Raw genomic sequence first — 57,177 nt, 5'->3', positions numbered from 1 at the left:
GTGATCGGCGTGCAGCTGCAGCTCGAACTCAAGCTGGACGCGGAGATCGCCCAGCGCGAGGCCGAGACGCAGCGCCGCCAGACGCTCGAGCAGGCGCTGGCCGCCCCACTCGCAGCCGGTCGCATCACACTGGTCAACGGCCGTATCGGCATCCGCGGCAGCGTGCTGTTCGCCGACGGGTCCGACCAGTTGCAGCCCGAAGGCCGCGAACTGCTGCAGAGCCTGGCGGGGCCGCTGGCGGAATACCTCGCTTCGCGCGACGAGATCCTCATGGTCAGTGGCTTCACCGATGACCGGCTGGTGCGCGACGGCAACCGCTTCTCCGACAACTGGGAACTCTCGGCCCAGCGCGCGTTGACGGTGACGCGCGAGCTGATCGCTGATGGCGTGCCGGCCGAGTCGGTGTTCGCCGCCGCATTCGGCGCCCAGCAGCCGGTCAGCTCCAACAGTGAGGCGTCCGGTCGCGCGCAGAATCGCCGTGTCGAAATGGCACCGGTGCCGCGCCAGCAGTCCGCCACCCGCACCGATGCCCCCTGACCGCACCGACATCGCCGCGCGGCTCGACGGCTGGCGCGCACAGGGCGCCGACCGCGTCGATCCGCTGCGCTTCCATCGCATCGCGGCCCTGCAGCAGCGCGCGCTCGCGCGCGATGGAGATGCGCGACAACTGTTGGATGCGAAGCTCGCCGTGCTGGCGGACGCGTACGCACTGGCGGTCGCACAGGCTGGCAAGCCGCAGCGCGCGGCCGACTCCTGCGCCGATCTGGGCGCGCTGGTCACCGACATGGCGGCGCGTCCGCGCACGGACCTGTCGAAGGCCGGCCTGGGCGCGCGCTGGCCCGAACTGCCTGCGGTCGACGACTTCCGCGCGCTCTGGTCGACACTGCGGACGCGTACCCAGGTCCGCACGTCGCTGGCCCAGGCTCCGACCGGTGCCGGACCGCTGAACTCCGCAGCCCTGGCACACCGCTCCCTGACGCTGATGGGCGGCCTGTCGCCGGCGTATCTGCAGCACTTCCTGTCCTACGTCGACACGCTGTCCTGGCTGGAGACCCTGCAGGACGCGGGCGTGCTGACCGGCAAGGAAACGGCGGCGCCCGTCGGCGCGAAGCCGCGCAAACCCCGGGCGCGCAAGCGCGGCTGAACAGGACGCGCGCTGTCGTGGCGACAGCCGCGCGGCCGGCATTTCGCTGATCGTCACCCCGCCAAGAGGCGCAACCGCCCGGCATGTCCCGCCAAGACCTTGCGCGGCAAGGGAAATTTCCGCAGAATGGCCGGCTCGCTGCGTCCAGCCCATGGAAACATGGCCTGACCTGCCGCCCGGAAGCGCGATTCCCGGCAGCGGTGCATCGAACGCTTGTCCCACCCGTACCGCGCGATGGCTCTGCCATCGGGGCCGCCATCTCCCTGGCTAAGGGCGATATCAAATACTTCGAGGTGCGTAATGTCCCGAGTCTGCCAAGTCACTGGCAAGCGTACGACGCATGGCAACAACGTGTCGCATGCCATGAACAAGACCCGCCGCCGCTTCATGCCGAACCTGCATGAGCGTCGTTTCTGGGTTGCCAGCGAAAACCGCTGGATCAAGCTGCGTGTATCCACCAAGGCCCTGCGCACCATCGACAAGAACGGCATCGACGTCGTCCTCGCCGAGCTTCGTGCCCGCGGCGAAAAGGTCTGAGGAGTTAGAACATGGCAGGCAAGCGCGACAAGATCCGTCTGATTTCCTCGGCCAACACCGGGCATTTCTACACCACGGACAAGAACAAGAAGAACACCCCCGGCAAGATGGAGTTCAAGAAGTACGACCCCGTCGTCCGGAAGCACGTGATCTACAAGGAAGGCAAGATCAAGTGATGCAACGACCCGCGCGCTTGCGCGGCTGACGTTGCCTCATCTCCGCGCGAGCGGGGTCGAGCGCCTCCCACGAAACCCGCCGCAAGGCGGGTTTCGTGCGTCCGGGGCCTGGCGATCGGCGTGCAGGGCAGCCGCCAGCGCTGCAACGCACCGGTGCAGGGCGCGTTCGCGCTGCGGTACGTCGACACGCCTAGACTCGATGCACCTGTCCCGCGGAGCGTCATCCCCATGATCGACCTGCACTACTGGCCCACCCCCAACGGCCACAAGGTCACGCTGTTCCTCGAAGAATCCGGCCTCGACTACACGATCCACCCGGTCAACATCGGCAAGGGCGACCAGTTCAAGCCCGAGTACCTGGCGTTCTCGCCGAACAACAAGATGCCGGCGATCATCGACCGCGCTCCTGCCGACGGCGGCGAACCGCAGACCGTGTTCGAGTCCGGCGCGATCCTGCTGTATCTGGCGGAGAAGTCCGGACAGTTCCTGTCGACCGATCCGCGCGCGCGCATCGCGACGCTGGAATGGCTGTTCTGGCAGATGGCCGGCCTGGGGCCGATGACCGGCCAGTACGGCCACTTCAACGTCTATGCGCCGGAGAAGATTCCCTACGCGATCGACCGCTACACCAATGAGGCCAACCGCCTGCTGCAGGTGCTCGACACGCATCTGAAGGGCCGCGACTTCATCGCCGGCGACGCGTATTCGATTGCCGACATGGCGACGTATCCGTGGATCGGCGTGTACGACAAGGCGCCGATCGACATGACGCCCTATCCGGAAGTCCAGCGCTGGCACGCCGCGATCAAGGCACGCCCGGCCACGGAGCGCGCGTATGCCAGGGCGAAGGACGTGAATCCCGACGCCGGCAAGACGATGAGCGATGAGGAAAAGAAGCTGTTGTTCGGGCAGGGGCGTCGCTGACCCATCGTTGCGGGTGGCGGTCTGCACCGCCGCGCGCGCTTGCGTAGGATCGGACGACTATCCGGATCAAGGACGACGTCCGATGCGAACGATTGCCCTGTCGACTGCGGCCTGCCTGCTCGCCGCCTGCGCGACAACCTCTGCCCCCGTGACCGCCGACGCGACGCGCTGCGATGCACTCGCCGGCAATGACTGGAAACGCACGGCGGCACCCGACTTGGCTGCGGAATTGCTCACGCTGGCGCACGTCACAACGACGCCCGATCGCGCGGTCTGGTACATCGCCGACGATGGCGCGCGGGCCGCGTGCCTGCCGCCGGCCACAGTCGGCACCGGCGGCCATGTGCTGCACACCTTCCAGCCGCAGGTGCATCGCATGTGGGGCTGGTCGGACGGTACGACGCGCCGCGAGGCCGGCGCGGACTGAGCATCACCGGAGCGCCGTCTGCCCACCCGATACACTGGGCGCCTCGCTCCAATGGACCCGCCATGCGCTCCGTACTTGCCGCTGCCGCCCTGATGATCGCCACCTCCTCCGCCCTTGCCGCCACGCCGCCCGCCGCCGGCGGTCTCACGCTGGAAGCCATCACCGGCGATGCGCCGCTGTCGGGGCCGACGCTGATGAAGCCGCAGGTCGCACCGGACGGCTCGCGCGTGACCTTCCTGCGCGGCAAGGACGAGAACCGCAACCAGCTGGATCTGTGGGAATACGACATCGCCAGCGGGCAGACGCGGATGCTGGTCGATTCAAAGGTCGTGCTGCCGGGCGAGGAAACACTCAGCGATGCCGAGAAGGCGCGTCGCGAGCGGCAGCGCATCGCAGGGCAGTCGGGCATCGTCGATTACCAGTGGGCGCCGGACGCACAGCGCCTGCTGTTCCCGCTCGGCGGCGAGCTGTATCTCTACGACCTGTCGAAGTCCGGCAGCGATGCAGTGCGTCAGCTCACCGACGGCGGCGGCTTCGCGACCGACCCGAAGGTGTCGCCGGGCGGCGGCTTCGTCAGTTTCGTGCGCGCACGCAATCTGTGGGTCATCGATCTCGCCAGCGGCGCCGAGCGCCAGCTGACGACCGACGGTAACGAAGTCATCGGCAACGGTGTCGCCGAGTTCGTCGCCGACGAGGAAATGAACCGCCACACCGGTTACTGGTGGGCGCCCGATGACAGCGGCATCGCGTATGCGCGCATCGACGAATCGCCGGTGCCGGTGCAGAAGCGCTACGAGGTCTATCCCGATCGCACCGAAGTCGTCGAGCAGCGCTACCCGGCTGCTGGCGACGACAACGTGCGCGTGACACTGCATGTCGTCGCGCCGCAGGGCGGCACGGTGACGGACGTCGATCTCGGCAGGAACACCGACATCTACCTCGCCCGCGTGCAGTGGCGCGATGCGCAGCGCCTGACCTTCCAGCGCCAGTCGCGCGACCAGCAGACGCTCGAACTGATCGAGACCACGCTCGCCACCGGTGCGCGGCGCACGCTGGTCACCGAGCGTGGCCGCACCTGGGTACCGCTTCACGACAGCCTGCGCTTCCTCGATGACGGCCGCTTCGTGTGGTCGTCCGAGCGCGACGGCTTCCAGCATCTGTATCTCGCGTCCGAGGACGGCCGTCGCATGACCCAGCTCACGCAGGGCGACTGGCCGGTCGACGAACTGCTGGCGGTCGATGCCACGGCGGGCCTGGCCTACTTCCGCGCCGGCATGGCGCTCGAAGACGGCAAGGCGCTGCCGCGCGCGACCGAATCGCGGATCTACAGCGTCGGTCTCGATGGCAAGCGTGCCTACACCGCGCTGTCGCGAGAGCCCGGCATGCATGGCGCCAGCTTCGCGCGCAATGCCTCGGTCTACGTCGACAGCTGGTCGAACACGACCACGCCGCCGCAGATCGCGCTGCATCGCGCCGACGGCACGCAGCTCGCGACGCTGGTCGAGAACGATCTCGCCGCGGCCGATCATCCCTACGCGCCGTTCCTAGCCGCGCACCGTCCGACCGAGTTCGGCACGCTGACCGCCGCCGACGGCCGCACACCGCTGCACTACTCGCTGATCAAGCCGGCGGATTTCGACGAGACCAAGCCGCACCCGGTCGTCGTGTTCGTCTATGGCGGCCCAGCCGCGCAGACCGTGCTCGACACGTGGCCAGGCCGCGCCGACGCGAGCTTCCACCAGTACCTCGCGCAGCAAGGCTATGTGGTGTTCTCGCTCGACAACCGCGGCACGCCACGTCGCGGCCGCGATTTCGTCGGCGCGCTGTACGAGCGCCAGGGCACGGTCGAGGTCGAGGACCAGGTGCGCGGCGTCGAGTGGTTGAAGTCGCAACCGTGGGTCGACGGCGACCGCATCGCCGTCAACGGCTGGTCGAACGGCGGCTACATGACGCTGATGCTGCTGGCAAAAGCGCCCGACGCCTACGCCTGCGGCATCGCCGGTGCGCCGGTCGCCGACTGGGCGCTCTACGACACGCACTACACCGAGCGCTACATGAATCTGCCGAAGGCCAACGTCGACGGTTACCGCGAGGCCAGCGTGTTCACCCACGCCGACAGCATCAGGCCGAACGCGCTGCTGCTGATCCACGGCATGGCCGACGACAACGTGTTGTTCACCAATGCCACGCAGCTGATGAGTCAGCTGCAGCAGGCCGGCACGCCGTTCGAACTGATGACCTATCCGGGCGCCAAGCACGGCCTGCGCGGACGTGACGCGCTGCATCGCTATCGCACCAGCGAGGCCTTCCTCGCGCGGTGTCTGGCGCCCTGACCACACGCGGCGAGGGCAACCGCCGCATATCTACGCTTCCGCCACCTTCGCCGCCGCATGGCAGGTGGCGCGAGCTCGGGCAGATCGTCGGATTGCTGGAGCGGATACGCCGGTCACCACCACGCACTGCCGGCGCCGTGACCTCCGGCCATTGCCGGCACGCACGCGAGCGCCTACGGTCGGCGTTCGTCCTTGCCGCTGGTGCTGCCATGAAACCGCTCGTTCTCGCGATTGCCCTGTCCCTCGCCGCGCCGCTCACGGCCCTCGCCCACACCGATGACGCCAAGGCCGCCGTCGCCGCGTCGCAGACCGCATCGCCGGCCTGGGTCACACGCAGCAACGAACTCTCGCAGATCCTGATCGACGCCCAGGCGCCGTTCCAGCCCGAGTTCGCAGGGTTCTTCGGCGTGCCGGGCTATGACGACCAGGTCGCCGACCTCGGCCCCGACAACGCCGCGCGTTACCGCGCGGCACTCGCCGGCGCGCGCACGAAGCTGCAGACGCAGCTCGAGCTCGAGCGCGACGCCAACGTGCGCCAGGACCTGCAGATCCTGCTGACCAGCATCGACCAGAGCATCGAAGGCAGCACGCTCAACGAAAAATACCTGCTGCCATGGGCGGATGCCCCGCAGCAGATCTTCGGCGGCATCAACGACCTGCTGTCGGCGCAGACACCGCCCGAGCGCCAGGCCAAGGCCATCGACCGGCTCAAGCGCTACACCGGACTCACCGAAGGCAGCACGCCGATCACCGAGCTCGCGCGTGCCCGCTATGAAGAGCGTCTGTCGAATCCCGAACTGCTGCAGCCGACGAAGCTCGAAGTGCAGCGCGCACTCGACGGCACCGACACCTACATCGCCGGCATCCGCAAGCTGTTCGAGGAATACAAGATCGAAGGCGCGGAGGAAGCGCTGGACGCGGCCGCGAAGCAGATCACCGACTACGCCACCTGGACCCGTACCACCGTGCTGCCGAAGGCGCGCGAAGATACTCGCCTGCCGCCGGAACTCTATGCGTTCGGGCTCAAGCAGTACGGCACCGATGTCGACCCGCAGCTGCTGATGCAGCGCGCGCAGCTGGCCTTCATGGAAATCCGCGCGCAGATGCAGCAGCTCGCGCCGCTGGTCGCCAAGGAAAAGGGCATCGACGCGACCGACTACCGCGAAGTCATCGCCGCGCTCAAGCGCGACACGATTCCCAACGCGCGGCTGGAAGCGAGCTATCGCGAAGTGATCGACGCGATCGATCCGATCATCGAACGCGAGAACATCGTCGACGTACCGCAGCGCGAGATGCAGATGCGCCTGGGCTCGGATGCCGAATCGGCCGCGCAGCCCGCGCCGCATTTCCGCCCGGCGCCGCTGGTCGGCAACACCGGCCAGCAGGGCACCTTCGTACTGCCGGTCGGCAACCCCGGCGGTACCGGTGACGACGCGGCCTACGACGACTTCAACTTCGATGCCGTGCGCTGGACGCTGTCCGCGCACGAAGGCCGTCCCGGCCACGAGCTGCAGTTCACCGCGATGGTGGAGCGCGGCGTATCGCTGGCGCGCTCGATGTTCGCGTTCAACTCGGTCAACGTCGAAGGCTGGGCGCTGTATGCCGAAGCCGAACTGGTGCCCTACGAACCGCTCGATGGCCAGCTGATCGCGCTGCAGTTCCGCCTGCTGCGCGCCGCGCGCGCGATGCTCGACCCGATGCTCAACCTCGGCACCATCGACCGCGAACGCGCCGGCCGTGTGCTGACCGAGGAAGTGATGCTGTCGCCGGCGATGGCGCGCCAGGAACTGGACCGCTACACCTTCAACGCACCGGGCCAGGCGACGAGCTATTTCTACGGCTACACCCGCATTCTCGAACTGCGCATGCGCACCGAGCTGGCACTGGGCGAGAAGTTCGATCGCCGCGCGTTCAACAACTTCCTGCTCGACCAGGGCCTGCTGCCGCCGGACCAGCTGGCCGAAGCGGTGGAAACGGTGTTCATCCCGGCGCAGCAGCGCCGTTGACGGTGCGGGACGCGGGGCTCAGGGCCCCGCGTCCACGACCGCGCGCTGCGCGTCGCGGGCGTGCCGGGCCCTAGCGGATCCGGTCGAGCATCCGGCGGTGGCCGATCAACCGCGCCCAGCGGCTGCCGATGTCGAGCCAGCACACATAGGCGGCTTCTTCGGCGATCCGCCAGAGCATGCCGGGCCGCCACGACAGCGCCGGTTCGGCCGCACACAGTTCCCAGTTCAGTCCCAGACCACGTGCGTACAGGGCGCAGCGGGCGAGGTGGTAGCGGTTGCTGAGCAGGGTGACGTGGTGCGTGCCCGCATGCGGAGCGGCTGCCGCCGCGAGCAGGCCGCGGGCGTTGCGCAGATTCTCCAGCGTGTCGCGGGAGGCATCCTCCAGGATCAGCGGCGCGTCCTCGGGCACGCCCAGTCCATGCAGCGCGTCGCGCGCCAGCGCCGCCTCGGTCGGCGTACCGGCCGGACCGCCGCCGAGCAGCAACACGCTGTGGGGCGCGTGCGAACTCCACAGCGTCGCCGCGCGCGACAGACGCATCTGGAAGTCGGTGTCCAGGCGACCCTGCGGCGAATGCTTGCCGAACACGAGCACGCACTGTCCGTGCTCGGGCACGCAGGGTGCGGCACGCGCAATCCGCACCACGTGCACCAGATACCCCACGTAGACCAGTCCGAAGCTCAGCACGCATGCCGCGGCCGCCACGCCGAGCGTATGCAGGGCATCGCGGTCGGCAAGCTTGTCCAGACGGTGCAGCAGGCGGCTCGAAGCCATCGCAAATGAACGCTCCGGGCGTTCAGGACCAAGGGTTGGCCCTGAAGTCTAGCCTCACCGTGCAGTGGCTATACTCGGCCGCTTTCCCGCAAGCCCCAGTATGTCCGCAATGCAGCTTCCGACGATGCCCGCCATCGCTCTTCGTGCCTACACCGCGACCAGTGCGCTGGGACGCGGGGCCGTGGCGCACGCGACGGCGCTGCGCGATCGCAGGAGCGGCCTGCGCCGCAACGATTTCGGTCCCACGCCGCTGCCGACGTGGATCGGCCGCGTCGAAGGCGTCGAGGAGGCGCCGCTGCCGTCCGCGCTGTCGCGCTGGGAGTGCCGCAACAACCGGCTTGCGTGGATCGCGCTGCAGCAGGATGGCGTGCAGGCCGCGCTCGATGCGTTGATCGCCCGCCATGGTGCGGACCGCATCGCCCTGGTCGTCGGCACGTCGACGTCGAGCATCGGTGCCAGCGAGGAAGCCTATGCGCGCGCGGACACCGACGCGGACGGCGTGCGCAGCTTCCCCGACGACCTCGCCCGGCCGATCGTGCACACCCCGCATTCACTCGGTGATTTCCTGCAGCACGCCACCGGTCTGCGCGGGCCCTGCATCACCGTGGCCACCGCCTGCTCGTCGAGCGCCAAGGTGTTCGCGCAGGCGGCGCGGATGATCGAGGCCGGGCTGGTCGACGGCGCCCTCGTCGGCGGTGTCGACACGCTGTGCGGCAGCGTGCTGTTCGGCTTCAACGCGCTGGGTCTGGTGTCGGCCGAGCGCTGCCGCCCGTTCGACGCGACGCGCGATGGCCTGTCGCTGGGCGAAGCCGGCGGCTTCGCGGTGCTGGAGCGCGCCGCGCCCGGCGAACCTGGCCTGCAGCTGCGCGGTTATGGAGAATCCAGCGACGCGCACCACATGTCGGCGCCGCACCCCGAAGGCCTGGGCGCGACGCTGGCGATGCGCGGCGCGTTGGCGCGCGCCGGCATCGACGCCGCGCAGGTCGGCTATCTCAACCTGCATGGCACCTCCACGCCGGCCAACGATTCGGTCGAGGCACGCGCGGTCGACGCCCTGTTTCCGGCCACGCTGCACGCCAGTTCGACGAAAGGCTGGACCGGTCACACCCTGGGCGCGGCCGGCATCGTGGAATCGGTGATCGCGCTGCTGGCGCTGGACACCGGCCTGCTGCCCGGCATTCTCGAGAGTGCGGTGCGTGATCCCGCATGCGGTCCGCAGATCCGCTTCGACAATGCGGAGGCCGACATCCGGTTCGCGATGAACAATTCCTTCGGCTTCGGCGGCAACAACTGCTCGCTGGTGTTCGGCAAGGTGACGGCATGAGCGCGGCACTGAGCGCGACGATCGCCGGCATCGGGTTCTGGACCGATGGCCTGCCCGACTGGGCCGCCGCACGCGCGTTCGCGAACGACGGCACGCGTCCCGACACCGCACCCGCACGACCGTCGCCCCAGCTGCTGGCACCCAACGAACGTCGCCGTGCGCCGGGGTCGGTCGCGGTCGCGCTGGAAGTCGCGATGGCCGCGTGCCGCGATGCCGGTATCGCACCGGAGACCCTGCCGTCGGTGTTCGCGTCCACGCATGGCGATCTGGGCATCACCGATTACATGTGCGACACGCTGGCGACCGATCCCACCGCGATCTCGCCGACGAAATTCCATAACTCCGTGCACAACGCGGCCGCGGGCTACTGGACCATCGGCGCCGGCTGCACCGAAGCGACGACCGCGATCAGCGCCTTCGACAGCACGTTCGCGCAGGGGCTGATGGAAGCGATGATGCAGCTCGCCACCGGCACGCCGGCCGTGCTGCTGGTCGCCTACGACACCACGTCCACCGGCCTGCTCGGCACGGTGACCCGCAGCGAAGGCCTGCTCGGTGCCGCCCTGGTGCTGGTGCGCGACGGCGACGGTCCGCGCGTCAGTGCGACGCTGCACGACGGCGCCGATCTCGACCTGCCCGGCCCGCTGGGTGCGCATGCCGGACACAACGCGATGGCGCAGATGCTGCCGCTGTTCGACGCCCTCGCCACGGGTGGATCGCGCGCGTTGCTGCGCGCCGGCCCGCACCGGTCGCTGTCGCTGGCGATCTCGCCCGCAGCGCAGACACAGGAGGCCGGCGCGCATGGCTGAGCATCCGCATCTGCATCGCGGCAACGTCGCGGTCCTGATTCCGGCGCTCAACGAAGCGCTGCGCATCGACGAAGTCGTCAGCGAGGCGTTGGCCTACTGTGACCAGGTGATCGTGGTCGACGACGGCTCCGACGATGCGACGCCCGAGATCGTCGCCGCGTTGCCGGTCACGCTGCTGCGCCACCCACGGCGCATGGGTAAGGGCCAGGCCCTGCGCGACGGCTTTGCCGAAGCATTGCGGCGCGGATGCGCGGCAGTGGTGACGATGGACGGCGACGGCCAGCATCGCGCGAGCGACATCCCGCGCATGATCGAGGCCGCGAACCGGCATCCGGACTGCATCGTCAACGGCGCCCGGCTGAAGAAGCGCGACACCCAGCCGTGGTACCGGCGGATCGGCAACGATTTCGGTGACTGGGGCATCGCGTGGGCCTGCGGCTTCCGGCTGGTGGACAGCCAGAGCGGACAGCGGCTCTATCCCGCACGCGTGCTCGCACTCGACGACGTCCAGGGCGAGGGCTTCGTGTTCGAGGCGCAGATCCTGATCAGCGCCGCGCGTCGACTCGATTGCGGCGTGGTCTCGGTGCCGGTCGAAACCCGCTATCACTGCGCCGGTTCCGACGAACAGTTCCGCAAGAGCCATTTCCGGCTGTTCCGCGACCTCCACGGCATCACCTCGCACGTCTTCATGCAGGTGGTGTCGCAGGGGCGCATTCTCGACGCCTACCGGCGCTCGCGTACGCGGCCACCGGTCATCCACGATCCGGCGCCGGACGCCACCCCCACACTGTCCCAAGAAACGATTCCAGGAGCCGGATGATGCGCGACGACAGCCCCACCACCGCCGCAGGCGATGCCCACCGCACCGACGTCGCCATCCTCGGCGGCGGCCTCGCCGGACTCACGCTCGCCCTGCAGCTGCGCCAGCGCGATCCGTCGCTGTCGGTCACGGTGATCGAACGCCGTGCCCATCCGGTGCGCGAAGCCGCGCACAAGGTCGGCGAGTCGACGGTCGAGATCGGCGCGCACTACTTCGCCGACGTCCTCGGCCTGCGTGAGCACCTGGAGACCGAACAGGTCCGCAAGTACGGCCTGCGCTACTTCTTCACCGACCGCGAATACGACGTGCAGGACTGCAGCGAGATGGGCGTCAGCAAGCTGCTGCCTACGCCATCCTGGCAGCTCGACCGCGGCCGCTTCGAGAACTTCCTCGGCGACCGTGCGCGCGAGATGGGTGTCGATTTCCGCGACGAAGCGGTCGTCCGCACGCTGGACCTGTCGGAAACAGATGCACCGCATACCGTTGCTTTCGACCATGCCGGCGAACGCCAGACTCTCGAAGCACGCTGGGTCGTCGATGCCTCGGGCCGCGCCGGCCTGATCAAGCGCAAGCTCGGTCTGGCCATGTCCAATGACCACGACTGCAACGCGGTGTGGTGGCGCATCGACGGCCAGTCCGATCTCGACCAGTGGTCCGACGATCCGCAGTGGCGCGACCGCTTCACACCGGCGCGCCGGGTCAATTCGACCAACCACATGTGCGGCCCGGGCTACTGGTTCTGGCTGATTCCGCTGGCGTCGGGCTCGCATTCGCTGGGCATCGTCTGCGACGCGAAGATGCATCCGCTCGAGACCATGAACACCTTCGAAAAAGCCATGGAGTGGCTGCGCAAGCACCAGCCGCGCGCGCACGAAGCGCTCGACAAGCCCGAGTACACGCTGCAGGACTTCCTGTTCCTGCGCCACTTCTCGCACGGCTGCAAGCAGGTGTACTCCAAGCACCGCTGGGCGCTGACCGGCGAGGCCGGCCTGTTTCTCGATCCGTTCTATTCCCCCGGCAGCGACTTCATCGCGATCAGCAACACCTACGTGTGCGAGCTGATCGACAAGGACCGCGCGGGTGAATCGATCGCGCCCTATGCCGAGATCTACCAGCAGCTGTACTTCTCGTTCTACGAGAACACGCTGACGCTCTACCAGGACCAGTACCCGATCTTCGGCCATCCGCAGGTCATGCCGATCAAGGTGCTGTGGGACTACGTCTACTACTGGGCGTTGCTGGCGCCGCTGTTCTTCAGCCGCCGCCAGGCCGACCTGTCGATCCTCGCCAAACTCAAACCTGCCTTCGCCGAAGGCCGCGCACTGAACCTGGCGATGCAGGCGCTGATGCGCGAATGGGGCACCCGCGATGCGTCGCCCGAGCTCCGCGAAGCGCGCGCCTACGACCAGTACGAGGTCGAGTGGTGCCGCGAGATGAACGGTGGACTGACCGACGAACTCGACGACGCCGCCTATCTCGCGCGCACGCAGCGTTCGATGGTCGGGATGCGCCAGCTGGCGGCCGAGGTGCTGGCCCTGGCACGGGCCGCGATTCCGGACATCGGCGACCACGGCCTCGATGCCCTGCTGGCGAAGCACGACAGCACCGCACATGCGGCGATGCTGCCGGCGCACTGGTTCGTGCCGGTTGCCGAAGCCGCCTGAGCCCCCGATGATGCGCGACCCTGCGGCGTCACCGTCGCGCTGAACCCGGACGCCGTGCTGCGATGACGACCCTCCTGCTCCTCCAGCTGGCCGTGATCCTCGTGGCTGCGCGCGCGTGCGGCTGGGTCCTCAAGTACTTCGGCCAGCCGCCTGTGATCGGCGAGATGACCGCCGGCCTGCTGCTCGGGCCGGTGGTGTTCGGGGCGTTCCTGCCCGACATGCATGCGGCGCTGTTCCCGGTCGCGTCGCTGCCGTCGCTGTCGGCGCTGGCGACCGTCGGCCTCGTGCTCTTCATGTTCATCATCGGCGCGGAGCTGCGCGCGGTCGAAGGCACGCGCTCGCAGGTGCGCGCCGCGAGTCTGGTCGGCGTGCTCGGCATCTCGCTGCCGCTCGCGCTGGGCCTGGCGATCTCGCCGTGGCTGTACCCGCGTTTCGCGCCCGAGGGCCTGGGCTTCTGGCCGTTCGCACTGTTCATGGCGGCAGCGATGTCGGTCACCGCCTTTCCGGTGCTCGCGCGCATCCTCAAGGACCGCAACCTCACCCAGACCCGTGCCGGCCGGCTGGCGCTGAGCGCGGCGATCATCGACGACGGCTTCGTCTGGATCTTCCTCGCGCTGGTGCTGACCATCGGCGGCGCGCATCGCGGACCGGGCGTGGGCATGGTGGCCGCGGGCGCGGTGGCACTGGTCGCGGTGGCGTTCCTCGTGCTCAAGCCGCTGTATGCGTGGCTGCTGAAACGCGGTTGCGACGCCGACGGCGCGCCGACCCGCGGCAGCCTGATCGCGATCCTCATCGGTCTGGTGTGCTGCGCCGCGTTCGCCGAGGCCATCAGCCTGCATGCGGTGTTCGGCGCGTTCGTGTTCGGCGTCTGCCTGCCGCGCGACAACCGCCTGCTGCATCACCTGGCCAAGGCGTTCGAGCCGGTGTCGATGCTGCTGCTGATGCCGATCGTGTTCGCGCTCGCCGGTCTCAGCACCACGTCCGAGGCTTTCGTCGGCGCGGGTCTCGGCGCGTTCGGCCTGATCCTGCTGGTGGCGATCGCCGGCAAGATGATCGGCGGCACCCTGGGCGCACGCCTGTCGGGCTACGACTGGCGCGACAGCCTGTCGGTGGGCTCGCTGATCAATGCGCGCGGCCTGATGGAGCTGGTGGTGCTGAAGATCGGTCTCGATGCCGGACTGATCGGGCAGGAACTGTTCACGCTGATGTTCGGCATGACCCTGGTCACGACCGTCATGACCTCGCCGCTGCTGGCGCTGTGGAACCGGCGTCGTGCCGGTGCCGAGCCGCTGGAGCACACCGGCGCGCGTTGACGCCGCCGCCTCGGTCTTCGCTGGCGACCGACATGCAAACGCCGACCGCAGATGCGTCCGGCGTCGTGTGGGAGCCGGGCAACTCAGCGTGTTGGTGGCGCCACCCGCGGTTCCGGCGGCGGAGCCGGTACGGACACTTCCGGTGGCGGATTCGCCACCCAGATCGCCACACCGCTGGCGTACTTCTGCTGCGGGCTGATGTCGACGCCCACGCCGGCCGACGAAAACGAACGGCCACCGCCGCGTCCGACACCGCCACCGACACTGACGCCGCCATTGCGATAGCCGTCAGCCGTGCCTTGGAACAGCACGCCGTTGGCCCCGAGCTTGGCAGCTTCGTTGCGCAGTTTCTGCAGCACCGAATCGACCTTGTTCTGCTCGCCGTAGGTCAGGGCGCCACTGCTGGTGTTGAGGATCGCGATCTCCTCGTACTGGCCCGGCGGCGGGCCGTGATAGATGCGCACCTGCGACGGATCGATCGGCGCACGCGGCGTGCCGGTCAACACATGGGAACTGGCGCAGCCGGCGAGCAGGCCGACGCCGAGCAACAACGGAAGCAGACGGGAAACGCGCATCGGGGAATCCTCGTGGCGGGTGCAGGGATGATGCGACTGCCGGCGTGAATCCGGATTCATGGCGCTGAAGGGCAACTGGACGCGCGACGCGCGTGGTGAATCCGGGATCCGGGCGCGCCCGAACGGGCGTCAACCGCCCTGCCCGATCCGCGCACCGTCGACCGGATTCCGCAGCCAGCGCTTGATGTGCCAGGTCAGCGCGCGGAAGTTCGAATTCATCTGGAAGCAGCCGCTGGTCAGCCCGCCGCCGCGGCCCTGCATGACGCCGTTGAAGCCGGACACACGCGTGCCGTCCTCGTAAAGCGCGCCGCGCACGCGCAGCGTCTGGGTGTGTTCAATGAACCAGTTGCCGCCCCAGATCGCATCGACGATCTCGACCTTGAGCACCCGGCCTTGCATGTCGGCCAGCGGCGCCTGCGCCGGCTCGGCGACCTTGCGCAGTTCGCGGACCAGCGCGGTGTTGAAGTTGCCGGCGACATCGCAGGTGTCGAGGATCTCTGCATCGATGTCGGCGCCTTCGACGACGGACACCGGTACTTGCAGCCGGATCTTGTCGGCCGCGTGGGCGCCGGTCGCGAGCGTGCAGCCCACAGCCAATACAGCACTCAGAAGAAGCATGCGCATCGGGAGGTCCTGTTCCATGGAGAATTCGGGGTCAGCCCATGCCACCGTTGATGCCGATGACCTGGCCATTGATGTAGCCGGCCGGCTCCGAACACAGGAACGCGACTAGGGCCGCGACTTCATCCGGCGTACCCGCGCGCGCGGCCGGGACGATCTGCTTAATCATCTCGTCCGGGAACGCATTCTGCGCCATGCTGCCGGCGATCACGCCGGGCGCGACCACGTTGACGCTGATGCCACGGCTCGCCATCTCGCGGGCCAGCGATTTCGATGCGCCGTGCAGCGCGGCTTTCGCTGCCGCGTAGTTGGTCTGCCCGCGATTGCCGGTCACAGCGGCGACCGACGACACGCTGACGATACGGCCCCAGCGCTTGCGCGCCATCGGCAGCAGCAGCGGCTGGGTGACGTGGAAGAAGCCGTGCAGCGAGACGTCGATGACGCGCTTCCACTGCGCCTCCGACATGCCGGCCATCGGCGCGTCATCGTGGATGCCGGCGTTGTTGACGATCACCTGGATCGGCCCCGCTTCGAGCAGCCCGTCGAGCGCGCGCCGCGTGACCGCACCGTCGGCGACATCGAACGCGACCGCCTCGGCACTGCCGCCTGCGGCGACGATCCCGGCGACCACGGCGTCCGCGCGCGCAAGATTGCCGTTGGCATGGACGATCACATGCAGGCCGTCGGCCGCGAGACGACGACAGATCGCACCGCCGATGTCGCCGCTGCCGCCGGTGACGAGCGCGCGCCGCGCAGGTGTGGTGGATGCGGAATTGGTCATGCGGCGATTGTAGCGGGCGACGCGCGCGCCTCAGGGCGGCCGGTGCGCGAGCGCGCCGAGCACGTCGTCAATGGATGCGAGCAACCCACCGTCGTCCACGCGCCAGCCCGTGTCCGACCGGGCGATGCGATGCACGGCGGTGTCCGCATCCGCGATCGCGAACCCGCGCCGACGCAGCGCACGCGACAGCCACATCGCATCGTGTCCTGCCGCATCGACATGGACCGCCAAGCCGGAGCCGACCGGCGTTTCGAAGCGACCCGACGTCAGCGAGAAGCGCAGGTTGTGCTGGTCGAAGGCATCGCCGATCGCGCCCGAGAGTGCGACGTCTTCGGGCGCGCCTTCGATGAAGCGTCCGTCGCCGGGCAGCAGCCAGAGGCGATCGGCGGTCTCCAGCGACAGTTCGAGATCGTGACTCGACAGCACGATCGCCACCCCCTGCTCACGCGCGATGCGTCGCAGCAGATCGATGATCGTCACGCGACTGGGCAGGTCGAGGAATGCGGTGATTTCGTCGAGCAGCAGCAGCCGCGGTTGCTGTGCGAGCGCCCGCGCGATCATCACCCGCTGCCGTTCCCCGTCGCTGAGGCTGTCGACCGCGCGCCGCGCGAGATGACCACCGCCCACACATTCGAGTGCATCGGCCGCGATGCGGCGATCCTCCGCCGACAGCACGCCGACCCAGCCGGTGTGCGGCTGCCGGCCCATCTCCACGAGCTCGAGGACGTCGAGTGCGCCCAGTTGCGGGCGCTCGGTCAGCACCACCGCGACCCGCCGCGCACGTTCGATCGGCGACAGCGCGCGCAGCGGTGTGCCGTCGAGTGCGACAGTGCCTGCGACCGGCGCGAGAAAGCCGCCGAGCGTGCGCAGCAGCGTGGACTTGCCCTGCCCGTTGCGGCCCAGCACGCAGACGAAATCGCCGGCGCGCACGTCGATGTCCGGCAGCTGCGCGAGGGCGTGCGTGCCGTAGCCGATGGCCAGTCCGCGGAGCGCCAGCATGTCAGCGCTCCGCCGCGCGCAGGCTGCGCGTGGTCAGCAGCAATCCGATCACCACCGGCGCGCCGATGATCGCCAGGATCGCGTTGAGATGCAGAAAATGCTGCCGCCACGGCAGGTGCACTACGAGATCGGCGACCAGTGCGAGCAGTGCACCGAGTGCGAATGTCGCGGGCAGCAGCGCGCCGATCCGCGCAGACCCGAGCAGACCGCGCGCCAGATGCGGCGTGATCAGACCGACGAAGGCGACCGGTCCGCAGAACGCGGTGACCGGTGCCGCGAGCAGGATCGTTGCCGCGAGGACGCGTCGCCCCAGACGCGCGACGTCGACGCCGAGACTCGCCGCATAGGTGTCGCCGAGCAGCAGTGCGGTCAACGGTTTGCCCAGCCACACGGCCAGCGCCAAGCCCACCAGCAGCGGCGGCGCCCAGATCGCGAAGTCCGGCCACACCACGGATGCGAACGTGGCGTCGTTCCACGACGCGAAGATCCGCGACTGCGTGCGGTTGGTGAAATGCAGCAGTACGCCGATCAGGCCCTGGGCGAGGAAGCCGAGCATCAGCCCCAGCACCAGCAACGTCACCGTGCCGACGCGCCGCGCCATCGCGCCCATCGCCAGTGCGACGCCCAGCGTGCCGAGCGCCGAGCCGGCCACGATGCCCACGCTCGAGAACACGCCCAATGCGTGGAGCGCGGCCGGACCGACCACCGCCCCGGCGACGACCACCAGCGCGGCGCCGAACTGTCCGCCCGCCATCAGACCCAGCGACCACGCATCGGCGAGCGGATTGCGGAACAGCGTCTGCATCAGCAGACCGGCGACACCGAGCGCGCCGCCACCGGCGACTGCGGCGAGCACGCGCGGCAGCCGCAAGCCGTGGACGATGCGGTGCTCGGCGGATGCGGGGTCGAGGCCGGCCAGACCGTGCAGCACGCGCGCCAGCGAGAGCGGTTCGTGACCGATCGACAGACTCGCGAGCGCGGCACCCGCGAGCAGCAGAAGAACAGCCAGCAACGCGAACAGCGGCCGCGTCGCGACACGCGTGCCAGGAAGCGTCACCGCGCTCACTGGTACGCATCCCTTGACAGCGGCTTGAGGAAGCGGAACGGCTCAGGCTGCAACTCGGGATGCAGCATCTTCACGAAATCGGCGAGCACCCAGTCCGGACGTACGACCGCGGTCTGGTACCAGTCGTGCACGTCCTCGCCGGGCAGGCTGCGCCCGGTGTTGCCGTAGAGCCGGCCCGCGCGCCAGGCCGGGAATGCGTCCAGCACCGCGCGTCCACGCGGCGGCACCGCATGGATGTCGCCGATCAGCCACAGGTCGGTGCGGTCGGCCAGCGGCAGCAGGGTTTCGCTCGACACCGTCTCCGACGACCAGCGCGCCGGATCTTCCCCTCGCGCCATCAGATTGTTGCCGCCGGCGTCGGCAATGAATGCCGCCTCCGCGCCGCGCACCGTGGCCACCCAGCGGTCGGCGCCATTGGGATATGCCCACAGCACGCCCGGCTTCGGGCGCCCGGCGACACGCGCTTTCAACGCATCGACGCCCGTTTCGATCTCGTCGAACAATCGCGACGCGGCAGCGTCGGTGCCTGTGAGCAGGCCGAACAGGCGGATCCATTCCGCGCGCCCGAGATAGGTCGGCTCTTCTTCCGCGAACGTCGGCACGACGGTCAGCCCGAGTGCGCGCGCGCGGGTCAGCACGGGCGTCTGCGCCAGATCGGACAGGCGCATCAGGAAGACGTCCGGCTGCCGCGCGATCAGCACATCGAGATTCGGCGGGGCGTGCCAGTTGTAGCCGATCTGGGCGATCTCGCCGCGCTGCGCCCGGTCCCGCGTCGCGGCGTCGTAGGAGCGCAGGCCGCCGACCGCCACCAGACGGTTGGCGACGCCGAGCGTCGACAGGAACGCTTCGTCGACGCCGTTGTTGGCGGCGATCGTCGCGACCGGCACCCGCACGACGGTCGCATTGCGCAGCGCGCCTGTCAGCGGCGGCGCATCGATGCCGTCGGACAGCAGCACCAGCGTGTCGCTGCGGGTCTCACGCGCGCCGCCCTGGTCGGCGACCGGCGCGCGCAGCTGGGCGACGACGTAACCGTCGTGCTGCCGGAGCGTCAGGTAGCGCGCATGCCGCAGTGGGATGGGCGTGCCGGTCTCAGCCGGTGCCGTGGTGTCCCCGGTGTCCACCGCGCCCGGTCCACACGCTGCGAGCACCCCTGCAACAGCCACGGCCGCCATCAGCAGACCCACCGTGGTCCACCCCGATCGGCACCCGCCGCACCGCGTTGCACACCGTCGCCCGCATGCCATCTCGTCAATTCCGTCGATTCGTGTTGTTATGTTATATCAATTCATAATAGGGGAATCGAAGTGCGTCATCCACGCTCCGTCGCGCTCGCGTGCGCGCTTGTCTGCACCGCCACCGCCGCACCGCTCGCTGCACGAGATCCGGCGGACTCCGCCGTGTCGCCGGCGCCCTCGGCCACCGATCTCGACACGGTGACCGTCTACGGCCGCCGCATCGGCCGGATCCCCGGCGAGACCGCCACCAAGTCCGGCGCGCCGGTGCTGGAGACGCCGTTCGCGGTGAACATCGTCCCGCGCGAATTGCTGGACCTGCGCAACGTCTCCAACATCGGCGAGGCGGCCGAAACGGTCAGCGGTGTGCAGCGCACGATCGGCTTCTCGGGCAACCAGCGCTTCCGCATCCGCGGATTCCAGGCCGTCAGCACGTTGCGGGACGGCTTTCGCCAGAGCGTTTCGCAGCCGGAGATCGACCTGCAGGGCGTGGACAGCATCGAGGTGCTGAAAGGGCCCGCGTCGGCGCTGTACGGACGCTTCGAACCCGGCGGCGTGATCAACTTCGTGTCCAAGCGTCCGCAGGACACGGCGGCGCACACCGCATCGTTCACCGCGGGCGCGTACGACTACGCGCGCGCCGGTCTCGATCTCAATGCACCACTGCGGGCAGATGGCAGCCTGCTCGGCCGGCTCAACGTCGGCTACGAGGACGCAGGCAGTTTTCGCGACGGCATCGACAACCGGCAGCTCTATGTCGCCCCGGTGATCGACTGGCGACCCGACCCCGGCACCAGCCTGCTGCTGCGCCTGGAATATCTCGACCGCGATGCCGCCTTCGACCGCGGCCTGGGCAACAGCCCGCGCTTCCTCGATCTGCCGCGGGGCCGCAACTTCGGCGAGGAGTTCATGCGTATCGAGAAACAGCAGTGGAGCATCGGCGCCGAGTTCAACCGGCAGCTCGCGCGCGACTGGCGCCTGCGCATCGGCGGCTTCGCGTCCGATGTCGACGTGCCGCGCGAGGATTTCTTCAACTACGGATTTCCGGCGCTCGCCGGCGACACCGTCAACCGGAACTTCGTCAGCTACCACGAGCGGCAGAAGGACGCGACGCTGCAGGCCGAGTTGTACGGCGCGTTCGACACCGGTGCGCTGCGCCATCAGGTGCTGGTCGGTGCCGAACACGTCGATGACCGCCTGCAGTACCTCGACGGCCGCATCGCCTACGGCCACCCGGTCGACCTGTACAACCCCGTTCCGACCGGGCGGCCCGGGACCGTTCTGCCCACCGGCGACAGCCGTTACAGCTACCGCACGCGCGCGCTCTATCTGCAGGACGAACTGGCCTGGCAGCGCTGGCGTCTGCTGCTGGGCGGACGACTGGAACACACGGAAACAGAGTCGTTCTACACCGGCGGCATCGACCCGGCGATCCTGCGCAAGGACGCACCGTTTTCGCCGCGCGCGGGCTTGACCTTCCTCGCCACGCCCGACCTGTCGCTCTACGCGAGCTGGGCACGTTCGTTCCGCAACGAGGCCGATGCAGGCCTGCTCGAAAGCGGCATTACGCCGAAGCCCACGCGCGGCGACCAGATCGAAGCGGGCGTGAAGTCCCTGCTGCTCGACGGACGCATGGAAGCGACGCTCGCGGTGTTCGATCTGCGCAAACGCGACGCGGTGGTGGCCGATCCGATCGACTGGAATCTGGTCGTGCAGACCGGCGAACTGCGCGTGCGGGGCGTGGAGACGGAAGTCTCGGCGCGGCCGGTCGATGCGTGGACGCTCGTGGCCTCGTACGCCTACTCCGATGCGACGATCACCCGGGACACCAGCCCGCTGCTGGTCGGCAACCGGCTCGCTGGCGTGCCGCGGCATCAAGCCAGCGTGTGGACGTCGTGGACCCTCGAAGGTGTCATGTCGGGGCTGACACTCGGCGGCGGCGTGTTCCACGCGAGCGACCAGGCCGCGACCACTGCGAACAGTTTCGTGCTGCCCGGTTACACCCGGCTCGACCTCAATGCGCGATATGCATTCGGCGACGGGCTGGAGGTGTTGCTCAACGTCGACAACGTCACCGACCGGCGCTACTTCATCACCGGCGGTTTTTCGCAGATCTATCCGCAGGCGCCGCGGACCGCGCGCATCACCCTGACCAAGCGCTGGTAACGCGGATCAACGCGCTGCGCCGAGCATCACCGCCGCGCGCCCGTCAGCAAGCAGCACGCCATCGCAGCGGATGCGGAATGCGTACTGCTGGCTGTCGCCGGATTCGACCAGCACTTCGGCGACGCATTCGAGATCGCCGGCAAGGTCGTCGATACGTGCGGCATGCAACTGCACGCCGCGCAATGCGACAAGCATGCCGGTGCGGACCGGTGCGCCGCTGTCGCGTGCACGCAGGCCACCGTGGACCGCCATCGCCTGCGCGCCGTATTCGCACAGGTGCAGCGCGCGCAACCGGTCATCGCTGCGCAGCGGGTTGGCCGGATCGCGATGGCTGGCGCTGCGCAGGGTCACGTGCGCGTCGTCCCACGCGGTGACGGCATCCCACAGGCACATCGCGCCCTGGTGCGGAATCATCGACAGGATCGTGTCGCGATCGACATGGCTCATGCCACCGGCTCCGGCTCGGCGCGTGCCGCCTCGATCGCCGCGCGTTGGCGCGCGACCAGCAGCGACAGTACGAAATTGAAGACCACGCCGAGCGCGACCGTGCTGCCGATCGCGCGCAGCACCGGAATCGACGACAGCGCGAGCAGGCTGAAGACCAGCAGCGTCATCAGGCTGCAGACGAGGATCGCGTGCAGCGTGCGGATCTGATCCTGGCGGTCGTCGCCGGCGTGTTCGAAGAACAGCGCGTAATCGAGTCCGAGACCGGCGGCGAGGATCAACGCGACGAGATGGAACAGGGTCAGTTCGACGCCCGCCAGACGCAGCACCGCGACGACTACCAGCAACGTCAGCAGCGTCGGCAGCAGCACGCGCCAGACGCGACGCGGGCTGCGCAACGCGATCCACACCGTGGCGATCAACAACACCAGCGCAACCGCCATCGCCGCGAGCACGCGGCCGCGGTACTCGATGACCAGCGATTCGGATGCGTCCTTCATGTCGAGCAGGCGCACGTCGACACCGGGCGCACCGGCCTGCGACGCGAGTGCGATGACATCGGCCGGATCATCGAGACCGCTGAGCGAGACCAGCGCGGTCGAACGGTCCTCGTGTTCCAGCAGCAGACCGGACACCGCGGTCGCCAGCGGCGAGCCTTCGAGATCGGCGCGGGTCAGCGGTGCGGCAGCCTTGGCGCGTGCGACGTCTTCGACAAAGGGCTCGAACGCGTCGTCGTTGAACGCGGAGTCCGTCAACGCGTCGGCGAGCATCGCGCGCAGTGCAGCGCTGTCGGGCAGCGCCGCCTGGCGCGCGCGTTGCGTGTCGGCGCCGGGCAGATAGCGCGCGGCCATGTCGTAGCCGTCGAGGTGACCGTCGGCGACCAGTGCGTCGAGCGCGGGCTGCAGCGCGGCGGTCGCGCCGAGCGCGGCGTCGCTGTCGGCCGCCTGCGCGACCAGCACGTAGCGCACGTCGGGCGCACCGAGTTCGGCGCGCAGTTCGGTATCGCGCTGCATCGAATCGGGATCGACCGGCGTCAGCTTCGACAGATCGTTCTGCCAGAACGCGCCGGGACTGAAACCGATCGCGGCAACGGCGGCGAGCGCCAGCACGGCCAGCGACCACTTCGGACGCGGCAGCGCTTCGATGCGGTGCCACAGACGCTGCAGCCGCGGTGATTCCGCGAGATCCGGCGGCGACGGATCCACCAGACCCGGCAGCAGATAACGTGTGGTCAGTGCGGCGACGCCGAGTGCGAAGATCGTGAACACCGCGAGTTGACGCAGGCCGTCGACACCCGAAAACAGGAAGGTCGCGTACGCGATGCAGGTTGCGACAACGCCGGTCGACAGCGCCGGCCACAAGCCGCGCACGTTCTTCCACGGCGACAGACCTGCGCGCTGGTGACTGAAGAAGTGGATCGGATAGTCCTGCACCACGCCGATCAGGGTGAAGCCGAACGCAATCGTGATGCCGTGCACGCCCCCCGGAAACAGCAGCGCGACCGCGGTAAGGCCGGCGATGCCCGCACTCGCCAGCGGCAGCACGCCGAGCAACGGCATCTTCCAGCTGCGATAGGCGACGAGCAGCAACAGGATCAGGCCGATCGTGTCGACCATGCCGATCCGCTGCGCCTCGGCCTGCGTACGCCCGCCGATGTCGACCGAGAACGCGCCCGGGCCGACGACTTCCAGCGTCGCAGCGCCCTCGCCCGCCTGCTGCGCGAAGGTGTCACGGATCGTGCCGACGGCATCGAGCTGGCCGGTCGGATCGAAGCCCGCTGCGCGCGTCTCGACCAGCAGCAATGCCTGCGTGCCGGTCTGGTCGAACCACACGTCGTGCAGTCGCTGCGGCGCGCCTGCGGGCTGCCAGGCTTCGGCGAGTGCGAGGACTTCCAGCGTCGGATCGGACGGAATCAGCGGCTCGACCAGTCCGGCGGCGGGCGAGCCGAGATCCTGCAGGCGTGCATCGAGTGCATCGCGCAAGGTGTCGGCATCGAGCGGCGCATCGTCGAACGACGACGTCAGCAGATACCGGTACGGGAGCAGATCCCGGGGGAACGCATCGAGCCCGGATTCGCCGCCATTGGTGACGAGGGTGTAGCGCGGATCGCCGGCGAGTGCGTCGTGCAGCGCACGCGAACGCTCGGCGAGTGCGTCGGGCGTGTCGCCGGAGATGGCCAGCATCAGCAGGCGCGAGCCCGGCCCGTCACCGAGCTCCTCCATCAACAGGCGCTGCTCGGGCGTGCGCGCGTCGGGCAGGAAGCGGCGCAGGTCGCCGCTGAACTCCAGCTCCGCCGATGCCATCCAGCCCAGCGCGAGCAGCGCCAGCAGCCACGCGACGGCCAGCGTCAGCCGCAGGCCGGGGCGCTGCAGCAGCGCGTCGCGGAATCCGCTGCGCCCGCTCAACGCGGAACGTCGTGGCACAGCCGCTGCGCGGCTGCGAGCGAATCCACGGTCGCCGCGGCGGTGGCGGCACTGCCGAGCAGGGTGGGCTGCGCGTCGCCCTGCTTCGGCCGCGTCTCGATACAACGCAGTTCCGCGTCGCGACCGCGCAGCACGATGCCGGTGACACGCCCGGCGACGCGCGGATCGCGCGGCGTCAGGGTCAGCGTCCAGTCGGCCGGCACACCGTCGGCTTCGAGCGCATAGACCGTTTCAAGCGCCTTGCGGTCACCGGCCAGCAGCGCACCGAAGCTGCCCTGCAGGGCGGCGAGTTCGGGCACGCGCGACAGCGAGAACGTGCGCGGATTGCGACCTTCGCGGGCGATGGTCGCCTCACCGGCGCGGATCGTCGTGGTTTCCGCGTACGGCGCGCGCACCTCGCGGATCAGCGTGTCGGCATCGGGGCGGCGGTATTCGCCCGACAGCTGCAGCGGGCGCTTGAGCATCGAGGAGGTGCGCAGTTCGACGAACGGCGTCGAGGTGGCACCGTGCTGGGTCAGGCGCTGCAGGATCCAGTCGGCATCCACGCTGCGGCCGGTGGCGGTGACCGGCGCGGGCACGCGGTCGCGCGACTGGTTCGCGCGCGGCGTGTCAGCGGTCTGCGCCGCCGCCCACGTCGGCGCTGCGAGCAGCGTCGCCAGCAGCAGGCAAAGCGCCGGCCGCGGGCGGAAGATCGTCGCGCGTGTCATCGGCGCCTTTCCAGAAGTCATAGAAATTGAACCAGTTGTAGGGGGCACTGCGCGCGTGATGTTCCAGCCGCGCGGCGTAACGGTGGATGAGTGCGGCCACGCCGGCCTGGCGTTCGCGGCGCGGCAGGTCGATGCCATCGCTGAAGGGCTCGAACACCAGGTCGTAGCGGTTGCCACCACGGTACAGGCCGAAGGCCAGCATCACCGGCGCCTTGAGCACCGAGGCCAGCAGCCACGGGGCGAGCGGAAACTGCGCCGGCGCACCGAGGAACGGCACCGGCAGCGTCGCGCCGCCTTCCTGGCTGCGATCGACCAGCAGCGCGACCATCGCGCCTTGCGCCAGCCCTTCCTGGATCGCCAGCGCGACTGCGGGGCCGCTTTCGCCGGCATCGATCACCGTCGCTGCGACTGCCGGATTCAGCGCTTCCAGCAGCTCGGTCATCGCCTGGCCATGGGCGCGGTCGAGGACCACGCGGATCGCGTACTCGGGTCGCTGCGTGGCGAGCACGCGCAGCACTTCGAAACTGCCCAGGTGCGAGCCGAACAGCAGCACGCCGCGGCCGGCGTCCAGATGCCCGTGCAGGACATCGAGTCCCTGTGCGTGCACGTCGAAGCGCCGGGTGTTCTCGCTGAGCAGGAACAGCCGGTCGAGAATCGTCGCGGCGAAGGTGCGGAAATGCCGGGCCACCTCGACCAGCGTTGCAGGCCGGCCGAACATGCGCGCCAGATACCTGCGCGAATCGCGGCGTTCGGGCCCGCGGCGGATCATGAAATAGAGCGCGATCGGATGCAGCAGCGCGCGCGCCGGGGCGCGTCCGAAGTTCGATGCGAACACCAGCAGCGTGCGCAGCGCGAGCCGCCCGCCACCCTCGCGGCGCGCCTTCCACTCGCTGGTCATGCCTGCGCGGGACCGTCGGCGACGAGTTCGCCACTGGCGAGCAGCACGCCCGCGCGTTCCACCCGGAAGCGCCAGCGCGACACGCCATCGCGGCTGGCATCGTCGAGCGCGATCACGGCCTGCTCGCCGGGCAGCAGTGGCTGCACGAACTTCACCTGCGGCAGCCGCAAGGCGCCCTGCGGGCCGTGCGCCGCTTCGACGGCCGCGACCACGCGATCGAGAATCACGACGCCCGGCACCAGCGGCTGGCCCGGGAAATGACCAGGCAGGCAGGGATGCGCGGCATCGATGAAGAACGTGTGCGACGCCATCGCTCAGCGCCTGCCGAGCATCGCGGCCACGGCGTCCTGCGCTTCGCGGGCCACGGCCTGGCGACCGGTGGCGCCGACGCGGCCTTCGACGCGGATCGGCGTGCCCACCGTGGCGCGCATCGGACCGCGGCAGGTGCGGAAGAACCCGGTCGGCGGCAGCACCTTGCCGGTGCCGTGCAGCGCGATCGGGAGCACGTCGACACCGGCATCGATCGCGGCCTGGAACGAACCCGACTTGAACTCGCCCATCCGGCCGTCGCGCGAACGCGTGCCTTCGGGGAACAGGCACAGCGAATGGCCTGCGCCCAACACACCGGCGACCTGGCGCCGCAACAGCGGCCCGGCGCGGCGGTCTTCGCGGCTGATGAAGAGCATGCCGGTCGCGCGCGCATAGGTGCACAGCAGTGGCACGCGGCACATTTCCTGTTTCAGCAGGAAGCGCAGCGGGACCGGCACGGCCATGAAAAGCACGCAGATGTCGAGCAGGGATTCGTGGTTGGCCACCACCAGATACGGACGGTTCCAGTCGATCGCATCCGCGCCTTCGACCGTCAGCCCACCGGCCGGTCCGACCAGACCCGGTGCCCAGTGCGTCCGCGCCATGTCCAGCGCCAGCTCACGCCGGCCCGTCACCGCCTGGCGGATCAGCGACACGCTGATCCAGCCCGCCGTCCATAGCAGGGTGTACAGGCACTCCAGGACGTTGATGGCGCGTGCGGACAAGGCCGCGAACGCCGCGGCCCCGGGTGCGGCACGGGTCTGTCGGTATTCCATGTGGTCGATAGGATATCGCGTGTGACAGGCCGAATACCGCGCGAAATCCGTTCAGCCGCGCGGATTCAGCGCAGCAGATCGCGCCAGAAAACGGGACCGAGACCCACCAGCTTGCGCAGGAATCCGAGAAAACCGTCATAGCGGCCCGGGAAGCGCCGCTTGCGGAACGCGAACTCGATGACGAAGAAGCCACCGATGACGCCGTAGTTCAGCAGGTTCGCCCACAGCGACCATTGCTCCTGGGTGATCGGCAGCGGCGACGGCACGCCGATGCTTTCCAGCAGACCCGAGGGGCTGGCGATCAGCGCGAGCAGCAGATTGGCGCCGGCCATCGCGCACAGCACGAGGGCCCACGCGGCGGTCAGGCTCCGCGTGTAGCGCAGCAGGTCCGGCGCGAGCGCGTCCGGGCTGCCGTCGCCTTCGATGCCGATGACGATCCGGGTGATCAGCGGCGTCCGCCCGGGACGCAGCGTGCGCGCGAAGATCCAGGCGATGCCGAGGACGAACACCACCGGCACCAGCAACAGTGGCAACGCGGCATGGCCGGCCGCGTACAGCGCCCACGCGCCCCAGCCCAGCAGCGGCAGCGCGATGAACGCCCACAGGCGCCGCGACAGCAGGGGCTCGATGACCAGCATCGCGATCAGCAGCACGAGTGCGCCCAGCGCGAGGCCGTCGTGGTGCCAGAGGCTGGCCAGGTGCGCCAGGGCCGTGTAACCGAGCCCCAGCAGCAATTGCAGCAGCAGGATCAAGTGGTGCGGTGCTGCTCGATGTGCGCCGACAGGGCGCGCAACGAGGCGAAGATCTGCCGGTTCTCGTCGTTGTCCGACCGCAGCTGGAAGCCGTAGCGCTTGCTGATCGCAAGCGCCAGTTCCAGCGCGTCGATCGAATCCAGGCCGAGCCCGGCATTGAACAGCGGCGCCTCGGGATCGATGTCGGCCGCCTGGACGTCCTCCAGGTTCAGGCTCTCGACCAGCAGGTCGGCGAGCGCGCGTTCGGCTTCGGTTTGGGCGGACATCGGGACTTCCGTGGAATGACAGGGCTGCCACGATCCGGCATCGGACCGGCGCGCGCAAGCACTCCGGGCCGCCGTGGAGGCTTCCCGTTATGATGCGCGACCGCCCGAACCACCCCCAGATTCAGGATGAGCCCGATCGCGACCGCCGATGCCACTTCAGAGTCCGCCCGGCTCGACGTCGACGTGCTGGTCATCGGCGGCGGTCCGGCGGGCACGACCGCGGCCACGACGCTCGCGCGGCGCGGCTGGAAGGTGCTGCTGCTGGACAAGGACGTGCACCCGCGCTTCCACATCGGCGAATCGCTGCTGCCGATGAACCTGCCGATCCTCGAGCGCCTCGGTGTACTGGAGCAGGTCCGTGCGATCGGCACGCTCAAGCTCGGCGCCGATTTCCCGGTGCACGATGCCGACAACACCACCCACGTGTTCCGCTTCGATCGTGCGCTCGATCCCAAGTTCGGCTACGCCTTCCAGGTGCGCCGCTCGGAGTTCGATGCGCTGCTGTTCGACAACGCGCGCGCCAACGGCGTCGATGCGCGCATGCGGGTCAAGGTCGAATCGCTGGTCCACGACGCCGAGGGGCGCCCGACCGGCGCGGTGGCGCGCGATGCCGAGGGCGGCCGGCTCGACGTCAAGATGCGTTACCTCGTCGATGCCAGCGGCCGCGATACGTTCCTGGGCAGCAAGCTCAAGCTCAAGCGCAAGAGTGCGAAGCACCAGTCGGCGGCGATCTTCAGCCACTTCCGTGGCGTGCAGCGCCGCGACGGCGACGACGCCGGCAACATCACCATCGATCGCTTCGAGTTCGGCTGGTACTGGTTGATTCCACTCGGCGACGACGTCATGAGCGTCGGCGCGGTGTGTTTCCCCGAGTATCTCAAGCAGCGCCAGGGCCTCGACAACGAAGCGTTCCTGATGCGCACGCTGCTGCGTACGCCGTCGGTCGCATCGCGCATGACCGGCGCCGAACGCGTCGCGCCGGTGCACGCCACCGGCAATTATTCGTACGCGTGTACGCGCATGACCGGCCCGGGCTGGGTGATGGCCGGCGACGCGTATGCGTTCATCGACCCGGTGTTCTCGTCGGGCGTGTATCTGGGAATGAACAGTGCCGAGCACGCGGCCGATGTCGTCGACGGCGCCCTGCGCGATCCGTCCACGGAACGCGCACTGCAGCGCGCGATGGAACGGCGCCTGCGCCGCGGCCTGCGCCATTTCAGCTGGTTCATCCACCGCTTCACCACGCCGGTGATGCAACGTCTGTTCGCCGCGCCGCGCAATGACTGGCAGCTCGAGCAGGCGGTGATCTCGATGCTTGCCGGCGACGTGTTCGACAATCCCGCGGTGTTGCGCCGCCTGCGTCTGTTCCGACTGGTCTATGCGCTGAACGCGATCGCGATCGCACCCGCCGCGTTGCGCGGCTGGTTCGCGCGCCGCCGCCAGGTCCGCGAACAGTTCCGCGGCGACACCCTGCACGAGGGCAATCCATGAGCCGACCGGCACCGCTGCACCCCGAACCGCTTCCGCGCCTGCGCGTCGATTACGTCGACGGCTCCGCGCCGGCCGACCTGCTCGCGCAATCCGATGTACTCGCCGTCCTCGGCTTCGGCGACGCCGCGCCCGTGCTCGACGATCCGCGCTGGCTGCGCGTGCCGCTGCAGCCCTACGGCGCCGCGCCGCTGGAAGTGTGGCGCGGCCAGGCGCCGGTCCGGCACGGCCGCGACGGCGATATCGCCTGGGCGACCGATGGCCATCTGATGTTCGGCGCGATCGAAGTCGACGAGCCCGAAGGCCACACCGGCGAAGGCGATCACAGCGGCATCCTGCTGGCCGCCGAACACGCCTACCGCGAACTGACCCGTTTCATCGGCAAGAGCGAGTTCCCGCACCTGCTGCGGATCTGGAACTACCTCGACGCGATCACCCACGGCGACGGCGACACCGAGCGCTACCGCCAGTTCTGCGTGGGCCGCGCGCGTGGGCTCGGCAGCTTCGATACTTCCCAGCTGCCTGCCGCGACCGCAATTGGCCGCTGTGACGACGCGCGCACGATCCAGGTCTACTGGCTGGCCGCGCGCGTGCCCGGCATTCCAGTCGAAAACCCGCGCCAGGTCAGCGCCTACCAGTACCCGCGCCAGTACGGCCCGCAGGCGCCGAGCTTCGCCCGCGCGATGCTGCCGCCGGCCGGCAGCGCGATTCCGCTGATGCTGTCGGGCACGGCCAGCGTCGTCGGCCACGCCTCGCAGCACGAAGGCGAGCTGCTGGCACAGCTCGATGAGACGTTCGCGAATTTCGATGCGTTGATCGCATCGGCGCGCACGCATCGCCCCGACCTGCCGGCCGCGTTCGGCCCGGGTTCGCGCTTGAAAGTCTATGTGCGCGATGCCGCGGACCTGCAGGCCGTGGCCGAGGCCTTCGACGCGCGTTTCGGTGACCGCCTGCCGCGTGTGGTGCTGCATGCGGCGATCTGCCGCCGCGAGCTTGCGCTGGAAATCGACGGCGTCCACGACGCCGGTTGATGCGCGCATCCGCCTGCGACCCGGCGTCGCAGGCCGTCCGCCGGGCGCACGCGTAGAATCCGCGCCATGGCCCGACTCGATACCCGCATGCGGCGGATGCGCCGCGACGACTTCTCGCGCCGGCTGATGCGCGAATCCACGCTGACCGCCGACGACCTGATCTATCCGGTGTTCGTGCACGAGGCCGGCGGCCGCGTCGCGATCCCGTCGATGCCGGGCGTCGAGCGTCTGTCGATCGACGAACTCCTGCGCGTCGCCGAGACCGCGAGCGAACTGCGCATTCCGGCGCTCGCGCTGTTCCCGGTCACCGCGCCCGAGGCCAAGTCGCTCGACGCCGTCGCGGCATGGGACGACGACGGCCTGTGCCAGCGCGCGATCCGCGCGCTGAAGTCGCGCTTTCCGGAACTCGGCGTCATCACCGACGTCGCGCTCGATCCCTACACCTCGCACGGCCAGGACGGCATCACCGATGCCGGCGGTTACGTGGTCAACGACATCACCGTCGATGCGCTCGTGCAGCAGGCGCTGAGCCATGCGCGCGCCGGCGCCGACGTGGTCGCGCCCAGCGACATGATGGACGGGCGCATTGGTGCGATCCGCGACGCGCTCGAAACCGAAGGCCACGTGCACACGCGCATCCTCGCCTACGCCGCCAAGTACGCCAGCGCCTTCTACGGCCCGTTCCGCGACGCGGTGGGCTCGTCCGGCGCGCTCGGCAAGGCCGACAAGTCGACCTACCAGATGGACCCGGGCAATTCGGACGAAGCGATGCGCGAGATCGCGCAGGATCTCGACGAAGGCGCCGACATGGTCATGGTCAAGCCGGGCATGCCGTATCTGGACATCGTGCGCCGCGCGAAGGACGAATTCGGCGTGCCGGTGTTCGCCTACCAGGTCAGCGGCGAGTACGCGATGCTCAAGGCTGCCGCTGCCAACGGCTGGCTCGACGAGCGCAAGTGCGCGCTCGAAGCGCTGCTTGGCTTCAAGCGCGCCGGCGCCGACGGTGTGCTGACCTATTTCGCACTCGACGCTGCGCGCTGGCTGCGCGAGGGCTGAGCCGGCTGCAACGCCTGGCGTCCCGGTCGATCCTGTGCCGGGACGTCGCAACCGTGCGCGTTCAATCCTTCCGCGCCCGCTTCCGGCGAACCGCTAGACTGCGCCGACGCCAGCCCGGCGTGCCGCATCAGAGGCTTCCATGTCGCCTGCCCGTCTTGCCGTGTTCGGTCACCCGGTCGCGCATTCGCTGTCGCCCCGCATCCATGCCGCGTTCGGCACGCAGACCGGAATCGACATCGTCTACGACGCCATAGATGCGGCGCCCGACACCTTTGGCGATGCGCTGACGGCCTTCGCCGCCGCCGGCGGGACCGGTGCGAACGTGACGCTGCCGCTGAAGGAGCTCGCCCACGCCCTGGCATCGACGCGCAGCGAGCGCGCGGACCGTGCGGGCGCAGTCAACACCCTGGTCCGCCAGGGGGATGCCTGGCATGGCGACAACACCGATGGCGCGGGCCTGGTGCGTGATCTGACCGAGCGGCATGGGCTCGATCTGCGCGGTCGCCGCACCCTGCTGGTCGGTGCGGGTGGCGCGGCGCGTGGTGTCGCACCGGCGCTGCTCGATGCCGGCATCACCGAACTCTATGTGGTCAACCGCACGGCCAGCCGCACCGACGCACTGGCCGATGCACTCGGCGAACCCGGCCGGGTGCATCCGCGCTACGTCGAGCAGCTCGGCGAGCTGGGCGAGTTCGAACTGATCGTCAATGCGACTTCGGCCGGACGCGGTGGCGCGATGCTGTCCCTGCCGCGCTCGCTGGTCGGCGTGCGCACGGCGGCGGTCGATCTCAGCTACGCCGAAGCCTCGGTGCCGTTCCTGGCCTGGGCGCGCGCGCACGGCTGCCGCGACACGATCGACGGCCTCGGCATGCTGGTCGAACAGGCCGCCGAGAGCTTTGCGCTGTGGCATGGCGTGCGGCCCGACACCGCGGCGGTGTTCGAAGCGCTGCAGGCGCGCACCCGCCTGCTGGTCAACGCGGACTGAGTCCGCGGACGCCGGGCGTGCACAGGTCCACGATGCCGATCACCGCCCGGCTGCCGGCTGCACCGGTCGTCGGCTTGACCGCAATACCCGCGGCCATGCGCGGCGCGCGCTGATTCGGGGTGGAATGCCGGGACGGCTGCGCGGCCTGCTGCATCGCGCCTTCGATCATGTCGCCGATTCCGGGCATGCCGCATGGCAAGCCTGCCGGCGTCGCGTGTGTGCAGCTCGACGAGCGTCTGCGCTGCCGCCTGTTCGGACGTCCGGAGCGTCCCGCATTCTGTGCGTCGTTGCGGCCTGCGCCGGACATGTGCGGCACCTCGCGTAGCGAGGCGTTCGCGATGCTCGAGCAGCTCGAACGCGACACTGCGCCCTGACGCCAGCCGAGCCGCGTGTGAACACCCGCCGCGCCTCCGGCAGCGCGCGCATACGACCCCAAGTGCGCGTCGCTTCTCCCGGACCCGGACGCGACCTGCACTGGACGCTGCGCCATCGAAACCGACGTCGCTGCCCGGGCGCCACACAGCGCGTATCCGGATCTGCATCACCCGCACACACGAAAAGGGCGGCCGAGGCCGCCCGTTCGTGACACGCGTGGCGTCAACGGCCCTTGCGGGCGTCGTCGTTCGCCTTGCCGACCGCGCTCTGGACCTTGCCGGCGGTCTTCTGCGCCTTGCCGGCCACTTCCTTTGCGGTGTTGCCCGTGACCTTGCCGACGACTTCCTTCGCCGTGCCCTTGACCTGGTTCTTGATGCCTTCGCTGCGATTCTTGTCCACGTCGATGTCTCCGGCCTGCTGGATTGCAGGGTGGGAACGATATGCACCGGGCGCCGCAATGCCGAGGTGAAGAAATCGCACGCCGCCCGGCGGCATTACGGAAACGCTCAGCTGGATCAGAGGATCGGCGCGCCGCCTGTGACCGCATAGCGGCCACCGCTCATGTAGCTCGCCTCGTCCGACGCGAGCAGCACGTAGATCGGTGCGCACTCGGCCGGCTGGCCGGGCCGCTTGAGCGGCACCTGCGACCCGAACGACGCCACTTCGTCCGGCGGCATGGTGGAGGGAATCAGCGGCGTCCAGATCGGGCCCGGCGCGACCGAGTTCACGCGGATGCCCTTGTCGGCCAGCAGCTGCGCGAGGCCGGCGCTGAAATTCGCGATCGCGCCCTTCGTCGCCGCATACGGCAGCAGCGTCGCCTTGGGCTTGTCGGAGTTGATCGAGCTGGTGTTGATGATCGACGCGCCGGGTTGCATGTGCGGCACGGCGGCCTTGCACAGGTGGAACATCGCGCTGACGTTGACCCGGAAGGTGTAGTCCCACATGTCGTCGGGAATCTCGTCGAGCGCGTTGTAGCTCATCTGGTAGGCGGCATTGTTGACCAGGATGTCGACGCGACCGAATGCGTCGATGGTCTGCTGCACGATGGCGCGGCAGTGCGCGGCCTCGGCGATGTCGCCGGGCACGAGGACGCAGCGCTGTCCGGCCGCTTCGACGATTCGCTGCGTCTCCTGCGCATCCTCGTCCTCGTTGAGATAGCTGACCAGCACGTCAGCGCCTTCGCGGGCATAAGCGAGTGCGACGGCACGGCCGATGCCGCTGTCGCCGCCGGTGATGATCGCGACCTTGCCTTCCAGTCGGCCGCTGCCGCGATAGCTGGCTTCGCCGTGGTCGGCGGGCGGGTCGAGTTCTGTCTCGACGCCGGGGACGTCCTGCTGCTGCGCGGGCTGGTTCATCGCGGATGCTCCTGTGTCGGGGCCTGCCACGCTCGCGCCCGCATCGTCGTACGCCCGTGAATCCGGATCCGTCCACACAGGTGCATCGCAAGCCCGCGTACCGCGTGTCTCAGACCGCGGTGTCCGGGCTCGCCAGTGTGACGGCGGCCGCATGCAGCGGCATCACGAACGACAGTCGTGTGTCACCGGCGACGGTGGCCACGCTGATCCGCCCGGCATGCGCGCGGGCGATCTCGCCGGCGATGAAGAAATCCCAGGACCGCGCCGCGCGTGCGTTGCCCGTCGGCGCTGCCAGCGGGCCGGAGACGCTGTCGAGCTCGTTGCCCGACAGCACCAGGTCAGGCGCCTGCACGTTGAACACCAGGGTGTGGTCGGTGGTCGCGACGTCGATAGTCACGATCGCATCCGCCGCGACGTGCCGCAGCACGTTGTTCGCCAGATTCACCAGCAACTGGCCAAGCCGCGGGACATCGCAATCGACCTCGGCATCGATGCGCACGGCCGTGACGAGCGCGCGTTCGGGATGCGTGCCGACCACCTGCGACAGCACGCGCTGCAGCTCGGCCGCCAGTGCAGCAGCCGGCGTGCGCACCAGCGGCACCCCGTCCGCGAGCCTGTCGTGCGCGAAATCGTTGATGCCGCCCACCAGCGATGAAAGGTGCCAGAGGTTGGTTTCCATACCCACGACGCGCGCCCGGACGTCGGCGGAGAGGCCGGGCGTGGTGCGGATCAGGTACGCGTCCATGACCAGCGCCTGGATGGGTTCCTTGAGGTCGTCACCGACCGCATGGATGAAGCGCTCGCGCGCCTTGGCGACATCCAGCGCGGTGTGCAGCGCCGCCTCGCTCCACGCGTGCTTCTCGTCGGTTTCGAGCTGGGTGCCGATGAGCTCGGCGAACAGCTCCATCATCTGCAGGGTTTCGGGCGTCTCCACCGCCGATGGCAGCGGGTCGATCGCGCACAGCGTGCCGAAGAACTCGCCGTTGGCCCGGTGGATCGGCACCGAGATGTAGCTCTCCAGACCGTAGAGCCGCGGCGTGTGGTGATCGGCGAACTCCGGGTGCTGGCTGGCATGGCCGAACACCACCGGCTGGCGATGCTGGCGGATCTCGTCGCAGATCGTGGTGCGCAGTTCCAGCTCCCCGCCGGGCGCCAGGCCGAACGCCACCTCGTCACGGACCGCACAGGCGGTCCAGCGCGTATCGGTCACCCGGGCGACGGCGGCGAAACGCAGGCCGGTCGTGCGGGTGATGACTTCGAGGATCTTGGGGACTGCCGCGATGCGGCTGATGGCCGCGACATCGCGCTGGGCCGCTTCGGCATCGGACATGGAGTGGAATCGGGCAGGCAGCTGGATGCGCGTCAGCCTACGCGCACCGCCGCAGCCCCGCCAGCGGCGGCCCGCAGCGACGCCGGCTACACGCGCCGCCCCGCAGGCTGCGTCTTTCCTCCGCGGAATGCCCGATGCGCCTGCTGGCCGGTTGCGAACTCGTCGTCGAAGCGGAGGTGGACTGCGCCGTCGTCGCCATGCTCCGTCCCCGCAGCGGCGATGCCCAGTGGCTGGTCAGCGAGCACTACGCGTTCGATCCCGATGTGCGGCCCACGGAATTCGTCGATTCGTTCGGCAACCTGTGCCAGCGCTTCGTCGTGCACAGCGGACGCATGCGCATCCGCACCGAACTGGAAGTGGAGACCGAACGCGACATCGCGGTCGCGCCATGGACCTCGCCGATGCCGCCGGCGTCCCTGCCCGATCACGCGCTGCAGTACCTGCTGCCGAGCCGCTACTGCCCAAGTGACCGCACGTTCGAGCGTGCGCAGGAGATCGTCGATGCGGCGGGGCCGCGCGCCGGTCAGGTCGGCGCGATCGTCGCGTGGATCCGTCGCCACATCGAATACCGCTACGGCGTCAGCGACGCGACCACCGATGCACTCGACACGATGGGACACGGCGCCGGCGTGTGCCGCGACTATGCGCATGTCGGCATCACCCTGTGCCGCAGCCTGCGGATTCCCGCGCGCATGGTGGTCGGCTATCTGCACGGCCTGGAACCGATGGACCTGCACGCCTGGTTCGAGGCCTACCTCGACGGCCGCTGGTACACCTTCGATGCGACGCAGTCGGCGCCGCGCGGCGGGCGCATCGTCGTCGCCTACGGACGCGACGCGGCCGACGTGGCGTTCCTGACCAACTACGGCCTGCTGCAGACGGTCGAGATGCAGGTCTGGGTCGGCGAGAAGCCCTGACGCCGTAAACGCGCACACCGTTACGACTGGCCGAAGGTCCAATGCCGCGCGCCATGCGCGCGTGCTGACATCCGGCCACTGGCCCGCTCCCCCACACGGCCGGCTCGCGACCGGCGCCGTCGGCCGCGCCACCTGCGTGCGGCCTGCGGGCCGTGGGAGATGTCCGATGCTCCGATCCTTCGATCGCCGCGACACACGGCTGTTGCGACTGCTGCTGATCCTGCTGCTCGCCACCTTCGCTTCGACTGCGCAGGCGGTGTGCCGCGATGCCGTGGTGATGGTGCACGGCAATGCCGGCACGCCCGCGCACTTCGACAACACCTACGTGGAACTGCGCGCCCGCGGCTGGACCGATTTCGAAATCCTGCGCCCGAACTGGGGCAGCAAGACCTGCGCCGCGTGCAACGATCACAGCGGCAGCGAGGAGACGCCGGTCCTCGACGCACTGGTCGAGGCGATCGCGCGCTCGTGCACCGGCAAGATCGACGTCATCGGCCACTCGATGGGCGTCACCCTGGCGGCCAAGCAGATCGTCAACTACGGCCTCGCCAACGACGTCGCCACCTTCGTCGGCATCGCCGGTGCGTATCGCGGCCTGTGGAGCTGCGGCACATATCCGTGGAATGTCGTCACCTCGACCTGCGGCGCGCAGGGTCTGTCGATCAACAGTCCGCTGCTGGCATCGCTGGCCGGCAAGCCGCTGGGCATGAAAACGTACTCGATCAAATCCTGGATCGACCAGATCGTCTGCTACGGCGGCGTCTGCACCGTCGCCGGCGTGCACAGCTCGACGCTGCCGGGCGAGACCGCGAGCCACACGCTCGCGGCCGGACACTTCGGCCTGCTGACCGACACCGCGGTGCTGCAGGTGAATCTGATCCAGTAAGCCGTCGCGTGTGCGCCGTGGCACGGGCTGCGTCGCACGCGTCATGCGATACCGAGGAACACCCGCATGCGTTCGAGTTCGGTATCCAGCGCGTCGTGGAACGCCGCGTCGCGCGGCGCCTCGCCTTCGACATAGCCGAAGCGCGCGTCCAACACGCCGCCGACGACCGACACATTGCCCCAGCCGATCACGCGATCGCCCCACAGCAGTGGCAAGGCGTAATAGCCGAGCTGGCGTTTCGGCGCCGGCGTATAGGCCTCGAAGCGGTAACGCCAGTGCCACAGCAGTTCGAAGCGACGCCGGTCCCAGACCACGGGATCGAACGGCGTCAGCAGCCGGACACCGGCATCGGGCCGCCAGCGCCGGCTCTGCGGCGATTCGTCGGCGGGCCAGACCCAGTCGACACCCTCGATGCGCGCGCCGCCGAGGCGTGCACGCGAACGCGTCAGCGTTGCAGCGCGCGCGGCATGCCATTGCGGCACGCCGCGTCCGAGATACGACATCAACTGGCGCAGGCTGGCTTCGGGCAGCGGCGCGTACTTGTGCACCAGCAGATCGAGCATCCGGTCCAGACGCCGCTCGATCTCGTCCGCGTCCGGTTCGCCCGCATCCGGTTCGCGCACCGCATACACGCGTGTGCCGCCATCGCGCCGTACAACGCGCAGCAGGCCGCGGTAGTGCATGCCGTCGAGCAGCCGGGTGCTGGCGTTCGACGAGCCCCCGAACCAGTTGGTGACCTTGCCGTGGGCGAAGTGCGCATCGACCTCGCGTGGGTGCACGGCGCCGCGTTCGGCGATGAAGGCGCGCACGGCCTGCGCCTGTCGCCAGCGCGCCGGCGTCCAGGTCTCGCGCGCGATGCGCGGATGCATCAGCGCCTGCGTCGCCCGCAGCAGGAAGCCGTAGTTGACGAAGAAATCCTCTTCGAGCGCCAGTCGCGGATAGCGCCGTTCGAGATCGCCGGCGCGGTAGTCCACGACGCGATTCCGCAGTGTCAGATCCTGCGCGCGTGCGGGGGCGCGGATGGGATCGGCCTGCACGAAGCCGAGCTTCGCCACCGCGCGCATCAGCGTCGTCGGTTTGAACAGCGACCGCGCGACCGCATGGCGGCGCAGATGATCGAGGGTCAGCGTCGGCATCGCCGCATGATGCCAGCGCGCGGATGCCGGGGACATCGCCCGTCCAGTGTCATGCGGGACGGGCGTCGGCGCCGCTCATGCGCGGCCGCACTGCGTCACTGGGGTGGTCCCATGCCCGCGAACGGACACCCCCGCTGGAGCGGTTGTCCGTTGTGCTGTGCGCGGAACGCGTGCGAAGCGGCATACGCCGGCTTGCGCAGACGCATGATCTCGCCCAGCGGACGATGCGCGTCCAGGCCGTGCCAGGGACTGAAGCCGACCCCGTCGTCGATCTCGCGGCTCAGTGCCTGCGTCCACGCCGCCTGCGGCCCGGCCACGAGACGCGCCACGGTGCGGAACGGACTGCGGGCCTCGTCCCACTCCGCCGTCGCATCGTCGACCGGCATGTCGGCCAGCGATGTGCACAGCTGCGCGCGCAGGGCCCATTCGGCGGTATTGGCACCGAAGAACGCGATCACCGCATCGCGGATCGCGTCGTCGTCCCTGAGGTCGAGGCGCATGTCGGTCAATGCGCGCAGCGACGTGGACACCGGCACCAGCTGGTACCTGGCGATGTAGTCGCCGTGCCGCATCGGCAGCTGGGTGAAGAAGGTCTCGCCGAGGATGTGGTTCGGCGGCTCGCCGCCCATTGCCTTGAGCGTGGCGCTTTCGCCGCCCATCGCCTCCAGCCCCCGCTCGGTGCCGCGCAGGATGGCCGAGATCACGCGCTTGGTGCGGTCCATGCGGTCGGTGGTCTTGGCCAGCAGCTTGAGGTTGCGCAGGAAAGACTTGCCGTTGGGCGAGTTGAACGTCGGCCCGTTGACCAGGATGAACTCCTGCACCGCCATGTCCTCGCTGCCTTCCAGACGCGCGCCTTCGACGCCGCAGATGCGCAATGCCACACCTCGCGGCGTGGACACGCGGTCCGACAGCAGGTCGCCCGGCGTCGTCGACAGGCGCATCACCGTGTCGTAGCGGCCGGGCTGCGCGAACAGGCCCTGCGCGAGCTCCGGCGCCAGGCCGGCATCGACGTGCAGCGTGGCCTGGAGCAGGCCGTGGCTTTTGGCGTGGACGGCGCGCAGACCATGGCCTTCGTCCGCCAGCGTCGTCTGCTGGATCGAGCGCAGGACTTCGACGAGATCGGCCGCCAGTGCCGCCTCGTCGGGGCCGGGCATGGCGAGGCGCGCGTCGTAACGGGCGAAGGCGTCGGGCGTCGGAATGGACATGGCGTGGCTTCCGGTTCGGGGCTGGGATCAAGGTGTGCGCGGTCGCATGACGCGCCCGTCGACGCGGGCCGGTCGTGCGTCCGGGTACGGAGACGTTGCGACTGCCGCAGATGGAAGAAGGCCGCGTCGACGTGGACGCGGCCTCCGGTGGTCATCGCTGCGCCGTGCGCTTACTTCTGCAGGAACGCGATCAACGCACGATTGAAGGCATCGGTGTGGCTGGCGTTGAACCCGTGCGGTGCGTCGGGCACCACGACTGCCTCGCTACCGGCGATCGCGGCATGCGTGCGCTGGCCCGAGCCTTCATACGGCACCGTCCCGTCGCTGTCGCCGTGCAACACCAGCGTCGGCACGGTGACCTGTTCGAGATCCTTGCGGAAGTCGGTGGTGCCGAAGGCCTTCATGCACCCGAGCGCCGCGGTCTGGTCGGACTGCCTGCACAAGGCGATCGCTTCCTGACGCGTCTTTTCGTCGACCTTCAATTCGCCGTTGGCACTGAAGAAGTCCTTGGTGAAACCGTCGAAGAAGGTGTCGCGATCCTGCTTCAGGCCGTCTTCCATCTCCTTGGCCTTGTCTTCGGTCAGCGGACCGTCGGGGTTGTCGGCCGTCTTGAGCATGTACGGCGGCACGGCCGCGGCGAACACGACACTGTGCAGACGGTCCTCGCCGTAGTTGGCGACGTAGCGCGCGACTTCGCCACCCCCCATCGAGAAACCGACGAGGGTGACGTCATGCAGATCCAGATCCTCGAGGACGCCTGCCAGATCGCCGGCAAGCGTGTCGTAGTCGTAGCCGCGCGGCGGCTTTTCCGAGCGGCCGAAGCCACGGCGGTCGTAGGCGACAACGCGGAAGCCCGCGTCACGCAACGGGCCGGTCTGCGCCTTCCAGGATTCGGCCGACAGGGGCCAGCCGTGGATCAGCACGACCGGACGGCCATCGCCGCCGGTGTCGTCGATATGCAGGCGGACGCGGGGCGTACCGTTGACTGAGGACATGTGTGTTTCCAATGCGTGGGTCGGGTGGCCATGGGGCCAGTGGCGCCATGCCGCATCCGTGAAACCCGCGCGGACAGCCCACCGCCGGTCAGCCCCCGTGGGGGCACGTGCAGGTGGAGTCATGACGGAGCAGCACGATGTTCCCCGATAGCGCATCCGCGCCCTGCGTGCTGGGGCCTTGTTTGCGAGAATGATTCGCATTAGCATGCGCGCCAGTCGGCCGCCGGCCGCATTCATCGGATACCCAAGTGATCAACATCTCCGGGGGCGCGCAGCCGCGCCCCGCACGTCGCCTGCTGTCTGTCTGCCTGTCGCTGGCGATGCTGCCGGCCGCCGCCCAGGTCCCACCGCCGTCCGCCACCACGCTCGACACCCTCATCGTGACCGCCGACGTACTCGACCGCGACGACAGCCGTCCGGGCACGGTGTCGACCGCGACCAAGACCGCGCTCGATCCCAAGGACGTGCCGCAGACGATCAACACGCTGGAGATGAGCAAGTCCAAGGTCTACGGCCTCAACGACCTCAGCGTGCTGCTCGACGGCACGCCCGGCGTGGACACCAGTTACGACATGCGCGGCGACGGCATCCTGCTGCGCGGGTTCGAAGCCGATTCCAACGACATCTACCGTGATGGCGTGCGCTCGGCCGGCCAGGTGCGTCGCAGCACCGCGAACGTCGAGCGCATCGAGATCGTCAAGGGCCCGGCTTCGGTGCTGTACGGCCGCGGCCTCGGCGGCGGCATGGTGAATCTGGTCAGCAAACAGGCGCGCTTCGACGGCGTGAGCAGCGCCAACGTCCGCTTCGGCAGCTGGAACAACCAGGGCGGCACGCTCGACATCAACGAAGTGCTGTCGCCGCAGTGGGCCGTGCGCCTGACCGCGGACTACGAAGAGGCCGACAGCTTCCGTCGCGGCATCGCCAACGACAACCGCATGATTTCGCCGAGCGTGCTGTTCGACAACGGCAACGGCCTGACCTGGCTGGGCCAGTACACCTACGACAAAATCCATCGCATTCCCGACCGCGCACCGGCCTACGACGCGCTGCCGGCGGATGTGTCGCACCGCATCGCCTACGCGCATCCGGACGACTTCGTCGAAGACACGATGCGCATGGCGCGCTCGGTGCTCGACTACCGCATCGCCGACGACTGGTCGGTGAAGTGGACCGCCGCGCTGAGCGAGGTCAGCCAGGACTTCGACCATCTCTACGCCGGCACCTACTGCGGCACCGACGGTCGCCTGCTGAGCAACGGCCGTGCCTGCACCACGCGCGGCCTGATGACGTTCACCCGCGCCTGGCAGGAAACCGAAAACCGCACGCTGAGCAATACGGTCGATCTGACCGGGCGCCTGCGCACCGGCGCAATCGAACACGACCTGCTGGTCGGCATCGAGGACAGCCGCGAGCAGCGCAATCCGGATCTGTCGACGTCCGCGGCGACCTCCGACCCGTCGCTGGCGTATCCCTTCGGCGTCGATCCCTACGACCCGCAATGGGTCGCACCGAAGACACCGCGCGGTGCGGCGCGCACCTCGAACCGCCACCGCGCGGAATCGCAGGCGCTGTACGTGCAGAACCTGATGGCGTTCGGCGATCACTGGAAGGTGCTGGCCGGCGCGCGCTTCGACCGCTTCGACTTCCGCACCACGAACCGCATCACCAACCAGACGCGCAACTACGACGGCACTACCCTCAGCCCGCGTGTGGGCGTGATCTGGCAGCCGGTCGAGGCGCACAGCGTCTACGCGTCCTACAGCAAGAACTTCGCGCCCTACGGCGGTCGCGGCCTGATGAGCGTGGCGGTCGCCGAGAACGCGGTGTTCGACGAAGAGCCGCAGTACTCGCGCCAGCTCGAAACCGGCCTCAAAAGCGACTGGTTCGACGGCCGCCTGTCCTCGCAACTCGCGGTGTACGAACTCGAGCTCTACAACGTGCGTTACCGTCCCGATCCCGAGAACGACCCCTTCACGTTTGCCGTGCGCGGCAGCGAGCGCTCGCGTGGCGTCGAAGCGAGCCTGACCGGCCGCCTCGCACGCGACTGGTATCTGCGCAGCGGGTTCGGCCTGCAGGAAGCCAAGGTCATCGAGGACAAGGTCACGCCGGCGAACGAGGACAAGTACCGCATCGGCGTCGCGCGCAGGACCGGCAACGCGTTCATCCGTTACGCACCGGAGGGCGCGTTTTACGGCGAAGTGGGCGTGACCTATCGCGGCCCGGTGTTCAACAACGCGGCCAACACCAGCGAACGCGCCGGCTATACGCGCTGGGACGCCTCGCTCGGCTGGCGCGTGATGCCGTGGACGGTGACGCTGGCAGTGACCAACCTCACCGACACCGACTACTGGCGTTCGACCAGCATGCCGGGCGCGCCGCGCACCGCGCTGGTCAGCATCAACTACGTGTTCTGAGGTCCGGTTCCGTGTAAAAAAAACGGGCGCCCTGGGGCGCCCGTCTTCATTGAAACAGATCAGTACCGCTGGATCAGAACGTGTACTCGGCCTGCAGGCCCAGCAGCGCGGTCGAGCGCTTCGGACCTTCGAAGCGCGCGCCCGAGACCGGGTCACGCACGTCGCCGGACTTCGCACGGTAGTAGTCGTAATGCACACCGACGCTGAAGTTCTCGGTCGCGTTCCAGCCGGTGCCGACGCCGGCATACCAGCTGTTGCGGCCATCGCTGCCACCGCTCTCGAGACCCAGATCCTGGCCGACCGAGTTGTAGTAGTCGACGTTGTTGTCGGACGCGCGGAAGAAACCGCCGCGGCCACTGACGTACCACGCCGGTGCGACGTTCCAGCGCGCATTGCCGCCGACCTGCCAGCCGCGCAGCGCATTGGTGTCGTCGCGCTGGTTCACGTTGTCGTCGCGGAACGCATTGCGCACGACGATGTTGCCCAGGTCGGTGTAACCACCCTCGACGCCGATGCCGAAGCTCGGGGCGACCTTCCAGCGGTAGCCGCCGACCAGGCCGTAGCCCGTCTTACGGCCGTCGCGGCTTTCGAACACGTTGAAGTCACCGGTGCCGAAACGGCCGGCGGTGCCGCCGTCGGTGCGACCGAGGTTGCCGGCGACGAAGGCGTTGCCTTCACCGACCTGCAGGTCGGGACGGTAGGTATCGCCACCCATGCTCTGGGCGAAGGCGGTGGGAGCGCACAGCGCGGCCGCGATCGCGGCGGGAATCAGAAGCTTCTTCATCGGGGCCATCCTTTCTTGGTCTTGGACGCGCTCGACCGATCACTCGATCACGCGTCTGCGGGGGAAATTCCGCAACGCCAACGGGGCGTCGCGGGCCGCAGTAAAGACCTCCAAGGCTGAAGCGCACACAAACCTTCACGCGCCTTGCACGGAATCGACACCGATACGTTCAAGTTCCGTTTACGGCCATGAGGAACCGGACGCTGTCCGAACGGTCGCGGCATGCGAATCGCGCATGCCGCGACCATCGTCGCCCGGGCGGATTCAGGGCGCAGTCACCGCTTCCACGACCGGCGCATCCACGCCGTCGATGCGCGCTTCCACTTCGAACATGCCCGCCCCGCCCCCCAGACTTTCGACACGCACCTCGTAGCGTCCCGCGGCAAGCTGCGTCGACAGGCGCGAGTTGGTGCCCGAGCCCCCGTCGTCGTCCTCGAAGGTGCCGCCCGGCCCGTTGACGTGCAGCACGGTGTCGAACTCGTCGGAGCGCGCTTCGAATGTCACCTGCGCCGCGTTCGGCACATCGAGGACGAAGCGGCGGCCGCTGCCGCCGTCGACGCGGGCGATCGCGACCTGACCCGAGACCAGCGCCGTGCCGTCGCGCGTGACCATGCCGCCCGGCAGCGGCGCATACCGCACCGCCAGCGTGAATTCGCCCCGGCCGTCGCCTTCGAGCGCGGCCGCGTTCAAGGTGTAGGTGCCGGGCTCGAGGAACAGGCGCAGCATCGAGTCGGTACCGCCGCCGCTGTCGTCGTTCTCCGCCTCGACGTTGGGACCCCGCACGCGCAGCATCGCGTCGAACGCGCCCGACGCCAGCGTGATCGTGTACAGGCCGGGACGCTCGACCTGCAGCGTGTAGTCCTTGGCGCTGCCGGTCAGCCAGTCCATGACCTCGCCCTCGCCCACCAGCGGCTTGCCGTCGTAGGCGGCGATGGCCTTGGCGCCCAGCCGGAACGGGCCGAAGGCTTCGGCGCCGCGGCCACTGACCGCGACGATGTAGTCGCCTGCAGTGGTCGCGCGGAAGGCCAGACCCGGACCTTCGCCAAGGGCGATCAGCTGGTTGTCGTTGAACACCGCCAGCGTGCCGGCGAGCGCGCCTTCCAGCGACAGCGAGACCGCCTGACCTTCGGTCAACGTCATCGAGAACCGCTGGTAGCGGCTGCCATCGCTGTAGTTGATGCCGCTCGAGGACGTGATCTCGCCCGCGACCTCGCCGTCGATCGCCAGCGCGGTCGCGCGCGCGTCCGGCTTCGCGACTGCCGCAGCGTCGTCGCTGCCGCCGACCCCCGGCACGTTCAACCCACACCCCGACAACAGCAATCCGGCCGAGACGGTCAGTGTCATGACGGCAACGCGCATGCGACGAATTCCAGCGATGGACGGCAACCGTCCGGAGCCGCGATTCTCGTCGAAGCGCAGGCAATCGGACAGGGGTCCGTCGTCGACCGGTTACGATGCCCGCCCGTTCCGTATCCGGACCCCGAGATGCCCCACGCCACCGGCCCCCTGCTGACCCGCGAGACCGCCGAGGCGATGTCGGCGGCACGAGGCGCAGGCACCTGGACGGGATCGCTCGATCTGGGTCGCAGCGTCGACACCGTGGCCTGCACCGACACGCACTGGGTGTGGCGCGGCGCCGCATATCCATGGCCGGGCAAGCTCAAGGACCGCACGATCTACAGCTGGGACGGCGACGCGTGGGGTGCGGTGTCGCGCTACGGGCGCTCGCTGATCAAGCTGGTGCCGACGCAGTGGGGCACGCCGACCTTCGAGATCGACGGCATCAAGATGCTGGTCTCGGCACGCATCGCGCCCATGGACGACGCCCGGCAGAAGGTCGCGCTGGTCGCCCCGGCCGGCAAGACCGTGCTCGACACCTGCGGCGGCCTGGGCTACTTCGCCGCGTGCTGCCTGGCGTCGGGCGTCGCGCAGATCCGTTCGTTCGAGAAGAACGAGGACGTGCTGTGGCTGCGCACGCTCAATCCGTGGTCGCCCGACCCCGATGCGCCGGAGACCGGCGGTCGACTGCACCTCACCCACGCGGATGTCTCGCAGGCGATCGTCGACATCGCCGATGCCAGCGTCGACGCGGTGCTGCACGACCCACCGCGTTTCGGCATCGCCGGCGAACTCTATTCGCAGGTCTTCTACGACCACCTCGCCCGCGTCCTGCGTCGCGGCGGCCGCCTGTTCCACTACACCGGCGCGCCGAACCGCCTGACCAGCGGCCGCGACGTCCCGCGCGAAGTCGCGCGGCGACTGGAGAAGTCGGGCCTGAAAACCGACCTCGCGCTCGACGGCGTGCTCGCGGTCAAGCGCTGAGGATCGTCCGGCCTCCGGGCAGCATGCCGCTCATACGCTGCAGTCCCTGAAGCCGCCTGGCGCGGAATTGCCCGGCACAGCAGGCCCGACACCGGGCCTGGTGGCCCGGATGTCGGGACACGATGGTCAACACGTCATCGGGCAACCGCGACGCATTCCTCGCCGGTGACGTCCGGGTCGCATGTCGGCGTCTGGTCCGCAGGCAGGCGGATACCCGCCCCGACCACGTCGTAGGCACTGGCGGCGGGTGCGTCGGCACCAACGTCCACGTAGGTGACCTGGTGGATGCTCGCTGCCTGCGCCCGACCTGCCCATTCCAGCGTCGGAATATTGACCGCGCCCTCGCCCACGATCGGCAGCAGCGAGCCGTCCGGTCGCAGTGCATGGAAGTACGCCGGCGGTTGGCCGACCCGTGCAACGGTCTGGGCGTCCAGGCCGGTCACATGGATCGGCGCCGCAGGCTGGCCGATCCCGCCAGTCGCGGCCCAGGTGCCGCTGCCGTTGTAGAGCCGGTCGGTGCCGTCCTGGCGCAGGTCGCCGACCACCGAGAGGTAGACGTCTGCCGTGCCGGCATCGACGGTGAACGCACTGCCGTTGAGCGAGGCCAGCGTCAGCGCGCGTCCATTGGTCAGGCTGAAGCCGCTGCGCGCAGTGAAATCACCGACGCGTTCGATCCGGTTGTCGACGAAGGTGCCGGCATCGCCGAGCACGACTGCGCCGCCCGCACGACCGCTGAGCGTCCGCGCGACCAGCTGGCCACCGGTGCCCTGGGTGATGCCGCCGGTGCTCTCCAGTCGCAGATCATCGGCAGCGACACGCGCGTCGATCGCCAGATCGCCGTCGATCGCGAGCCGCAGGCTGCCGCCCGCGTCCACGGCGCCGTCGATCGCCAGCGACTGCGCATTCGCCAGGCGGATGCCGTCAGCCGAGAACGCCCCGAGTCTGTCGATACGGTTGCCGCCCTCGAGCGTGGCGCTGCCGTCCACCGTACCGGTCAGCTTTCCGGCGGCGATGCGGCCCGCGGTCTGCGTCAGTGCGCCGCCGCTCTCCAGCGCCAGCGTGCCACCGGCATCGACGTCATGACCGAGGGTGATGCCCGAAGCGCCATGCAGGACGATGTCGCCACCGGCCAGCGCACCGCGCGTGGTCAGGCTGCCACCGCGCGCCACAAGCTGCAGCGCACCGGTGCCGGTATCGATCGCCTGCGCCGGCAACGTGAGCGCACCGCCTGCAACGATCTGCACATCACGATCGGCAGCGGATGCCAGACGTGACAGCGTCAGGTCGTTCGCGTCACGCAGCGACACCGCGCCCCCTGCCACGTCGACCGTGCCGGTGAAGTCGTTCCCGGCATGCGCCAGCGTGACATCACCCGTGCCCGCATCGATCCGCGTGGTTCCGCCGACATGCAAGGCGCTGGACTGCGTGATGCCGTCCGCGCCACTGCGCGCGGCCAGTGCACCGCCAACGACGACATCGCCGAAGTCGAGGGCGCCCTGGCTGTCGACGGTCAGTGCGTCCGCGCGCACCGTGCCCAGCGCGAGTGCGTTCGCGTCGGCCACCGTCACCGCGCCGCCCGCCAGGTGCACGCGACCGGCGAAGTCGTTGCCGGCATCGTCGAGCGTAATCGCGCCCGCGCCTGCCGCGATGGTGCTGTCGCCGCCGACCGCCAGTGCACCCGACTGGGTCACCGCGCCAACGTTCGAGGTCGCGACCAGATCGCCGTCGATACGCCCCTGACCCAGGTCGAGCGCGCCTTGGCTTCTGACCGTCAGCGTATCCGCTGCGACCGGGCCCAGACGCAGAGTATTGGCGTCGACGATCGCGACCGTGCCACCGGACAGCGACACGCGCCCGCTGAAGTCGTTGCCGTCATCCGTCAGCGCAATCGCGCCGCCGCGGGCATCGAACGCCGCATCGCCGCCAACACGGAACGCGGCGGACTGTGCGATGCCGCCGCTGCGTGCGGTGATGCCGAGATCACCCGCCACATCCACACCTGCAGCCAACGAGACGCTGCCCGCGTCGATCGACAGGGACGCCAGTGCCGCATCGCCACCCACTGCGGCCCCGAAACCGGCGTGACCGCCGGCCTCGACCGCCAATGCGTGCGCACCGTCGACGGTGTCGACGAAGGTCACATCGCCACCGGCAGTCAAGGTCACGTCCGACTGCAGACGGACCGCGCCGTCGTAGGTCTGATGCGCGTCCGTGTCGACATTGCCCAGCAGCACGATCGTGTCCGCCGTCGCATGCAGATCGCGCGCCCCCAAGGCCTGCAGTGCAAGCGTGCCGCCATCGCGGATCGCGATGTCACGACCTGCAACTGCGACCGCACCAGTGAAGTCGTTGCCGGCGTGGGTCAGGGTGATATCGCCGATGCCGGCATCGATCGTCGTGGTGCCCGCGACCTCGAGTGCGCCGGTCTGGGTCACCGCGCCATCGTGCGAGGTGGCCACCAGCGCACCGGAGACCGTGGCGGTACCGAGATCGAGTGCGCCGTGACTGGTCACGGTCAGCGTGCCCGTATCGACCGTCCCGAGTTGCAGGGCGTTGCGGTCCTGGACTGTGACCGCGCCACCCGCGAGCGAGACAGCGCCGGCGAAGTCGTTGTCGACATGGCGCAAGGTGATGTCTCCGGCGCCCGCATCGAACGCGCTGCTGCCACCGACCGACAGCGCACCCGTCTGGGTGATCGCGCCATCGTGCGAACGTGCGTCCAACGCACCGGCGAGCGTAGTGGTGCCGAGATCAAGCGCACCATGACTGGCCGCATCGAGCGACGCGGCGGTCACATTGCCGAGCTGCAGCGCATTGCGATCGACGATGGCGACCGCGCCGCCATCCACGATGTCGACTGTGCCGGCGAAATCGTTGCCCGCATGGGCCAGCGTAATGTCGCCGCCGTTCGTGCCGAGCACGGTAGTGCCGCGAACGTCGAACGCGCCCGACTGCGCGATGCCGCCGGTCTCGACGGCAATCTTCAGATCACCGTCGATGATGACTGCGTCCGATGCCGCGAAGCTGCCGGCCTCGATGTCGAGACCTGCGAGTGCGGTTGTGCCACCGATCGCACCTTCGAAAAGCACGCTGTTGCCGGCCTCGATGTCCAACGTGTGTGCGCCGTCGAGCGTGGCGCCGAAGGCGACACCGCCACCGGCGGCCAGCGCCACGTCGTCCTCGAGCCGCACCGCGCCTGCGAAGTTCTGATCCTCATCACTCGACACGTTGCCGCGCAGGGCGATCGTGCTCGCTGACGCGTGCAGGTTGCGTGCGTCGACGCCGCCCAACGCCAGGGTATCGGCAGCACGGATCGCGAGATCGCCACCGGTGAGTGCAACCGTGCCGGCAAAGCGGTTGTTCGCCTGCAGCAGCGTGATGTCACCGACGCCCGCATCGAGCGTACTGATGCCACCGACCGACAGCGCGCCCGTCTGTGTAATCGCGCCATCGTGCGAACGTGCGTCCAGCGCGCCGGCGATCGTGGCGGTGCCAAGGCCGAGCGCACCGTGGCTCGTCGCATCGAGCGACGCGGCGGTCACATTGCCGAGCTGCAGCGCATTGCGATCGACGATGGCGACCGCGCCGCCATCCACGATGTCGACCGTGCCAGCGAAATCGTTGTCCGCGTGGGTCAGCGTGATGTCGCCACCGTGCGTGTCGAGCAGGGTAGCGCCGCGAATGTCGAACGCGCCCGCCTGCGCGATGCCGCCGGTCTCGACGGCAATCTTCAGATCACCGTCGATGGAGACTGCGTCCGATGCCGCGAAGCTGCCGGCCTCGATGTCGAGACCGGCGAGCGCGGTCGTGACGCCAACAGCACCGTCGAAGCGCACCTGCTCACCGGCATCGATCTGCAGCGCGTGCGCGCCATCGACCGTGCCGCCGAAAGCGACACCACCACCTGCAGCCAACGCGACGTCACCATCGAGCCGCACCGCACCCGTGTAGTCCTGGTCTTCGTCGCTCGACACGTTCCCGCGGAGGGCGATCGTGGTCGCGTTCACGCTCAGATTGCGTGCGTCGACGGCGCCCAGTACCAGCGTGTTCGCGTCGCGGATCGCGACGTCGCGTCCGGCCAGCGTGACGGTACCGGCGAAATCGTTGTCCGCGTGGGCGAGGGTGATGTCGCCGGTGCCTGCATCGAGCATGCTGGTGCCACCGACCGACAGCGCACCCGTCTGGGTGATCGCACCATCGTGCGAACGTGCGTCCAGCGCGCCGGTGATCGTAGTGCTGCCAAGGTCGAGCGCACCACGACTGCTCACATCGAGCGACGCAGCAGTCACGCTCCCGAGCTGCAGCGCATTGCGATCGACGAGGGCAACCGCACCACCGTCCGCGATATCGACCGCGCCGGTGAAATCGTTGCCTGCATGGGTCAGCGTGATGTCGCCGCCATTCGTGTCGAGCACGGTAGTGCCGCGAATGTCGAACGCGCCCGCCTGCGCGATGCCGCCGGTCTGGACGGCAATCTTCAGATCGCCGTCGAGTGTGACTGCATCCGATGCCGCGAAGCTGCCGGCCTCGATATCGAGACCTGCGAGTGCGGCTATGCCACCGATCTCACCGTCGAAGTGCACCTGCTCACCGGCATCGATCTGCAGCGCGTGCGCGCCATCGACCGTGCCGCCGAAAGCGACACCACCACCGGCGGCCAACGCGACGTCACCATCGAGCCGCACCGCGCCCGCGTAGGCCTGATCCTCATCGGTCGACACCGGTCCGCGCAGGCCGATCGTGTGCGCGGTCGCGCTCAGATTGCGTGCGTCGACAACGCCAAGTGCCAGCGTGTTCGCGTCGCGGATCGCGACGTCGCGTCCGGCCAGCGCGACCGGACCAGCGAAATCGTTGCCCGCGTGGGTCAAGGTGATGTCGCCGGCGCCCGCATCTAGCGCACTGATTCCACCGACCGACAGCGCCCCCGTCTGGGTGATCGCGCCATCGTGCGAACGTGCGTCCAACGCGCCGGCGAGCGTGGTGGTGCCGAGATCAAGCGCACCATGACTGGTCGCATCGAGCGACGCGGCGGTCACATTGCCGAACTGCAGCGCATTGCGATCGACGATAGCGACCTCGCCGCCATCCACGATGTCGACCGTGCCGGCGAAATCGTTGCCCGCGTGGGTCAGCGTGATGTCGCCACCGTGCGTGTCGAGCAGAGTAGCGCCGCGAATGTCGAACGCGCCCGCCTGCGCGACGCCGCCGGTCTCGACGGCAATCTTCAGATCACCGTCGATGGTGACTGCGTCCGATGCCGCGAAGCTGCCGGCCTCGATGTCGAGACCGGCGAGCGCGGTCGTGCCGCCTACAGCGCCATCGAAACGCACACTGCTGCCGGCCTCGATGTCCAACGCGTGCGCGCCATCGACTGTGCCGTCGAAAGCGACACCACCACCGGCGGCCAACGCGACGTCACCATCGAGCCGCACCGCACCCGTGTAGTCCTGGTCTTCGTCGCTCGACACGTTGCCGCGGAGGGCGATCGTGCTGGCAATCACGCTCAGGTTGCGTGCGTCGACTTCGCCCAGCACCAGCGTGTTCGCGTCGCGGATCGCGACGTCGCGTCCGGCCAGCGCGACGGTACCGACGAAATCATTGCCCGTATGGATCAGCGTGATGTCGCCCGTGCCTGCATCGAGCGTACTGATGCCACCGACGGACAGCGCGCCCGTCTGGGTGATCGCGCCATCGTGCGAGGTGGCCGACAGCGCACCGGCAACTGCCGTGGTGCCAAGGCCAAGCGCGCCGTGGCTGGTCGCGTCCAGCGACGCGGCAGTCACGTTGCCAAGCCGCAGCGCATTGCGATCGACGAGGGTGACCGCACCACCATCCACGATGTCGACCGTGCCGGCGAAATCATTACCCGCATGGGTCAGCGTGATGTCGCCGCCGTTCGTGCCGAGCAGGGTAGCGCCGCGAATGTCGAACGCGCCTGACTGCGCGATGCCGCCGGTCTCGACGGCAATCTTCAGATCACCGTCGAGGGTGATCGCATCCGATGCGACGAAGCTGCCACTATCGATCTCGAGTCGGTCCAGTGCGGCACTGCTGCCGACAGCGCCGTTGAAACGCACCTGCTCGCCGGCTTCGATCTGCAGCGCCTGCGCGCCGTCGACCGTGCCGCCGAAGGCGACATCCCCGCCAGCGGCGAGCGCCACGTCAGCATCGAGCCGCACCGCGCCCGTGTAATCCTGGTCTTCGTCACTCGACACGTTCCCGCGCAGGGCGATCGTGGTCGCGGTCGCGCTCAGATTGCGCGCATCGACAACCCCAAGTGCCAGCGTGCTCGCGTCGCGGATCGCGACGTCGCGTCCGGCCAGCGCGACCGTGCCGGCGAAATCATTGCCTGCGTGGGTCAAGGTGATGTCGCCGGTACCGGCATCGAGCGCGCTGGTGCCGCCGATCGTCAGTGCGCCGGTCTGGGTGATCGTTCCGCCGTTCGAGTTGGCGCGCAGTGCGCTCTGTACCGATGTCGTACCGAGATCGAGCGCGCCATGGCTGCTGACGTCGAGCGACCTGGCCTGCACGGTGCCCAGCCGCAATGCGTTGGCGTCATGGATCGAGACCGCCCCGCCCCGCATCGAGACCGTCTGGCGGAAATCGTTGCCGGCATTGTCCAGCGTGATGCGACCGCCCAGCGCGTCGATGACTACGTTGCCGCCGATCGTCAGCGCACCGCTCTGGCTGATCACGCCACCGTTCGAGCGGGCGTCCAGCGCACCGATGAGTGTCGTCGTGCCGAGATCGAGCGGTCCCGCGCTGCTTGCGGACAGCGAGGCCGCGGACACGCTGCCGAAGGTCAGCGCGTTGCGATCCGTGATCGCCACGGCGCCGGCATCGACGATGTCGACCTGTCCACTGAAATCGTTGTCGGCACGGGTCAGGTTGATCGCACTGCCTTGCGTCGCCAGACGCGTGTCGCCCCTGACCTGGAATGCACCCGACTGGGCGATGCCGCCGCTGCCGGACGTAAGCGCCAGGTTGCCGCCACCGGTGCCGTCGTCGACGATCAGCGCGCCGCCGATCGCGATGCGTGCCGCGTCGACGTCAAGCCCGGCGAGCGCCTGGCTGCCGCCGATTGCACCGGCAAAGCGCACGCCGCCGTCACCTGCACGCAAGGTCAGGGCGTGCCGGCCATTGGCGGCCGAGTCGACCGTGCCGGTGAACGCGATGTCACCCGACGCGCTGTCCAGCGCCGTGTCGGCATCGAGTACGACGCCGCCCCGGTAGGTCTGGTCGCCCGACGTGGAGATGGCAGACGCCATGCGGATCGTCGTCGCCTGCACATCGAGGCTGGCCGCGTTCACCTGGCCGAACGCCAGGGTGTTGCTGTCGCGGATCGCGACGTGACGGCCACGCACGTCGACCCGTCCACTGAAGTCGTTGCCGGCGCCGCGCAGATCCACATCGCGCACTGCATCGAGGGTCGTCGCGCCGCCCGCGCCGATCCGACCACCGGTCTGGATGATGTCGACGCCGCTCGACAACGCGAGCGTGCCGGCCGCCGAGACATCGGCACCCAGCACCAGTCCGTCCGCGCCGTGCAGGGTCACGGCGTTGCCGCCGATTGCATGGCCCAGCGACAGGGCGCCAATCTTCGAGCGCAGTCTCAAGTGTCCCGCACCGGTGTCGACGGCGGTGGCGAGTTCCAGCGTGTCGCCTGCGAGTTCGACATTGCGTCCGGCACCGCTGGCGAGGTCGACCACCCGCAGCGTGTTCTGGCCGCGCAGAAGCACGTTGTGGCCGGCACGTACGCCCACGTCGCCATCGAACCGGTTGGCGTCAAGACCCAGCCAGATCCCGCGGGCAGCGTCGAACGATGCCGCCCCTCCGATGTCCAACGCGCCCAACTGGTTGATTTCCCCGCCGGTGGACGCGACGAGGCCGCCGCCGACGCGGCCACCCGCGAAACTCAGGTCGCCGCCGACTGCCTGCACGTCCAGATCGCCGTCGATGTCGAATGCACCCATCGATACGCGGTTGCCGACGAGCGTGGCATCGCCCGCGATCCTCGCGTTGGACAGAAACAGAGTGTCCCCGCTGGTCGCGGTCAGGCTCGACACGTCGAGGCCGTTGAGCGCCAGCACCGACGCGGCATTGACGACCGCATGCTCGCCATCGAGCGACAGCCAGCCGTCGAAGCGATTGGCGGCGTCGCCCAGGATGATGTCGCCACCGGCCACGAAGCGGGCGTTGCCGCCGACGTTGTAGGCGCCCTGCTGGGTGAAGGCGCTACCGCTGTGCACAGTCAGTGCATCGGTTACGCGAATGCCGCGCGCGGAGACCGTCGCCCCTTCGAGCGTCAACGCCTGCAGCGGATTACGCGCGCCGGCAGCGGCGCCCAACGCGACCGCGTCGCGGGCTGCGAGCGTCAGTCGACCCTGGCCGTTGACGACCGCGTCGAGGGGCCCCGTCATCGCGATCGAGCCGCCCGTGCTGCGCACCGTGTAGTTACCGGTGGAGACATCCGCCACGCCGAACGCGATGTTGCCGGTGGTGGTGAGGTTGCCACCGATCGTCGTCCGGTCGCGGACACTGCGCGTATCGAACGACGACAGCGCAGTCGCGCTGCCGATGTCGCCGTTGAACGTCGACCAGCGGGCATTGACGCCGAGTGCGTAAGCACCATCCACGCGGCCACGAAAATCGACAGCGCCGTTGGTGCTGGTGAGCTGCGTATCGCGTTCGAGCAGGAGGTCACCGTCGTAGTTCTGCCACCCTTGGGTGGTGACCGGTCCGGACAGCCGCAGCTGCGGTGCTCTTGCAATCAGGGCGCCGACGTTCAGCGTGCCGAAGCGGAGCATCGCGGCGTCGCTGATGTACACGTTGTTTCCGCCCAGCGACACCGTGCCGCCGAAGGCATTGCGGCCGTTGTCGAACCTGATATCGCCATTGCTCTGCAGCGTCGTCGCACCCGCCACACTCAGCGCGCCCGTCTGCACGATGGCGCCCGTCGAAGTGGCGGACAGTGCGCCGCGGACCGCGCCGCCGCTGAAGCTGAGGCCGGTGGAGAACGCCGGGCTGCTGCTGGTCACGTCCAGGCTGCCCACAGCGAGCTGCGAAAGCGTCAACGCACCCCGATTGCGGATGCCGCTGCGGCCACCCGACGTCAGGCCGACAACCCCGCCGAACGCGTTGTCAGCGTGCTCCAGCGAGATCGCACCGCCGGCGTTGAACGTCGATGCACCCGCGACCGACAGCGCGCCGGACTGCCCGATGTCGTTGCCGGCCTGCGCGAGAAGTGCATTGCCGACGATGCCGCTGCCCAGTCCGAGTGATGTGCCCACGTTGGCCGACAGGCTGCCGCCGACCGTCACCGCACCCAGCGACAGCGCATTGGTATCGACGATCGCTACGTTACCGCTGCTCGAGAGACCCACCGCACCCTGGAAGTCGTTGTCTGCATGGGTGAGCGTGATAGCAGCGGCGTCGAGCACACTGGCGCCCGTGACGACCAGTCCACCGGTCTGGGTGATCGCGCCGCTGGCAGACCCGGCGCGCAGCGTGCCACGGACAGTCCCCCCATCGAACACCATGCCGCCTGCGCTGCGTGCGTCCAGATTGCCCACCGACAATGGGCCGAAGTGCAGTCCTTCCGCCGACACGAGCGTCGCGTCGCCACCATGGGCGAGCGAGGTCCTGCCACCGAAAATATTGCCGGCGGACCCAAGTGAAACCGAGGTCGCGCTGTCCACGGTCATGGACGAGGCGATGTCGAGCGTGGCGTCCTGCGCCTGCGTGATCGCGCCGCCGGCGGACATCGAGAGATCGCCGGTACTGATGTCGCCCCGCAACGCGATGCCGTCGCTGCCGAGTATCCGGGCACTGCCGCCTGGCGCCCTCACGTCGCCGACCAGCACACCGCCCCCCGAGCCACTCAGGACGACATCGCCACCGACGCCGTCGAACCCGGTGGCGACGATCACGCCGGACGTGTTGATCGCAGCGCCGACGATCCCGCCCGCGAAGCGCGACTGCAGGTGGACCGCCCCCCCCTGGACGGTACCGACGTTGTTCACGCCACTGCTGAAGAACGGTGCCTGCGACGCTGCTTCAGCTCTGACATGCAGACCTGTCGCCTCGGTCGTCAGACCCACCCGGGATGCGGCGGTCAGGCCGGCCTGTCGGCCGGCGCTGATGGTGCCGGAGTTCGATACTGCGCCGCCGATCAGATGAACGTCGTGCGTTGCGGAAATGGTGCCGTGGTTGATCACCATGCCCGGGGCGGTCGGCGTGTTCGACAAGGTCAGCCCGTACTGCGCGGCGGGATCGAGAAAGTCGGCCGGGTCCTGTATCACCAGCGAAGTGGCCACGAGGCTGCCGACGTTGATCGACGCACCGGACGCGACATGGATGCCGTTGCGGTTCATCAGGAACACCGCGCCATTGGAATCGATGCGGCCGAAGATCTGGCTGGCGTCGCTGTCCAGGATGTAGTTCAGCAGTGCGGCGTTGACGTTGGGCTGTTCGATCCTGACGCCCGCATCCTTGCCGATGTCGAACGTGTCCCAGGTGATCAGGCCACGGTCCAGGTTCTGCTGGATCAGCAGCGTCAAACCATCGCGGCTGATGCTGGCGATGCCACCACCGACCACCTCGCCGGTCGGCAGCTGTGTCGGATCCGGTGCCAC

The 57,177-nt window shown here is 68.9% G+C and carries 48 protein-coding genes (2 of these 48 cut by a window edge); 23 read left to right on the top strand and 25 right to left on the bottom strand.

Annotated elements, in window-relative coordinates:
- The 8 genes from AC3A4E_RS17085 to AC3A4E_RS17050 all read left to right on the top strand — a co-directional run.
- A protein-coding gene (locus AC3A4E_RS17085) for an OmpA family protein (RefSeq protein ID WP_487632673.1) crosses the window boundary here: on the top strand, positions 1-537 show its 3' portion. Its footprint begins 108 nt before the window's first position; 537 of the gene's 645 nt are visible here — the last part of the coding sequence; the start codon falls outside the window, past its left edge; it ends in the stop codon at positions 535-537.
- Positions 527-1,144: a DUF2894 domain-containing protein gene (locus AC3A4E_RS17080; RefSeq protein ID WP_487632672.1), complete on the top strand. Its 618-nt coding sequence runs from the start codon at positions 527-529 to the stop codon at positions 1,142-1,144. Before AC3A4E_RS17085 ends, AC3A4E_RS17080 begins: the two co-directional genes overlap by 11 nt.
- Positions 1,145-1,444: 300 nt before the next feature.
- Positions 1,445-1,681, top strand: coding sequence for a 50S ribosomal protein L28 (gene rpmB / locus AC3A4E_RS17075; protein ID WP_096209782.1), 237 nt, complete (start codon positions 1,445-1,447; stop codon positions 1,679-1,681).
- 11 nt (positions 1,682-1,692) lie between these two features.
- Complete coding sequence (gene rpmG / locus AC3A4E_RS17070) at positions 1,693-1,857, top strand: 50S ribosomal protein L33 (RefSeq protein ID WP_096296520.1); 165 nt, start codon at positions 1,693-1,695, stop codon at positions 1,855-1,857.
- A gap of 228 nt (positions 1,858-2,085) precedes the next feature.
- Positions 2,086-2,781, top strand: a complete 696-nt coding sequence (locus AC3A4E_RS17065; RefSeq protein ID WP_487632671.1) for a glutathione binding-like protein — start codon at positions 2,086-2,088, stop codon at positions 2,779-2,781.
- Positions 2,782-2,863: 82 nt separating this feature from the next.
- Positions 2,864-3,208, top strand: coding sequence for a hypothetical protein (locus tag AC3A4E_RS17060; RefSeq protein WP_487632670.1), 345 nt, complete (start codon positions 2,864-2,866; stop codon positions 3,206-3,208).
- A gap of 62 nt (positions 3,209-3,270) precedes the next feature.
- On the top strand, positions 3,271-5,541 hold the full coding sequence (locus AC3A4E_RS17055) for a S9 family peptidase (protein ID WP_487632669.1): 2,271 nt from the start codon (positions 3,271-3,273) through the stop codon (positions 5,539-5,541).
- A gap of 209 nt (positions 5,542-5,750) precedes the next feature.
- The gene (locus tag AC3A4E_RS17050; RefSeq protein ID WP_487632668.1) at positions 5,751-7,547 is read left to right on the top strand and encodes a DUF885 domain-containing protein; all 1,797 of its coding nucleotides are present in this window, start codon (positions 5,751-5,753) and stop codon (positions 7,545-7,547) included.
- A 70-nt stretch (positions 7,548-7,617) separates the two neighbouring features.
- Here AC3A4E_RS17050 and AC3A4E_RS17045 read toward each other — a convergent pair whose 3' ends face one another.
- The gene (locus AC3A4E_RS17045; RefSeq protein WP_487632667.1) at positions 7,618-8,319 is read right to left on the bottom strand and encodes a YdcF family protein; all 702 of its coding nucleotides are present in this window, start codon (positions 8,317-8,319) and stop codon (positions 7,618-7,620) included.
- A 124-nt stretch (positions 8,320-8,443) separates the two neighbouring features.
- On the opposite strand from AC3A4E_RS17045, the gene AC3A4E_RS17040 reads away from it, so the two are divergent.
- From AC3A4E_RS17040 to AC3A4E_RS17020, 5 genes are all read left to right on the top strand, one after another.
- Positions 8,444-9,643: a beta-ketoacyl-[acyl-carrier-protein] synthase family protein gene (locus AC3A4E_RS17040; protein WP_487632666.1), complete on the top strand. Its 1,200-nt coding sequence runs from the start codon at positions 8,444-8,446 to the stop codon at positions 9,641-9,643.
- A complete protein-coding gene (locus AC3A4E_RS17035) occupies positions 9,640-10,452 on the top strand; it encodes a beta-ketoacyl synthase chain length factor (protein ID WP_487632665.1) in 813 nt (270 codons plus the stop codon). The genes AC3A4E_RS17040 and AC3A4E_RS17035 overlap by 4 nt, the downstream gene beginning before the upstream one ends.
- Positions 10,445-11,272, top strand: coding sequence for a glycosyltransferase family 2 protein (locus AC3A4E_RS17030; RefSeq protein WP_487632664.1), 828 nt, complete (start codon positions 10,445-10,447; stop codon positions 11,270-11,272). Before AC3A4E_RS17035 ends, AC3A4E_RS17030 begins: the two co-directional genes overlap by 8 nt.
- A complete protein-coding gene (locus tag AC3A4E_RS17025; protein ID WP_487632663.1) occupies positions 11,272-12,936 on the top strand; it encodes an NAD(P)/FAD-dependent oxidoreductase in 1,665 nt (554 codons plus the stop codon). Before AC3A4E_RS17030 ends, AC3A4E_RS17025 begins: the two co-directional genes overlap by 1 nt.
- A 62-nt stretch (positions 12,937-12,998) precedes the next feature.
- Entirely contained in the window at positions 12,999-14,249 is a 1,251-nt protein-coding gene (locus AC3A4E_RS17020) for a cation:proton antiporter (RefSeq protein ID WP_487632662.1), read from the top strand.
- A gap of 83 nt (positions 14,250-14,332) precedes the next feature.
- On the opposite strand, the gene AC3A4E_RS17015 is transcribed toward AC3A4E_RS17020, so the two are convergent.
- From AC3A4E_RS17015 to AC3A4E_RS16990, 6 genes are all read right to left on the bottom strand, one after another.
- Complete coding sequence (locus AC3A4E_RS17015; protein ID WP_487632661.1) at positions 14,333-14,824, bottom strand: hypothetical protein; 492 nt, start codon at positions 14,822-14,824, stop codon at positions 14,333-14,335.
- Between the two features lie 129 nt (positions 14,825-14,953).
- Positions 14,954-15,466: a hypothetical protein gene (locus AC3A4E_RS17010; RefSeq protein WP_487632660.1), complete on the bottom strand. Its 513-nt coding sequence runs from the start codon at positions 15,464-15,466 to the stop codon at positions 14,954-14,956.
- Between the two features lie 13 nt (positions 15,467-15,479).
- Entirely contained in the window at positions 15,480-16,226 is a 747-nt protein-coding gene (gene fabG / locus AC3A4E_RS17005) for a 3-oxoacyl-ACP reductase FabG (RefSeq protein ID WP_487632659.1), read from the bottom strand.
- A 30-nt stretch (positions 16,227-16,256) separates the two neighbouring features.
- On the bottom strand, positions 16,257-17,225 hold the full coding sequence (locus AC3A4E_RS17000) for an ABC transporter ATP-binding protein (RefSeq protein ID WP_487632658.1): 969 nt from the start codon (positions 17,223-17,225) through the stop codon (positions 16,257-16,259).
- Between the two features lies 1 nt (position 17,226).
- Positions 17,227-18,282 (bottom strand): FecCD family ABC transporter permease, encoded by a 1,056-nt coding sequence (locus tag AC3A4E_RS16995; RefSeq protein ID WP_487632657.1) that lies wholly within the window; start codon positions 18,280-18,282, stop codon positions 17,227-17,229.
- A gap of 5 nt (positions 18,283-18,287) precedes the next feature.
- Positions 18,288-19,463, bottom strand: a complete 1,176-nt coding sequence (locus tag AC3A4E_RS16990; protein ID WP_487632656.1) for an ABC transporter substrate-binding protein — start codon at positions 19,461-19,463, stop codon at positions 18,288-18,290.
- Between the two features lie 225 nt (positions 19,464-19,688).
- On the opposite strand from AC3A4E_RS16990, the gene AC3A4E_RS16985 reads away from it, so the two are divergent.
- The gene (locus AC3A4E_RS16985; RefSeq protein ID WP_487632655.1) at positions 19,689-21,689 is read left to right on the top strand and encodes a TonB-dependent siderophore receptor; all 2,001 of its coding nucleotides are present in this window, start codon (positions 19,689-19,691) and stop codon (positions 21,687-21,689) included.
- Positions 21,690-21,695: 6 nt separating this feature from the next.
- On the opposite strand, the gene AC3A4E_RS16980 is transcribed toward AC3A4E_RS16985, so the two are convergent.
- From AC3A4E_RS16980 to AC3A4E_RS16945, 8 genes are all read right to left on the bottom strand, one after another.
- Entirely contained in the window at positions 21,696-22,136 is a 441-nt protein-coding gene (locus AC3A4E_RS16980) for a hotdog family protein (protein WP_487632654.1), read from the bottom strand.
- On the bottom strand, positions 22,133-24,436 hold the full coding sequence (locus tag AC3A4E_RS16975; RefSeq protein ID WP_487632702.1) for an MMPL family transporter: 2,304 nt from the start codon (positions 24,434-24,436) through the stop codon (positions 22,133-22,135). The genes AC3A4E_RS16980 and AC3A4E_RS16975 overlap by 4 nt, the downstream gene beginning before the upstream one ends.
- A 98-nt stretch (positions 24,437-24,534) precedes the next feature.
- Positions 24,535-25,263: a LolA-related protein gene (locus tag AC3A4E_RS16970; RefSeq protein WP_487632653.1), complete on the bottom strand. Its 729-nt coding sequence runs from the start codon at positions 25,261-25,263 to the stop codon at positions 24,535-24,537.
- Complete coding sequence (locus tag AC3A4E_RS16965) at positions 25,166-26,161, bottom strand: lysophospholipid acyltransferase family protein (protein ID WP_487632652.1); 996 nt, start codon at positions 26,159-26,161, stop codon at positions 25,166-25,168. The genes AC3A4E_RS16970 and AC3A4E_RS16965 overlap by 98 nt, the downstream gene beginning before the upstream one ends.
- Positions 26,158-26,472 (bottom strand): ApeI family dehydratase, encoded by a 315-nt coding sequence (locus AC3A4E_RS16960; RefSeq protein WP_487632651.1) that lies wholly within the window; start codon positions 26,470-26,472, stop codon positions 26,158-26,160. Before AC3A4E_RS16960 ends, AC3A4E_RS16965 begins: the two co-directional genes overlap by 4 nt.
- A gap of 3 nt (positions 26,473-26,475) precedes the next feature.
- Positions 26,476-27,246, bottom strand: a complete 771-nt coding sequence (locus AC3A4E_RS16955; RefSeq protein ID WP_487632650.1) for a lysophospholipid acyltransferase family protein — start codon at positions 27,244-27,246, stop codon at positions 26,476-26,478.
- Between the two features lie 65 nt (positions 27,247-27,311).
- Positions 27,312-27,995: a COG4648 family protein gene (locus AC3A4E_RS16950; protein WP_487632701.1), complete on the bottom strand. Its 684-nt coding sequence runs from the start codon at positions 27,993-27,995 to the stop codon at positions 27,312-27,314.
- A complete protein-coding gene (locus tag AC3A4E_RS16945) occupies positions 27,995-28,264 on the bottom strand; it encodes a phosphopantetheine-binding protein (protein WP_487632649.1) in 270 nt (89 codons plus the stop codon). Before AC3A4E_RS16945 ends, AC3A4E_RS16950 begins: the two co-directional genes overlap by 1 nt.
- Positions 28,265-28,390: 126 nt before the next feature.
- On the opposite strand from AC3A4E_RS16945, the gene AC3A4E_RS16940 reads away from it, so the two are divergent.
- The 4 genes from AC3A4E_RS16940 to aroE all read left to right on the top strand — a co-directional run bounded on the left by AC3A4E_RS16940 (position 28,391) and on the right by aroE (position 32,824).
- Positions 28,391-29,755 (top strand): NAD(P)/FAD-dependent oxidoreductase, encoded by a 1,365-nt coding sequence (locus AC3A4E_RS16940; RefSeq protein WP_487632648.1) that lies wholly within the window; start codon positions 28,391-28,393, stop codon positions 29,753-29,755.
- The gene (locus AC3A4E_RS16935; RefSeq protein ID WP_487632647.1) at positions 29,752-30,783 is read left to right on the top strand and encodes a chorismate transformation FkbO/Hyg5 family protein; all 1,032 of its coding nucleotides are present in this window, start codon (positions 29,752-29,754) and stop codon (positions 30,781-30,783) included. Before AC3A4E_RS16940 ends, AC3A4E_RS16935 begins: the two co-directional genes overlap by 4 nt.
- Before the next feature lie 66 nt (positions 30,784-30,849).
- On the top strand, positions 30,850-31,839 hold the full coding sequence (gene hemB / locus AC3A4E_RS16930) for a porphobilinogen synthase (protein WP_487632646.1): 990 nt from the start codon (positions 30,850-30,852) through the stop codon (positions 31,837-31,839).
- A gap of 139 nt (positions 31,840-31,978) precedes the next feature.
- Positions 31,979-32,824, top strand: a complete 846-nt coding sequence (gene aroE / locus AC3A4E_RS16925) for a shikimate dehydrogenase (RefSeq protein WP_487632645.1) — start codon at positions 31,979-31,981, stop codon at positions 32,822-32,824.
- On the opposite strand, the gene AC3A4E_RS16920 is transcribed toward aroE, so the two are convergent.
- The gene (locus AC3A4E_RS16920; protein ID WP_487632703.1) at positions 32,811-33,011 is read right to left on the bottom strand and encodes a hypothetical protein; all 201 of its coding nucleotides are present in this window, start codon (positions 33,009-33,011) and stop codon (positions 32,811-32,813) included. The genes aroE and AC3A4E_RS16920 overlap by 14 nt on opposite strands.
- Between AC3A4E_RS16920 and AC3A4E_RS16915 the strand changes: the two genes are divergently transcribed.
- Positions 32,992-33,198, top strand: coding sequence for a YkgJ family cysteine cluster protein (locus AC3A4E_RS16915; RefSeq protein WP_487632644.1), 207 nt, complete (start codon positions 32,992-32,994; stop codon positions 33,196-33,198). The two genes, AC3A4E_RS16920 and AC3A4E_RS16915, sit on opposite strands and share 20 nt — an antisense overlap.
- 223 nt (positions 33,199-33,421) lie before the next feature.
- Here AC3A4E_RS16915 and AC3A4E_RS16910 read toward each other — a convergent pair whose 3' ends face one another.
- From AC3A4E_RS16910 to AC3A4E_RS16900, 3 genes are all read right to left on the bottom strand, one after another.
- On the bottom strand, positions 33,422-33,598 hold the full coding sequence (locus AC3A4E_RS16910; RefSeq protein WP_487632643.1) for a CsbD family protein: 177 nt from the start codon (positions 33,596-33,598) through the stop codon (positions 33,422-33,424).
- 116 nt (positions 33,599-33,714) lie between these two features.
- A complete protein-coding gene (locus AC3A4E_RS16905; RefSeq protein WP_487632642.1) occupies positions 33,715-34,554 on the bottom strand; it encodes an SDR family oxidoreductase in 840 nt (279 codons plus the stop codon).
- Positions 34,555-34,663: 109 nt separating this feature from the next.
- A complete protein-coding gene (locus AC3A4E_RS16900) occupies positions 34,664-35,884 on the bottom strand; it encodes a GAF domain-containing sensor histidine kinase (RefSeq protein ID WP_487632641.1) in 1,221 nt (406 codons plus the stop codon).
- A gap of 134 nt (positions 35,885-36,018) precedes the next feature.
- Between AC3A4E_RS16900 and AC3A4E_RS16895 the strand changes: the two genes are divergently transcribed.
- Both AC3A4E_RS16895 and AC3A4E_RS16890 read left to right on the top strand, forming a co-directional pair.
- Positions 36,019-36,801, top strand: coding sequence for a transglutaminase domain-containing protein (locus tag AC3A4E_RS16895; protein ID WP_487632640.1), 783 nt, complete (start codon positions 36,019-36,021; stop codon positions 36,799-36,801).
- 166 nt (positions 36,802-36,967) lie between these two features.
- A complete protein-coding gene (locus AC3A4E_RS16890) occupies positions 36,968-37,687 on the top strand; it encodes an alpha/beta fold hydrolase (RefSeq protein WP_487632639.1) in 720 nt (239 codons plus the stop codon).
- Positions 37,688-37,728: 41 nt separating this feature from the next.
- Here the strand turns inward: AC3A4E_RS16890 and AC3A4E_RS16885 are convergent, their stop codons facing one another.
- The 3 genes from AC3A4E_RS16885 to AC3A4E_RS16875 all read right to left on the bottom strand — a co-directional run bounded on the left by AC3A4E_RS16885 (position 37,729) and on the right by AC3A4E_RS16875 (position 41,023).
- Positions 37,729-38,823 carry a DNA glycosylase AlkZ-like family protein gene (locus tag AC3A4E_RS16885; protein ID WP_487632700.1) on the bottom strand — a complete coding sequence of 365 codons (1,095 nt, stop codon included), beginning with the start codon at positions 38,821-38,823 and terminating at the stop codon, positions 37,729-37,731.
- Between the two features lie 95 nt (positions 38,824-38,918).
- On the bottom strand, positions 38,919-40,028 hold the full coding sequence (locus tag AC3A4E_RS16880; RefSeq protein ID WP_487632638.1) for a catalase family protein: 1,110 nt from the start codon (positions 40,026-40,028) through the stop codon (positions 38,919-38,921).
- A gap of 170 nt (positions 40,029-40,198) precedes the next feature.
- Positions 40,199-41,023, bottom strand: coding sequence for an alpha/beta fold hydrolase (locus AC3A4E_RS16875; protein WP_487632637.1), 825 nt, complete (start codon positions 41,021-41,023; stop codon positions 40,199-40,201).
- Between the two features lie 248 nt (positions 41,024-41,271).
- On the opposite strand from AC3A4E_RS16875, the gene AC3A4E_RS16870 reads away from it, so the two are divergent.
- Positions 41,272-43,437 carry a TonB-dependent receptor gene (locus AC3A4E_RS16870; RefSeq protein WP_487632636.1) on the top strand — a complete coding sequence of 722 codons (2,166 nt, stop codon included), beginning with the start codon at positions 41,272-41,274 and terminating at the stop codon, positions 43,435-43,437.
- A 73-nt stretch (positions 43,438-43,510) separates the two neighbouring features.
- On the opposite strand, the gene AC3A4E_RS16865 is transcribed toward AC3A4E_RS16870, so the two are convergent.
- Together AC3A4E_RS16865 and AC3A4E_RS16860 are read right to left on the bottom strand one after the other, a co-directional pair.
- Positions 43,511-44,221 carry an outer membrane protein gene (locus AC3A4E_RS16865; protein ID WP_487632635.1) on the bottom strand — a complete coding sequence of 237 codons (711 nt, stop codon included), beginning with the start codon at positions 44,219-44,221 and terminating at the stop codon, positions 43,511-43,513.
- 264 nt (positions 44,222-44,485) lie between these two features.
- Positions 44,486-45,580: an ABC transporter substrate-binding protein gene (locus AC3A4E_RS16860; RefSeq protein WP_487632634.1), complete on the bottom strand. Its 1,095-nt coding sequence runs from the start codon at positions 45,578-45,580 to the stop codon at positions 44,486-44,488.
- Between the two features lie 126 nt (positions 45,581-45,706).
- Between AC3A4E_RS16860 and AC3A4E_RS16855 the strand changes: the two genes are divergently transcribed.
- A complete protein-coding gene (locus tag AC3A4E_RS16855; RefSeq protein ID WP_487632633.1) occupies positions 45,707-46,543 on the top strand; it encodes a class I SAM-dependent methyltransferase in 837 nt (278 codons plus the stop codon).
- A gap of 134 nt (positions 46,544-46,677) precedes the next feature.
- Here AC3A4E_RS16855 and AC3A4E_RS16850 read toward each other — a convergent pair whose 3' ends face one another.
- Positions 46,678-57,177 carry the 3' portion of a two-partner secretion domain-containing protein gene (locus tag AC3A4E_RS16850; RefSeq protein ID WP_487632632.1) on the bottom strand. The gene runs 174 nt beyond the window's last position, so 10,500 of the gene's 10,674 nt are visible here — the last part of the coding sequence; its start codon lies beyond the right edge, outside the window; it ends in the stop codon at positions 46,678-46,680.

The organism is Luteimonas sp. Soil_N_1, assembly GCF_057656255.1.
The sequence above is the reverse complement of the archived record's forward strand: the minus strand, read 5'-3'. Positions and strand labels throughout refer to the sequence as shown.

What these genes read in the sequence shown, in the direction of transcription:
- aroE (WP_487632645.1), top strand. Translation starts at nt 31,979, where the DNA reads ATGTCGCCTGCCCGTCTTGCCGTGTTCGGTCACCCGGTCGCGCATTCG.
- AC3A4E_RS16990 (WP_487632656.1), bottom strand. Translation starts at nt 19,463, where the DNA reads ATGGCGGCCGTGGCTGTTGCAGGGGTGCTCGCAGCGTGTGGACCGGGC.
- AC3A4E_RS17060 (WP_487632670.1), top strand. Translation starts at nt 2,864, where the DNA reads ATGCGAACGATTGCCCTGTCGACTGCGGCCTGCCTGCTCGCCGCCTGC.
- AC3A4E_RS17080 (WP_487632672.1), top strand. Translation starts at nt 527, where the DNA reads ATGCCCCCTGACCGCACCGACATCGCCGCGCGGCTCGACGGCTGGCGC.
- AC3A4E_RS16955 (WP_487632650.1), bottom strand. Translation starts at nt 27,246, where the DNA reads ATGGAATACCGACAGACCCGTGCCGCACCCGGGGCCGCGGCGTTCGCG.
- AC3A4E_RS17025 (WP_487632663.1), top strand. Translation starts at nt 11,272, where the DNA reads ATGCGCGACGACAGCCCCACCACCGCCGCAGGCGATGCCCACCGCACC.
- AC3A4E_RS17055 (WP_487632669.1), top strand. Translation starts at nt 3,271, where the DNA reads ATGCGCTCCGTACTTGCCGCTGCCGCCCTGATGATCGCCACCTCCTCC.
- AC3A4E_RS17015 (WP_487632661.1), bottom strand. Translation starts at nt 14,824, where the DNA reads ATGCGCGTTTCCCGTCTGCTTCCGTTGTTGCTCGGCGTCGGCCTGCTC.
- AC3A4E_RS17035 (WP_487632665.1), top strand. Translation starts at nt 9,640, where the DNA reads ATGAGCGCGGCACTGAGCGCGACGATCGCCGGCATCGGGTTCTGGACC.
- AC3A4E_RS16880 (WP_487632638.1), bottom strand. Translation starts at nt 40,028, where the DNA reads ATGTCCATTCCGACGCCCGACGCCTTCGCCCGTTACGACGCGCGCCTC.
- AC3A4E_RS17030 (WP_487632664.1), top strand. Translation starts at nt 10,445, where the DNA reads ATGGCTGAGCATCCGCATCTGCATCGCGGCAACGTCGCGGTCCTGATT.
- AC3A4E_RS17000 (WP_487632658.1), bottom strand. Translation starts at nt 17,225, where the DNA reads ATGCTGGCGCTCCGCGGACTGGCCATCGGCTACGGCACGCACGCCCTC.
- rpmB (WP_096209782.1), top strand. Translation starts at nt 1,445, where the DNA reads ATGTCCCGAGTCTGCCAAGTCACTGGCAAGCGTACGACGCATGGCAAC.
- AC3A4E_RS16935 (WP_487632647.1), top strand. Translation starts at nt 29,752, where the DNA reads ATGAGCCGACCGGCACCGCTGCACCCCGAACCGCTTCCGCGCCTGCGC.
- AC3A4E_RS16905 (WP_487632642.1), bottom strand. Translation starts at nt 34,554, where the DNA reads ATGAACCAGCCCGCGCAGCAGCAGGACGTCCCCGGCGTCGAGACAGAA.
- AC3A4E_RS17050 (WP_487632668.1), top strand. Translation starts at nt 5,751, where the DNA reads ATGAAACCGCTCGTTCTCGCGATTGCCCTGTCCCTCGCCGCGCCGCTC.
- AC3A4E_RS17065 (WP_487632671.1), top strand. Translation starts at nt 2,086, where the DNA reads ATGATCGACCTGCACTACTGGCCCACCCCCAACGGCCACAAGGTCACG.
- AC3A4E_RS16940 (WP_487632648.1), top strand. Translation starts at nt 28,391, where the DNA reads ATGAGCCCGATCGCGACCGCCGATGCCACTTCAGAGTCCGCCCGGCTC.
- AC3A4E_RS16885 (WP_487632700.1), bottom strand. Translation starts at nt 38,823, where the DNA reads ATGCCGACGCTGACCCTCGATCATCTGCGCCGCCATGCGGTCGCGCGG.
- AC3A4E_RS17045 (WP_487632667.1), bottom strand. Translation starts at nt 8,319, where the DNA reads ATGGCTTCGAGCCGCCTGCTGCACCGTCTGGACAAGCTTGCCGACCGC.
- AC3A4E_RS16965 (WP_487632652.1), bottom strand. Translation starts at nt 26,161, where the DNA reads ATGACCAGCGAGTGGAAGGCGCGCCGCGAGGGTGGCGGGCGGCTCGCG.
- AC3A4E_RS17020 (WP_487632662.1), top strand. Translation starts at nt 12,999, where the DNA reads ATGACGACCCTCCTGCTCCTCCAGCTGGCCGTGATCCTCGTGGCTGCG.
- AC3A4E_RS16975 (WP_487632702.1), bottom strand. Translation starts at nt 24,436, where the DNA reads ATGGCATCGGCGGAGCTGGAGTTCAGCGGCGACCTGCGCCGCTTCCTG.
- fabG (WP_487632659.1), bottom strand. Translation starts at nt 16,226, where the DNA reads ATGACCAATTCCGCATCCACCACACCTGCGCGGCGCGCGCTCGTCACC.
- AC3A4E_RS16920 (WP_487632703.1), bottom strand. Translation starts at nt 33,011, where the DNA reads ATGCCCGGAATCGGCGACATGATCGAAGGCGCGATGCAGCAGGCCGCG.
- hemB (WP_487632646.1), top strand. Translation starts at nt 30,850, where the DNA reads ATGGCCCGACTCGATACCCGCATGCGGCGGATGCGCCGCGACGACTTC.
- AC3A4E_RS16945 (WP_487632649.1), bottom strand. Translation starts at nt 28,264, where the DNA reads ATGTCCGCCCAAACCGAAGCCGAACGCGCGCTCGCCGACCTGCTGGTC.
- AC3A4E_RS17040 (WP_487632666.1), top strand. Translation starts at nt 8,444, where the DNA reads ATGCCCGCCATCGCTCTTCGTGCCTACACCGCGACCAGTGCGCTGGGA.
- AC3A4E_RS16970 (WP_487632653.1), bottom strand. Translation starts at nt 25,263, where the DNA reads ATGACACGCGCGACGATCTTCCGCCCGCGGCCGGCGCTTTGCCTGCTG.
- AC3A4E_RS16865 (WP_487632635.1), bottom strand. Translation starts at nt 44,221, where the DNA reads ATGAAGAAGCTTCTGATTCCCGCCGCGATCGCGGCCGCGCTGTGCGCT.
- AC3A4E_RS16875 (WP_487632637.1), bottom strand. Translation starts at nt 41,023, where the DNA reads ATGTCCTCAGTCAACGGTACGCCCCGCGTCCGCCTGCATATCGACGAC.
- AC3A4E_RS16900 (WP_487632641.1), bottom strand. Translation starts at nt 35,884, where the DNA reads ATGTCCGATGCCGAAGCGGCCCAGCGCGATGTCGCGGCCATCAGCCGC.
- AC3A4E_RS16915 (WP_487632644.1), top strand. Translation starts at nt 32,992, where the DNA reads ATGTCGCCGATTCCGGGCATGCCGCATGGCAAGCCTGCCGGCGTCGCG.
- AC3A4E_RS16855 (WP_487632633.1), top strand. Translation starts at nt 45,707, where the DNA reads ATGCCCCACGCCACCGGCCCCCTGCTGACCCGCGAGACCGCCGAGGCG.
- AC3A4E_RS16890 (WP_487632639.1), top strand. Translation starts at nt 36,968, where the DNA reads ATGCTCCGATCCTTCGATCGCCGCGACACACGGCTGTTGCGACTGCTG.
- AC3A4E_RS16895 (WP_487632640.1), top strand. Translation starts at nt 36,019, where the DNA reads ATGCGCCTGCTGGCCGGTTGCGAACTCGTCGTCGAAGCGGAGGTGGAC.
- AC3A4E_RS16960 (WP_487632651.1), bottom strand. Translation starts at nt 26,472, where the DNA reads ATGGCGTCGCACACGTTCTTCATCGATGCCGCGCATCCCTGCCTGCCT.
- AC3A4E_RS16980 (WP_487632654.1), bottom strand. Translation starts at nt 22,136, where the DNA reads ATGAGCCATGTCGATCGCGACACGATCCTGTCGATGATTCCGCACCAG.
- AC3A4E_RS17010 (WP_487632660.1), bottom strand. Translation starts at nt 15,466, where the DNA reads ATGGAACAGGACCTCCCGATGCGCATGCTTCTTCTGAGTGCTGTATTG.
- AC3A4E_RS16860 (WP_487632634.1), bottom strand. Translation starts at nt 45,580, where the DNA reads ATGCGCGTTGCCGTCATGACACTGACCGTCTCGGCCGGATTGCTGTTG.
- rpmG (WP_096296520.1), top strand. Translation starts at nt 1,693, where the DNA reads ATGGCAGGCAAGCGCGACAAGATCCGTCTGATTTCCTCGGCCAACACC.